Origin of the sequence: Acidicapsa acidisoli (assembly GCF_025685625.1) — a bacterium.
GTDB classification, from domain to species: domain Bacteria; phylum Acidobacteriota; class Terriglobia; order Terriglobales; family Acidobacteriaceae; genus Acidicapsa; species Acidicapsa acidisoli.
In genome coordinates, this window is sequence record NZ_JAGSYI010000003.1 from 575,086 (window position 1) to 632,756 (window position 57,671).

General features: G+C 55.9%; 38 protein-coding genes and 1 tRNA gene (2 of these 39 only partly in view). 13 read left to right on the plus strand and 26 right to left on the minus strand.

Going from position 1 to position 57,671, the window contains the following annotated elements:
* The 8 genes from OHL23_RS20230 to OHL23_RS20265 all read right to left on the minus strand — a co-directional run.
* A protein-coding gene (locus OHL23_RS20230) for a DUF899 domain-containing protein (protein WP_263353775.1) crosses the window boundary here: on the minus strand, positions 1-16 show its 5' end (the start). The gene continues 806 nt to the left of window position 1, outside the view; only the first 16 of its 822 coding nucleotides appear in the window; its start codon is at positions 14-16; the stop codon falls past the left edge of the window.
* Positions 9-164, minus strand: coding sequence for a hypothetical protein (locus OHL23_RS20235; protein ID WP_263353776.1), 156 nt, complete (start codon positions 162-164; stop codon positions 9-11). Before OHL23_RS20235 ends, OHL23_RS20230 begins: the two co-directional genes overlap by 8 nt.
* Positions 165-190: 26 nt before the next feature.
* Positions 191-724, minus strand: coding sequence for a DinB family protein (locus OHL23_RS20240; protein WP_263353777.1), 534 nt, complete (start codon positions 722-724; stop codon positions 191-193).
* A 55-nt stretch (positions 725-779) separates the two neighbouring features.
* Positions 780-1,232 (minus strand): SRPBCC family protein, encoded by a 453-nt coding sequence (locus OHL23_RS20245; protein ID WP_263353778.1) that lies wholly within the window; start codon positions 1,230-1,232, stop codon positions 780-782.
* Positions 1,229-1,606, minus strand: coding sequence for an ArsR/SmtB family transcription factor (locus OHL23_RS20250; protein ID WP_263353779.1), 378 nt, complete (start codon positions 1,604-1,606; stop codon positions 1,229-1,231). The genes OHL23_RS20245 and OHL23_RS20250 overlap by 4 nt, the downstream gene beginning before the upstream one ends.
* Before the next feature lie 93 nt (positions 1,607-1,699).
* On the minus strand, positions 1,700-4,135 hold the full coding sequence (locus tag OHL23_RS20255; protein ID WP_263353780.1) for a glycosyl hydrolase family 95 catalytic domain-containing protein: 2,436 nt from the start codon (positions 4,133-4,135) through the stop codon (positions 1,700-1,702).
* Positions 4,136-4,216: 81 nt separating this feature from the next.
* The gene (locus OHL23_RS20260; RefSeq protein WP_263353781.1) at positions 4,217-5,626 is read right to left on the minus strand and encodes a sensor histidine kinase; all 1,410 of its coding nucleotides are present in this window, start codon (positions 5,624-5,626) and stop codon (positions 4,217-4,219) included.
* Positions 5,626-6,303 carry a response regulator transcription factor gene (locus OHL23_RS20265; protein ID WP_263353782.1) on the minus strand — a complete coding sequence of 226 codons (678 nt, stop codon included), beginning with the start codon at positions 6,301-6,303 and terminating at the stop codon, positions 5,626-5,628. Before OHL23_RS20265 ends, OHL23_RS20260 begins: the two co-directional genes overlap by 1 nt.
* Before the next feature lie 283 nt (positions 6,304-6,586).
* Between OHL23_RS20265 and OHL23_RS20270 the strand changes: the two genes are divergently transcribed.
* From OHL23_RS20270 to OHL23_RS20285, 4 genes are all read left to right on the plus strand, one after another.
* Positions 6,587-9,805, plus strand: a complete 3,219-nt coding sequence (locus OHL23_RS20270) for an efflux RND transporter permease subunit (RefSeq protein WP_263353783.1) — start codon at positions 6,587-6,589, stop codon at positions 9,803-9,805.
* An 18-nt stretch (positions 9,806-9,823) separates the two neighbouring features.
* Complete coding sequence (locus tag OHL23_RS20275; protein ID WP_263353784.1) at positions 9,824-11,086, plus strand: efflux RND transporter periplasmic adaptor subunit; 1,263 nt, start codon at positions 9,824-9,826, stop codon at positions 11,084-11,086.
* Complete coding sequence (locus tag OHL23_RS20280; RefSeq protein ID WP_263353785.1) at positions 11,083-12,546, plus strand: efflux transporter outer membrane subunit; 1,464 nt, start codon at positions 11,083-11,085, stop codon at positions 12,544-12,546. Before OHL23_RS20275 ends, OHL23_RS20280 begins: the two co-directional genes overlap by 4 nt.
* 129 nt (positions 12,547-12,675) lie before the next feature.
* Positions 12,676-14,367 (plus strand): lipase maturation factor family protein, encoded by a 1,692-nt coding sequence (locus OHL23_RS20285; RefSeq protein ID WP_263353786.1) that lies wholly within the window; start codon positions 12,676-12,678, stop codon positions 14,365-14,367.
* A 165-nt stretch (positions 14,368-14,532) separates the two neighbouring features.
* Here the strand turns inward: OHL23_RS20285 and OHL23_RS20290 are convergent, their stop codons facing one another.
* Positions 14,533-15,492: a helix-turn-helix domain-containing protein gene (locus tag OHL23_RS20290; protein ID WP_263353787.1), complete on the minus strand. Its 960-nt coding sequence runs from the start codon at positions 15,490-15,492 to the stop codon at positions 14,533-14,535.
* Between the two features lie 533 nt (positions 15,493-16,025).
* On the opposite strand from OHL23_RS20290, the gene OHL23_RS20295 reads away from it, so the two are divergent.
* The 3 genes from OHL23_RS20295 to OHL23_RS20305 are packed head-to-tail and all read left to right on the plus strand — an operon-like array spanning position 16,026 to position 22,506.
* Positions 16,026-19,499, plus strand: a complete 3,474-nt coding sequence (locus OHL23_RS20295) for a DUF1553 domain-containing protein (protein ID WP_263353788.1) — start codon at positions 16,026-16,028, stop codon at positions 19,497-19,499.
* Between the two features lie 14 nt (positions 19,500-19,513).
* Positions 19,514-21,067: a DUF1501 domain-containing protein gene (locus tag OHL23_RS20300; RefSeq protein WP_263353789.1), complete on the plus strand. Its 1,554-nt coding sequence runs from the start codon at positions 19,514-19,516 to the stop codon at positions 21,065-21,067.
* Complete coding sequence (locus OHL23_RS20305) at positions 21,064-22,506, plus strand: c-type cytochrome domain-containing protein (protein ID WP_263353790.1); 1,443 nt, start codon at positions 21,064-21,066, stop codon at positions 22,504-22,506. The genes OHL23_RS20300 and OHL23_RS20305 overlap by 4 nt, the downstream gene beginning before the upstream one ends.
* Before the next feature lie 52 nt (positions 22,507-22,558).
* On the opposite strand, the gene OHL23_RS20310 is transcribed toward OHL23_RS20305, so the two are convergent.
* Positions 22,559-24,838 (minus strand): hypothetical protein, encoded by a 2,280-nt coding sequence (locus tag OHL23_RS20310; protein ID WP_263353791.1) that lies wholly within the window; start codon positions 24,836-24,838, stop codon positions 22,559-22,561.
* A gap of 540 nt (positions 24,839-25,378) precedes the next feature.
* Here OHL23_RS20310 and OHL23_RS20315 point away from each other — a divergent pair.
* Positions 25,379-27,193, plus strand: a complete 1,815-nt coding sequence (locus OHL23_RS20315) for a cytochrome c3 family protein (protein ID WP_263353792.1) — start codon at positions 25,379-25,381, stop codon at positions 27,191-27,193.
* 259 nt (positions 27,194-27,452) lie between these two features.
* Here OHL23_RS20315 and OHL23_RS20320 read toward each other — a convergent pair whose 3' ends face one another.
* Together OHL23_RS20320 and OHL23_RS20325 are read right to left on the minus strand one after the other, a co-directional pair.
* The gene (locus tag OHL23_RS20320; RefSeq protein WP_263353793.1) at positions 27,453-28,631 is read right to left on the minus strand and encodes a tetratricopeptide repeat protein; all 1,179 of its coding nucleotides are present in this window, start codon (positions 28,629-28,631) and stop codon (positions 27,453-27,455) included.
* Positions 28,632-28,715: 84 nt separating this feature from the next.
* Positions 28,716-32,195, minus strand: coding sequence for a TonB-dependent receptor (locus tag OHL23_RS20325; RefSeq protein ID WP_263353794.1), 3,480 nt, complete (start codon positions 32,193-32,195; stop codon positions 28,716-28,718).
* A 1,047-nt stretch (positions 32,196-33,242) separates the two neighbouring features.
* Between OHL23_RS20325 and OHL23_RS20330 the strand changes: the two genes are divergently transcribed.
* Both OHL23_RS20330 and OHL23_RS20335 read left to right on the plus strand, forming a co-directional pair.
* Entirely contained in the window at positions 33,243-34,880 is a 1,638-nt protein-coding gene (locus OHL23_RS20330; RefSeq protein WP_263353795.1) for a class I mannose-6-phosphate isomerase, read from the plus strand.
* 231 nt (positions 34,881-35,111) lie between these two features.
* On the plus strand, positions 35,112-36,827 hold the full coding sequence (locus OHL23_RS20335; protein WP_263354130.1) for a carboxylesterase/lipase family protein: 1,716 nt from the start codon (positions 35,112-35,114) through the stop codon (positions 36,825-36,827).
* Between the two features lie 14 nt (positions 36,828-36,841).
* Here OHL23_RS20335 and OHL23_RS20340 read toward each other — a convergent pair whose 3' ends face one another.
* Together OHL23_RS20340 and OHL23_RS20345 are read right to left on the minus strand one after the other, a co-directional pair.
* Positions 36,842-37,855: an L-rhamnose/proton symporter RhaT gene (locus OHL23_RS20340; RefSeq protein ID WP_263353796.1), complete on the minus strand. Its 1,014-nt coding sequence runs from the start codon at positions 37,853-37,855 to the stop codon at positions 36,842-36,844.
* Between the two features lie 255 nt (positions 37,856-38,110).
* The gene (locus tag OHL23_RS20345; protein WP_263353797.1) at positions 38,111-40,909 is read right to left on the minus strand and encodes a glycoside hydrolase family 38 N-terminal domain-containing protein; all 2,799 of its coding nucleotides are present in this window, start codon (positions 40,907-40,909) and stop codon (positions 38,111-38,113) included.
* A 575-nt stretch (positions 40,910-41,484) separates the two neighbouring features.
* Here OHL23_RS20345 and OHL23_RS20350 point away from each other — a divergent pair.
* Positions 41,485-42,681, plus strand: coding sequence for a PAS domain-containing sensor histidine kinase (locus tag OHL23_RS20350; protein ID WP_263354131.1), 1,197 nt, complete (start codon positions 41,485-41,487; stop codon positions 42,679-42,681).
* Between the two features lie 134 nt (positions 42,682-42,815).
* Here the strand turns inward: OHL23_RS20350 and OHL23_RS20355 are convergent, their stop codons facing one another.
* Positions 42,816-43,607, minus strand: a complete 792-nt coding sequence (locus OHL23_RS20355; protein WP_263353798.1) for a DeoR/GlpR family DNA-binding transcription regulator — start codon at positions 43,605-43,607, stop codon at positions 42,816-42,818.
* A 243-nt stretch (positions 43,608-43,850) separates the two neighbouring features.
* Between OHL23_RS20355 and OHL23_RS20360 the strand changes: the two genes are divergently transcribed.
* Positions 43,851-46,283, plus strand: a complete 2,433-nt coding sequence (locus OHL23_RS20360) for a GH92 family glycosyl hydrolase (RefSeq protein WP_263353799.1) — start codon at positions 43,851-43,853, stop codon at positions 46,281-46,283.
* Positions 46,284-46,355: 72 nt separating this feature from the next.
* On the opposite strand, the gene OHL23_RS28965 is transcribed toward OHL23_RS20360, so the two are convergent.
* The 7 genes from OHL23_RS28965 to OHL23_RS20390 form a co-directional block, all read right to left on the minus strand.
* The gene (locus OHL23_RS28965) at positions 46,356-46,574 is read right to left on the minus strand and encodes a chitobiase/beta-hexosaminidase C-terminal domain-containing protein (protein ID WP_396127401.1); all 219 of its coding nucleotides are present in this window, start codon (positions 46,572-46,574) and stop codon (positions 46,356-46,358) included.
* A gap of 406 nt (positions 46,575-46,980) precedes the next feature.
* The gene (locus OHL23_RS20365; RefSeq protein ID WP_263353800.1) at positions 46,981-47,850 is read right to left on the minus strand and encodes an NAD(P)-dependent oxidoreductase; all 870 of its coding nucleotides are present in this window, start codon (positions 47,848-47,850) and stop codon (positions 46,981-46,983) included.
* A gap of 26 nt (positions 47,851-47,876) precedes the next feature.
* Positions 47,877-48,914, minus strand: a complete 1,038-nt coding sequence (gene araD1 / locus OHL23_RS20370; protein ID WP_263353801.1) for an AraD1 family protein — start codon at positions 48,912-48,914, stop codon at positions 47,877-47,879.
* Between the two features lie 14 nt (positions 48,915-48,928).
* Complete coding sequence (locus tag OHL23_RS20375; protein WP_263353802.1) at positions 48,929-50,101, minus strand: L-rhamnonate dehydratase; 1,173 nt, start codon at positions 50,099-50,101, stop codon at positions 48,929-48,931.
* Positions 50,098-51,387, minus strand: coding sequence for an MFS transporter (locus OHL23_RS20380; protein ID WP_263353803.1), 1,290 nt, complete (start codon positions 51,385-51,387; stop codon positions 50,098-50,100). The genes OHL23_RS20375 and OHL23_RS20380 overlap by 4 nt, the downstream gene beginning before the upstream one ends.
* Positions 51,388-51,403: 16 nt before the next feature.
* Complete coding sequence (locus tag OHL23_RS20385; RefSeq protein ID WP_263353804.1) at positions 51,404-51,670, minus strand: GH39 family glycosyl hydrolase; 267 nt, start codon at positions 51,668-51,670, stop codon at positions 51,404-51,406.
* A 609-nt stretch (positions 51,671-52,279) separates the two neighbouring features.
* A tRNA-Ala gene (locus OHL23_RS20390) sits at positions 52,280-52,355 on the minus strand.
* A 142-nt stretch (positions 52,356-52,497) separates the two neighbouring features.
* Here OHL23_RS20390 and OHL23_RS20395 point away from each other — a divergent pair.
* The gene (locus tag OHL23_RS20395) at positions 52,498-53,064 is read left to right on the plus strand and encodes a pyridoxamine 5'-phosphate oxidase family protein (RefSeq protein ID WP_263353805.1); all 567 of its coding nucleotides are present in this window, start codon (positions 52,498-52,500) and stop codon (positions 53,062-53,064) included.
* Between the two features lie 97 nt (positions 53,065-53,161).
* Here the strand turns inward: OHL23_RS20395 and rho are convergent, their stop codons facing one another.
* The 4 genes from rho to OHL23_RS20415 form a co-directional block, all read right to left on the minus strand.
* Positions 53,162-54,412, minus strand: coding sequence for a transcription termination factor Rho (gene rho / locus OHL23_RS20400; protein WP_263353806.1), 1,251 nt, complete (start codon positions 54,410-54,412; stop codon positions 53,162-53,164).
* A 113-nt stretch (positions 54,413-54,525) separates the two neighbouring features.
* Positions 54,526-54,744 carry a DNA-directed RNA polymerase subunit omega gene (locus tag OHL23_RS20405; RefSeq protein ID WP_263353807.1) on the minus strand — a complete coding sequence of 73 codons (219 nt, stop codon included), beginning with the start codon at positions 54,742-54,744 and terminating at the stop codon, positions 54,526-54,528.
* Positions 54,745-55,793: 1,049 nt separating this feature from the next.
* On the minus strand, positions 55,794-56,009 hold the full coding sequence (locus OHL23_RS20410) for a hypothetical protein (protein ID WP_263353808.1): 216 nt from the start codon (positions 56,007-56,009) through the stop codon (positions 55,794-55,796).
* A 472-nt stretch (positions 56,010-56,481) separates the two neighbouring features.
* Positions 56,482-57,671, minus strand: the 3' portion of a protein-coding gene (locus OHL23_RS20415; protein WP_263353809.1) for a YifB family Mg chelatase-like AAA ATPase. The gene runs 370 nt beyond the window's last position; the window shows 1,190 of its 1,560 coding nt (coding positions 371-1,560); its start codon lies beyond the right edge, outside the window — the gene reads right to left on this strand; its stop codon occupies positions 56,482-56,484.

Sequence of the window (57,671 nt, forward strand, 5' to 3'; positions counted from 1 at the left end):
TCGTACTGTTAGCCATGATGACTCTCCTTGGATGAGGTTTGTGCCGGATTGCTGGTTTCGACGTTCCTGACGCTGAACTTGCGAATTGCGATTGCCGCGAGTCCTCCCGACGTGGTCAGGCTGGCGGCAATCAATGCTGCTGCGGAGATGCACACTGGACACATGGTTTCCTCCCGCAAGAATCTGCTGCCTAAGACTTTTGCATAAACGGCGGCGGCTCGTCGGCGCTTGGTCCCCAGCTTGCCGGGACAGGCACGTTGAGAAGGCGCAGATACACGCAGAACTGGCCGCGATGCTGATACCAGTGGCTAAACATGACGTCGCGAAGGAACTGGCTGCGCGCCTGAGCCAGGACTTCGCGGCCACCGGCTTCCATGCGCCAGGTTTCGGTCATAGCGTCGTCATCGAACTTTGGCAGCACTTCACGCACAGTTCTGATGCTTTCCTTCAGCGTATCCAAAATCTCCTGACGGCTCGCCGGTTGCGGGAAGTTGAATCCTGCCGGAGCCTGCGCCGGATTGTTTTCCGCGAAGCGAACGAGGCCGCCAGGAATGAACGCTAGGTGATACGCGAGCTGTCCGGCGGTCATGGACTTCTCGTGCGGCTTCCAGGTCAGTTTGTCTTCCGGGAGGCGCTCCAGAAACTTGCGCGTAATGGGTGCTTGAATCTCAAACTCGGCCAGCAATGACTCTGCGATGGATGTAGCGGATTGTGCTACGGGCATATCGATTCTCCTTCTGTTCGGAAATGAATATGAACGCGTGCAATAGCGGGGCCGATCAGCGCAATCCCTCGGCGCGCTTGCGGATGCACTCGTGTATGAAAGTCCAGCCCCTGTTCATCCCTGCTTTGTGATCGTCCGATATGAATCCGAGCGCGGTGTGGCGGAAGGCGATCAATGTTCCACCATTCACTTCGGTGAGCCGGTATTGCACGTTGGAGACGAACGGGGATGAGGTCATCAGTGGCCCCACAAACTCAAGAAGCGTGGGCCGTTTGATGGCCTGAACATTAGCCCAGAAATGGCCGTTGCCGTCGCCCAGGTCGCGGTACCATCGACCGCCGGGCCATGGCTCGATCTTCATGCTGAGCGACCTGCCGTCGGGTGTTTCGTTGTACGGTCCAAGCTGATCGAGCAGCGAAGCAAAGGTTATATCCAGAGGAGCCTGGACGTGGATCTCCTGCGTAATCGTCAGGGTCAGATTTTCGAGGGTCTGGTCTGTGGCAATCATAGTTTCTCCTTGAAATTGTTTTCCGGTGATTTCAGATCTGCTGAGATTTCCTGAGCCTTGGCTTCGGCCCGTTCCTTGACCCGAAGCAACTGATGCTTCCAGTAGCGCTCGAAGGTGCCGGCCCACTCATGCAGTGGGCGGATCGCCTCGGCGTTGGTCCTGTAGAGCTTTTGCCGGCCCTGGCAGCGCATGTGGACGAGGCCTACATTCCGCAAAACGCGCAGGTGTTTTGAGACCGAGGGCTGTTCCAGACGAAGGGCGGCCACTATGTCTCCGACAGGGCGCTCGGCCGTCGCCAGGTAGCTCAGGATCTCCCGCCGGCGTGGTTCAGCGACCGCGTTGAAGGCATCCGAGGTGGTGCTTGCTCTAGCCATGATGAAATATTGCATTCCCATATAGGAATATGTCAAGCGTTAACTTACTATTTCCGCAAAATCCGGATTTAGGCCATCTGCGGGTGGTTTAGATTAACGGCTGTCGGCGAAGATGCCGATTTGCACCGGGCCCAGCCGCCGAGGAGTTGCAGCCGGAGTTCCTGTAACAGGCGTATTCGGCGGCGAGATTTGTCCGACGGGCGCGAGTTGATAATGCAGCCCTGCCGTAGCCGCGAATTCCAGAATCGGGCCAGTGAGCTTTGTTGACGGATGCCCTCCAGCGATCACGTTCACCGCTGAGCCTCCCCAGGGATTACGGACCTTTAGCGGGCCCGTCGTTCCGGCCTCGATGATCACGCGCTGCGTGGCGCCCTCAGCTAGCTTGACGTCGACCTTTGTCTTGCCGCGAACAAAAACCTGGCCCTCCGCGTCCCACTCTTTCGGGAAGGCGGGATTGACGCGGATGATGCCGTCGTAATCCTGCACCAGCGCCTCCTGCAATGCAGCAGCTACAACCCCCTGCTGCTCGACGTAGAATTCGCCGGCCTTGCCTCCCCAGTTAGCAAAGCCGTTCACGAAGGTCTGATACTTCTCTGTCAGTTGAATGAGCGTCGAGCGCACCTCGTCTCCCATTCCCAGCCGCGCTGCCTGAATCGGATCAAAACTCCAGTCCTGATTTATGGGATATGAGCGATGGAGATAGGTTCTCTTTGCCAGGTCAAAGAGCGGCGAAGTATCTCCCATGAGGTCGTAGGGCCAGACTGGCTCGAGGCCGATATTTTCGACGTTATGCTGCTCTGCTGCAGGCGTGTAGGAATCGGCAATCACGTCTTCGGCCGCTGCGTCGGCGCTCGGCGGGAGCAGCGTCTTTGGCTTGTCTACCTCGGTTCGCGGAAGCGGCGGAATTCTGTCCAGCTCAGTTTGCAATTGCTTGGTCAGAGCGGGTTCGCTGCGAAGCGTCTGCGCTGCTTCGATGGTCGCCTTGTAGAGAGCCATCCTGGCGGCGAGATCGGTCGTCGGGTCCTGCATGTCCCACTGTGTTTCATGCGCATTAGACGGGCTTGTGTGCATCAGCCCATCTTTTCCTGGGGATTCATAGGCCAGCAGAAAGCGTGCCGACTCCGCCATCACTGGGAAGTTATGCGCGAGAAATGTTCGGTCGTTGGTTGCAAGATATTGTTGCCAGATCCACAGCGAAATCTCCGCTCCGGTGGAGATCGTTCGCGCATTGTAGTAGGGCTTGAACCCGGCATCACAGTTCAGGGCAACAATTGGAGCAGCAGGGTCCCAGGTCTCGTACTCGATGCCCTGACCGTTGAAGCGCATCGTTTCGGGCACGCAGATTCCGGGCAGTCCCTTCATATGCTTGCGCGTCCACTCCTGGATGTTGCCGAGGTTTTCGCGATAGAGATTGAAGTAGGGCGCGTTCAACTCCGGCACGCCCGCGGAGAGATTAGCCGCAACCTGCATGCGCAGATTCCAGTGCCAGAAAGCGCCTGGATCCCAGTTATGCGTGGGCACCGAGCTGAACATATCCGCGACGCCCGCCTGCGAACCAGGGTACTCGCTGCCACTTTGCGCCGCCGCCGAATACAGGTACAAGGCGCGCAGATTCTCCATGTACTCGCCCGCTCCGTCTGGCGAGGTGATCTTCATGTAACCGGCGCGCTGCCAGAAGTTATGCCACCAGTTGCGATGCTCTGCGCTTGTGGCCTTTTCGTCTCGCGGGATATTGCTCAAAGTCTGTTTGGTGACCGCTACCGCCGGACCGGCGTTGGCATCGAAGTGGGGCGCAGCGACAACGATTCGAAAATGGCCATCCGGATATGGCCGGAACGAAAGAGCGACCGCGTTTTTGTCCGTCCCCTGGGCGGAAACATCCCGGCCTTCCGCGGTTACGGCGGCCAGTGAGCCAAAGTTTCGCCCGGAGGCTCCGGGCTGCTTATCGTCGGTCCATGTCTCGCTCAAAATTGCGATGTTGTCTGCTGTCTCCGCTTGAGGAACACGGGATGGCGGAAGGCTGAGCTTTACCGTTTGTGTCTCGGAGGGATTCGCTCCCGTTACGTCGATCACCAGATTGTCGCTGGCCGCATCGACGAAGATCGTTGCGATGGTCCCTGCGCCGCGCTCATGAAACTCCGCGTTGTGCAGGTCAAGCCTGCCGGAGTAGTCTTTCGCCCCGGTGATCGAAACGAGACCCGGTACTTCGACGCACGCCACGGGGACGCGATCCGGCAGGGTATCCACGCGATTCAATTGCGCCGTCAGTCCGTTCGCGGACCACACTGCAACACCGAGCCGGCCGTTGCCCAGTGGCATGGCCTGGCTTGGCTCGGAGTTGGGCCGCTCCAGCACAATATCCGAACGGCCAATCACTCCTGCATAATCCACGCGGATGGTACTGGCAGACGCATTCGGTACTGGAGCCGCGTGCGGTTTTTCAGTTGACCCTGCTTGTCCGCTCAACGGAGGAATGCTTCCTGCCAACAACACACTCGCTGCGACCCACATCAACCACTTTCGCGACAAAATAATCCTCCGGATCAACTGGGTGCGACGACTCCCCACCCCCGGCAAGGATAACTCACGCATATACAGGAATGAACGGGCTCAAGCGTTGAGGGGAAGACGCACAAAGAAGCGACTTCCGCCAGCCTCACCTTGTCTCACACCAATCGAGCCGGAATGGACTTCGACGGCCCACTTGGCAATTGATAGGCCAAGCCCTGTGCCGCCCTGTCCGCGCGAACGCCCCTGGTCTGTGCGGTAGAAGCGGTCAAAGATTCGCTTCTGCTCGTCGAGCGGGACGCCTGGCCCATGATCGGCGATCGATACCTCGACAAGCGCCTCCGATATCTTCCGAACCTCGATTAGAATCTCGCTTTCCGCCGGCGAGTACTTGATTGCGTTATCGACAAGATTGAGAATCGCCTGCCGCAAAATGCCTCGGTCTGCGCGGACCGCTATCTCCGGGTCGCCGATCATGCGAATGATCTGATGCTTGTCTTCCGCAAGGATACCGACCACGCCAACCACTTCCTCGATGAGATCCATGCATGCGAAGGATGAGAGATGGAGCGTCAGCTGGCCGCTGTCTGCGCGCGAAATCACCAGCAGGCTATCGACCAGTTGAGTCAGCCGGCGCACCTCCTCGAGCATACTCGCGATCACATCCCGATAATCGTCGCTGGAGTGGCTCTTTTGCAGGCTAACCTCGCCGATACTGCGCAGAGAGGCGAGCGGCGTGCGCAGTTCATGCGAAGCGTCAGAGGTGAAACGCTTGAGTTGCAAGAAGGAGTCTTCAAGGCGCTCTAACAAGCCATTGAAGACTCGCGCCGCGTGCCCCAGATCGTCCGATGGATCATGCACCGGAAGCCGCTCGCTGAGCCGCTCCGCGGTGATCCGTTCCGCCCGACGCACCATGGTGCTGAGCGGCGAAAGCGCGGCGCTGGTGACGCGGTAGACAACCGCCACCGCAACCAGCACGGTGACGGGCGCAAGCAGTAGCAGCACGCTGAAAAACCGCATTACGGTTGCCCGCAACGGGGCTTCATCAAAGGCCAGGCGCATGATGATCGGACGGCCACTGAGCAGGTGGTAATGACTCACGACCAGCACCGTGCGCCCGTCGCTCAACCTGAGCATGCGTTCGTTATATGAGCTTATTCCTTCCCTGGGAATCGGCGGGCCGCCGAGCTCCGTCCCATGCAGCTTGTTGTTGCGATAGAGAACCGTTCCATCGGGAGACAGCACTTCGAGAAGGCGATCCAGCCGAAAACGGATCTCAGGATGGTTGAAGTAATCCTCGTTCAATGAGACGCGGCCGTCGGAAGTCTGGTAGAGGAGACCCTCGACCGTTTCTGACTCTTCGTTTGCCGCATGAAAGGCCTGAGCGATCAGTTGCCGGTAATGCACGTAAGTAGCGACGCCGATGTGTAAGAGCAGCAGAAGGGAAAATGCCATTCCGTACCACAAAGTCAGGCGCAAGCGAAGATTGCCGGAACGGAAGGAAAGCCGCATTACTCCTCCCGGAGTACAAAGCCTACTCCACGCACGGTGTGCAGTAACTTGATGTCGAAGGGATCGTCAATTTTGCGGCGCAGTCGCGCAACCTGCACATCGATCACGTTGTCCAGGGAAGTGTAGCGCATGGTTTCTTTCCAGACATCGCGCGTGAGCATCTCACGAGAGACGACGCGGCCACGATTCAGCATGAGATATTCGAGAAGATCGAATTCCCTGCTTGTCAGCTCCAGCGCGACACCATCGCGGTCAGCTGTTCGTCCAGCCAGATTCATGTGAAGGTCGGCGAGATCCAGAGTAGTCTGCGGCGTGGTCGTGGTCCTGCGCATGAGGGCTCGAACGCGTGCCAGCAGTTCCGGAAAGGCAAATGGTTTGACGAGGTAGTCGTCTGCGCCAGCATCCAGCCCGAGCACCCGGTCCTCGACCGAGTCCAGCGCAGTCAGCAAAAGCACCGGCGTCCGGAATCCGTCCCGGCGGAACTCCCGGAGCACGCTGAGTCCATTACGTTTGGAGAGCATCACATCCAACAGCACCAAGTCCGGCGTGCTGCGCTCAAGCCAACGCAAGGCCTCCTCGCCAGACAGAACGACTGTCGCGGAATAACCCTCCTCTTCCAGTCCCTGCTGGAGGGCGTAGGCCAGCTTGCTTTCGTCTTCGACAATTAATATCTGCATCTTCCGCCTCGCATTGCGGATACCCTGCTTCTCTATCCGACTTTACCGCAATCCCGGCGCTGCTAACCGTAATCCAATATCTTGTAACGAAAATGTCAGGCACCTGTCAGGCCGATTGATGATTTTCTAGGGATATTAAGAGGCTTGGGGTGCAAGGTTATGCAAAAGAAGACTCTCAGTACGCGAATCACAATCGCTGGCGTCTGCCCGATTGCGATGGATCATGCGCAGATAACTTCCGTATCGAATGGCACACTTACACTTTTGAGGGACTGATTCAGCAATGTGGATAGTCAAAATTGCGCTCGAACGGCCTTATACCTTCATCGTTCTGGCCCTGCTCATTCTGCTTCTGAGCCCAATTGTCATCATGCGTACTCCGGTGGATATGTTTCCCAGTATCAATATCCCCGTGGTTTCGCTGGCGTGGCAGTACACGGGACTTAATCCTGAAGAGCTTGAGGGCCGACTGACGACGCCCTTCGAGAAGGCTTTGCCAAACTTCGTCGACAACGTCGAGCACGTCGAGTCGACGACCTATGACGGAATCGTAGTTATCCGCGTCTTTCTGCAGCCGGACGCCAATCTGGCTGCCGCCAGCGCGCAGGTCTCGTCCGCTTCGGAGTTCATGCTTCGTCAGCTCCCGCCGGGAATCCTGCCGCCGCAGATTGTGAACTACAGCGCATCGAGCGTACCGATCCTGCAGTTGGGAATCTCCGGCGACGGCCTCAGTGAGCAGCAGCTCAACGATTACGCTACGAACACGATCCACTCCCAGCTCATCACGGTGCCGGGATCAGTCGTGCCGTCGCCCTATGGCGGCAAGCAGCGCCAGATCTCCGTGAACCTCGATCAGGCCGCAATGCAGTCGAGAGGCATTGCGCCCACTGACTTATTGACCGCGCTGGCTACCGAAAACGTCGTGACGCCTTCGGGCACGATCAAGATCGGTTCGAAGGAATACGACGTGCGCCCAAATGGCGCGCCCCGAACCGTGGAAGAGCTGAGCCGTCTTCCGGTCAAGCAGCAGAACGGCGTTACGACCTATCTGCGCGATGTCGCGAACGTGAGCGACGGCTTCCAGATACAGACCAACATCGTGCGACGTGACGGCCGGCGCGGCGTGCTGATGTCCGTCCTCAAGAACGGCAAGGCTTCGACAGTCAGCGTGGTGAATGGCGTGCGCGGTCTGCTGCCGCGCATCGCCACCCTGGTGCCGCCGAATCTCAAGATAACTCCGATTGGCGATCAATCTGTCTTTGTCAAAGGCGCGGTCAACGGCGTGGTCCGCGAGGCTGTGCTGGCCGCGGCGCTGACGGGCCTGATGATTCTGCTCTTCCTCGGAAGCTGGCGCAGCACGGTGATCATCGCTGTCTCGATTCCGCTCTCGATCCTCACTTCCGTCATCATCCTCAGCTTCCTCGGTGAGACGATCAACACCATGACGCTGGGCGGTCTGGCGCTGGCTGTCGGCATCCTGGTCGATGACGCCACGGTGACCATCGAGAATATCGAACGATTCCTCGAAGATGGTTTTCCGCTGCGCGAAGCGATTCTCGAAGGCGCGGCGCAGATTGCGGTGCCAGCGCTCGTTTCCACACTTTGTATCTGCATCGTGTTCCTGCCCATGTTCTTCCTCTCCGGCGTGGCGCGATACCTGTTTGTTCCGCTCGCGGAAGCGGTTATCTTCGCCATGCTTGCCTCGTATGTGCTATCGCGCACGCTGGTGCCCACGCTCGCGGTTTACCTGCTGCGCATGAAGGATCATGGCGCGCATCCACGCAATATCTTCGCGCGATTCCAGCAGGGGTTTGAGCGCGGCTTCAATGCTCTTCGTTCGTCCTACGAGGGAGTGCTGGCGATTCTCGTGGAATGGCGCAAGCTCTTTGTGCCCGCATTCGTCGCGCTTTGTTTATCTGCTTTCGTGTTGCTGCCGTGGCTGGGTCAGGACTTCTTTCCAGCGGTCGACAGCGGTCAGTTTACGTTGCACGTGCGCGCTCCTACCGGCACGCGCATTGAAGAAACGGCGCGGCTCTGCGATCAGGTTGAAGCCGCCATCCGTCAGACTGTTCCATCGGGTGAAATGGACGGAATTCTCGATGACATCGGTATGCCTTACAGCACCATGAACACGCAGTTCATGACCGATGGCACGGTGGGAGCAGCCGATGCGGACATTATGGTGAGCCTGAAGGAGAACCATCACCCGACGGCCGATTATGTGCGCGCCTTGCGGAATTCGCTGCCGCGCAACTTCCCGCAGGCTACTTTCTACTTCCTGCCAGCCGACATTACCGCCCAGATCCTCAACTTTGGCCTGCCAGCGCCTATCGATATTCGCTTTGAAGGCGATGACATCCAGGCCAGCCAGCAGCTTGCCACCAAGATGCTGCCACAACTGCGGAAGATCAGCGGCCTGACCGACATCCGCATTCAGCAGCTATTCGACTATCCAACGCTGGATGTTTCAGTGGAACGGACGAAGGCTTCGCAGGGCGGCTTCACTGAGAGCGATGTCTCCACGAGCGTGCTCAATTCGCTCAGCGGCAGCTTTCAGATTTCGCCTATGTTCTTCCTGAACTGGAAGAACCACAACATCTACAACATCGTTGTGCAGACCCCGCAGTACTCCCTGACTTCTCTCTCCGATCTTCAGAACACTCCGATCAACCGCGCTGCGAGCGGGCCACCGCCGAACGTCGACTACGGCAATCAGGGCAGCGAGGCGGCTCGTCCCTCGGAAACATTGGGTGACTTAGCCAATGTTCATCGCAACACGGAGATGGCGGTGGTTTCCCACTTCAATACGCGCCGCGTCGTGGACATCTACGCGTCGGTGCAGGATCGCGGCCTGGGCGCTACCGCCGCGGATGTACAACGCATCCTCGATGCAACGCGCAAGAATCTGCCGCGCGGAACCTTTCTTACCCTGCGCGGACAGGTCGAAACAATGCGCTCGTCGTACATCGCGCTGGTGGCCGGGCTGGGCTTCTCGATTGTGCTCATCTACATGCTCATCGTCGTGAACTTCCAGTCGTGGCTCGATCCGTTTGTCATCATCACCGCATTGCCGGCTGCGCTGGCGGGCATTGTCTTGTTCCTCTTTTTCACGCATACGCGGCTTAGCGTGCCGGCCATGATGGGCGCTATTCTGTGCATGGGCGTGGCTACGGCGAACAGCATCCTGGTGGTTTCCTTTGCCAAGACCGAACTGGCGAAGCATGGCAATGCCGTGCGGGCTGCGCTGGAGGCCGGCAGGACGCGCTTCCGTCCGGTCCTGATGACCGCGCTGGCCATGATCATCGGCATGGTGCCCATGTCGCTGGGCCTCGGCGACGGTGGCGAGCAGAATGCGCCATTGGGACGCGCCGTGATCGGCGGCCTGCTGTGCGCGACAATCGCTACGCTCGTATTCGTACCCTCGGTTTTTGCCCTTGTACATGGACGCAAGCAACAGCACGCATCCCAACTCAACGAAGAGCTGGATACTCAACTGGTTTGATAAGGAAGCTTGAGAATTATGGAGACTACTAAAGCACACGAAAGCGAGCACTTGCAGACGGCGAATCCGGCTCCAAATTCGGGGAACGGACCGGCTCATGGCGCCGCTCCGGCTGGCGCGTCCGCTCCAGCCGGCAAACCGAAGAGCAAGCTGGCGATCCTGGTCATCTGCGTCGTAGTGGCGCTGCTCGCAGTCGGAATTTACAGCGGGATTCACTCCCGCATGACCGCCGATGCCGTTCTCGCCGACGTCGCGACCCAGTCCTCCGTTCCGTCCGTCCGCGTCACGTTTCCGCAGGCGGGCGAGCAGATTCAGCAGGTCGATCTGCCGGGCAATGTCGAGGCCTTCATCGACACGCCGATTTACGCCCGCACCAACGGCTACCTGCGGCGCTGGTATGTCGATATCGGAGCGCATGTCCACCAGGGCGAGCTGATGGCGGAGATCGAAACACCCGAGCTCGACCAGCAACTGCAGCAGGCGCAAGCTGATGTAAAGACTGCGCAGGCCAACGTGGCAATCGCCGACATTACCAGCAAACGCTGGCAGAATCTGCTGGCGAAGGACGCCGTCTCCAAGCAGGAGACCGATCAGGCGATGAGCGATCTCGCGGCACGGCAATCGACGCTCTCCGCCGCCGAGGCCAATGTTCGCAGGCTGGAGCAGTTGCAGGGCTTCGAAAAGGTGATCGCGCCCTTTGACGGCGTCGTCACCGCGCGCAACATCGACATCGGCGCACTGGTCGAGGCTGGCGCCAACTCCGTACCCAAGGAACTCTTCCATGTCTCCGCCATCAACCGGCTGCGCGTGTATGTTGCGGTGCCCGAAGCATACGCCAATGCCGTCACCGACGGAGGCAAGGTGGACCTGACCGAAACCGATCGTCCGGATGAGACCTTTCAAGGCGTAATGGTGCGCAACAGCAACGCCATCGATCCGGAATCGCGCACGCTTAACCTCGAAGTCGATGTCGACAACTCCAAAGGTCATCTGCTGCCCGGTGCTTACGTCTTTGTGCATCTGCGGCTGCCCGGCAATCCGCATTCCGTCACGTTGCCGTCGAACGCGCTTCTCTTCCGCGCCGAGGGGCTTCGCGCTGCCGTTGTGCGGCAGAATCGCGTTGTTCTAGCTCCAATTTCCATCAGCCACGACTACGGCGACAAGGTGGAAGTCACCTCAGGCCTGACCACGCAGGACGCCGTTGTCCTCGACCCGCCCGACTCGCTCGCGGCCGGCGAGGAAGTCAAGGTTATCTCCACCGGAAAGCAGGGCCCGGCATGACGTTGAAGACCGCGGCACCGCTTCTGCTGATGGGCATTGGGATCGGGCTGGCCGGTTGCAAGGTAGGCCCGAACTACGTCAAGCCGCAGGCTTCCGCGCCGCCAGCGTATGAGGAATCTGCGCCCGATTCGACACAATCCGGCGACTGGAAGCCAGCGGCGCCATCGGACTCCGCTCTGGGAGGCTCATGGTGGCAGCTTTTTTCCGACCCGGAGCTGAACCAGCTTGAGCAGCAGGTCGCCACGGCCAACCAGAGCCTCAAGGCCTCCGAGGCTAACTTCCGGGCAGCACGTGGCTATGTGGCCATCAACCGATCCTATCTGGCTCCGACAATTGGTACGGCGCCTGCGATCGGCACGGTTCGCGACTCCCTCCATCAGCCGTATTTCAACACGAACTATCTCAATAACGGAGAAGGCAGCTTCTCCCTGCCCTTCGATATCAATTACGAGATCGATTTGTGGGGCCGCATTCGCCGTGGCGTCACCGCCTCGCGCGCGCAGGCCCAGGCCAGCGCCGCCGACCTGGCGACCGCGCTTCTCAGCCTCCAGGCCGAGCTGGCAATGGACTACTTTGACCTTCGCGCCACCGATACCCAGTTACAGCTTCTCAACGACACGGTAAAGGCCTACCAGGAAGCGCTCAAGCTCACGGAAGACCGCCATGACGGCGGCGCAGCGCCGCTTTCCGATGTAACTCAGGCGCGCACCCAGTTGCAAGCTGCACAGGTGATCCAAACCGATCTCAACAACGAACGCGCAGCCGACCAGCACGCCATCGCCATCCTGATCGGCTTGCCTCCGGCGGAGTTCCACCTCGACGCATTGCCGCGAGGGGCGGATCACTCCGTGCTGCCGAAGGTTCCTTTGTCGTTGCCCTCCCAGTTACTGGAGCGCCGTCCGGACATCGCCTCGATGGAGCGCCAGATGGCCGCCGCCAATGAACAGATCGGCATCGCCAAGGCTGCCTATTACCCAACCCTGAGCCTTTCCGGATCGGCCGGCTTCATGGGCACCTCGGCGCTGAACTGGCTGACGTGGCCAAGCCGCTTTTGGGCGGTCGGTCCTACCCTCAGTGAAACACTCTTTGACGCCGGACGCCGCAAGGCCGGTGTCGCAATCGCGCAGGCCAATTACGACGCGACCGTGGCTAATTACCGCCAGACTGTACTCACCAGCTTCGGACAGGTCGAGGACAACCTCGCTGCTCTGCGCATCCTCGAAACCGAAGCCGATCAGCAGCACGCAGCCACCCACTCGGCCGAGCAGACCCTCGATCTCTTTACAACCCGCTACCAAGGCGGTGTGGACACTTACCTCCAGGTCATTACTTCGCAGACCGCAGCCCTGATGAACGAGCGCAACGATATCGAGATACAGTTGCGCCGCCAGCAGGCCAGCGTATTGCTGATCAAAGCCCTCGGCGGCGGATGGACCACGCAACAGCTTCCCAAGGTGTAGCTCGAACCGGGCCGGCGCGGCGCTCATAACTCAAGAGCGCTGGGCTGGCCTCAGAGTCCCTTATAGTCTCAGTTGCGCTCTTCCGCCTGCGTCGTGAATGATGGACATGCCTTTGGAAGGTGCAACGGCATGGTTCGCACTCTGCGTAATTTCGCGCCATCCTTCCTGCCTGTTTCTATCGCAACAGGCCGCGTCGCATGGCTCTTTGACTCGCAAGCTGGTCTGGCGGATAAGTTTCTGCCTCGCTGGATTTTTCTGCGCGCTCTGGCCGCCATTTATTTCTCGGCATTCTTCTCACTGCTCTTTCAGATCGACGGCCTGATCGGACCGCAAGGCATTCTGCCTGCGCAACGCTACCTTGACGCCGTGCAGGGCGCAATGGGGCTGATGCGCTTCTGGTACGCGCCAACGCTCTTTTGGATATCCGCCGGATCTCACGCGATGATGGCCGTGACGTGGTTAGGCCTGATCGCGTCCGTCGCGGCCTTCTGCAATCTCTGGCCCCGCCTCAGCTTTTTCGTCTGCTTCCTGTGCTTTCTTGCGTTTGTCACCGCGGCGCAGGATTTCTCCGGTTATCAGTCCGACGGCATGTTGCTCGAAGCGGGATTCATCGCCTTGTTCTTCGCACCGCGCGGACTCCGGCCAGGTTTGGGAATTGCAAGCCCGCCCTCGCGAGCCAGCCTCTTTCTGTTGCAGTGGGAGTGGTTCCGCATCTACTTCGAGTCGGGAATGGTGAAGCTGCTGAGCGGCGACCAGCAATGGCGCAATTTCACCGCCATGGACGAGTACTACCAGAATGGCCCGCTGCCCACCTGGATCGGCTGGTATGTCGAGCACCTGCCGCACTGGTTTCACGCCGCCACTGTTGTGGGAACATTGGCCATGGAGTTGGCCGTGGTCTTGCTGCTCTTCTTGCCCGGACGCGCACGACTTATCTGCTTCTTCATCGTCACGCCGTGGGAGATCGGCGTCATACTCACGGCCAACTACACCTTCCTGAACTATCTCGTGCTATCGCTCGGCTTTCTGCTACTGGATGACAGCAGCATTCGATGGCTGCTGCCGCAGCGCTTCCGCAATACGCTGCCGGAACCGCAGCAGCAGGAATCTGCGCCAACCAGCGAGCCTCCGCTATCGATTCTGGAGAATTCCGACGAGCCTAAGGCCGAAATTCCGCCCGCGCCACGCAGATTCGTCAGAGTTCTCGCAACGGCTCGTCTTTTTGTCGCTACCATGCTACTCTCGTGGATCGGATACGCGACCACGGCCGAAATGGTCCGAATGCTATGGTCGGACCTGCCGCTGCCAACTGCTCCCATTGTTGCGCTGGAACCGTTTCGCATCGCCAATCAATACGGACTCTTCGCCGTGATGACGCGCGGGCGATACGAGATCGAGTTTCAGGGGTCGGTCGACGGCCAGAACTGGACGCCGTATCTCTTCCGCTACAAGCCACAGGCGCTCAACGAAGCGCCGGGCATCTACGCGCCGTACCAGCCGCGATTTGAATGGAACCTGTGGTTCGCTTCCCTAGGCGACTGGCAACAGAGCAATTTTGTCGCGCTCACCGAAGAGCGGCTTCTCGAGAACGATCCGTCTGTACTTGGATTGTTCAAAGCAAATCCCTTCCCGCAAGCGCCGCCCCGCTTCGTGAAAGCAGTCCTGTGGCGGTACTGGTTCACTTCCATGGCAGAAAAGCGGCACACAGGCAACTGGTGGAAGCGCAATCTACTGGGCCTCTACGCTCCAGTCGTCACACGCCAGCAAGATGGCAAGTTCAGCGCAGTGGAATGGCCTGAGCCTCTCGCGCCTCATGACTAAGGTTGTGGATCGAAGAAAAGATACGAGGGAAAATTGGCGAAGCTGCGATCCTGCTCAAAAGCGCCGTTGAGTCGCAACAATTCCGTTCTCGTCGTCGCTCCACGTCAAGATCGGCGATGCAAACTCGCGGAGTTTCTACAGGTTTGTCCTCAGAGAGGTGTTCGCTCATGGCATTTTGACAGCTTCTCGCGGGTTCCAGGGTGCCACACATTCCTCATACTCCATTGGATCGCCGAAACCCTCGGTTTGAACGCCGAGTTGGCGTAGAGCGTCCAAGGCCATCAACCTGCGGTGTGCATTGAACGTCATGATATGGGCGAAGACGCCGCCGTAGGTGAAGGTCTCCGCTGGTTCGCATAGAGCGTCGACAAAAGTATCATCCCAACTGGAGCGGTTTCGGATGTCACTGAGGATATGATGCAGTTCAGCATCCGTCTTTTCCAGCCTTTGCAGCATCGCTTGCGGGGAACGCTGCGATTTGGGAGGGCCGTTCATATCCATCTCCGCCCCGGACAGCGCGGCGGTCCAGACTTCTTTAGTGAAGATGATGTTTTCTAAAAGCTGCCTCAGAGTCTTGTTCGACTCTCGCCAGGGCAACAGCTCTACCACCGTGGGAAGCGGCCGATCTAATTGTTCCTCTGTCAAAGTACCCGCGTATTCCAGCAAACGCCGAGTGTGCCAGGAGTCGTTGCCTGCAAAACGATCAAACAAATCCATGTCTTTCTCTCCTTTTGTTGATGAAGAAGGTGCAAAAAAGTGAATTTTATTGGAAGCCGGTAAATGAAAGTGCGGATCACGGACGCGGCGGTAGATGCTGGGAGAAATCCGAAAAGCCCTTCGGAAAGCGCGAGTGAACGCCTCCAGCGAATTGTAGTTGGCGTCCAGAGCAATGTCCGTAACCGACGTTCCGGTATGCCCCAGTTGGTATGCTGCTCTTTCCAACAGTAGCCGCCGTCGCATGGCGGCCGGAGTTTCATCGACCACGGTTCGGAACAACCGGTGGAACTGCGTACGGCTTTGATACGCTCGGCGCGCCAGATCTTGCGTTTTCGCCGGAGTGTCCAGGGAATTCGCGACAATTGCAAGGAGGCGGTCTGCCGTATCATGATCTTCCGCTTTATTCATGCGTTCGGTTCCCCATCTTGAAATCTTGAACAGATCATAGACAAAAGATGACGCCTCCCGCCTGATAGTACGTACCGATCTTCTAGGTCGAAAGCCGGACCAAGACGAATTGACACATTGTGCTACGTTTGGTCACGGCGCTTCGGGAATAATTCTGTCGAATGGCACAGGGAAACGGCATGGTAGAGAACTTCAATGCCCTCACCGGAGAGGCGTTGCGAGATCCTGCATACACCTGGACTTCAAGCGTCTATCTTATTTTTGCGAACCAGCTTTATTCCGATTCTCAACGCATCAGTCCTGGTAAGTGACTTGTATTGCTAATTCCTACCGCGATTTGTCTTGGGCCCTCTGTGGGGTGACGAAATTGCGGCGTTGACATTGACCGAGTAGATCACGGCCAAGCCGGTCAGGAAGTACCAAGAGACGCCTTCGAGTGCAATCTGTCTGGAGAGTAGCCTATACTTTTGGGGAATAAAGTGCAGGGGTTTGTCCAGGTGGTTATGATGTTTTCGAATCTGGCGATTTCAAAGATGACCGCTCGATCCAAGCTGACTCCTGTCGCTTCCATGCCATGGTTCTGTCTTCTCGGAATATTGCTCGGGCCGACATTCGGATGCCATGGAAATCATGCTCACGTGAGCGCCGTTCGGACTACGCAGCAACTCGATTTCAACCAAGACGTGCAACCGATTCTGGCCAGCAATTGCTTTAGTTGCCACGGCCCTGACCCGGAGATGCGCAAAGGCGGTTTGCGCCTCGACTTAGAGGAATCGGCATTCCGGAAGAGGCCGGGACATCCCGACGCCATTGTTCCCGGTCATCCTGAACAGAGCGAACTCATCAAACGAATCGAATCCACCGACTCCCACCACCTGATGCCGCAGTCGCCGCAGGGCGAGGCGAAACCGATGAAGCCGGAGGACATTGCGGTTTTGAAGGAGTGGGTGAAGGAGGGCGCGGTATATCGGCCACATTGGGCCTTTGACAAGCCTATTCGGCCCGCACTTCCCGCGGCCACTCAGAAGGCCGCCTGGGCGAAGACGCCGATCGACACGTTTATCCTGGCGCGGCTCCAGAAGGAAGGTTTGCATCCGTCGCCCGAAGCGAGCAAGGAAATATTGATTCGGCGAGTGACGCTCGATCTGACGGGCTTGCTGCCTGCTCCTGCCGAGGTGCGCGCGTTCCAGAAAGATAACTCGCCCAGTGCCTATGAACATCTGGTGGATGGATTGCTGGCCAAACCCAGCTATGGCGAGGAGCGCGCGCGCCACTGGCTGGATTATGCACGATACGCCGACACCTATGGAATTCATTTGGACAACAGTCGCGATATCTGGCCATATCGCGATTACGTCATTCGGTCATTCAACAACAACAAACCATTCGATCAATTCGCAGTAGAGCAAATCGCCGGAGATCTTCTTCCCGCAAAGACCATCGATCCTCTGATCGCAAGCGGCTATGTTCGCCTGGGTGCAAGCAGCAACGAAGGCGGCGCAATTCCGGAAGAGCTGAGGGCGAACATCGCCCGGGAGCGGACTGAGGCGTACGGAGCTACATTTATGGGGCTGACCGTGGGTTGCGCGGTCTGCCACGATCACAAATACGATCCAACCTCGCAGAAGGATTTCTATGCGTTAACGGCGTTCTTCAACAACATTGACGAGAAGCCTTTCAATGGCGACCGGCCAGTCTGGACGCCGGTGGCGCGCATCCCCAAGCCTGTAAATCACGAAGCCTACAATCGAATTCTTGCAAATCGATCGGAGCTAGCCAGTCGACTCGCCTCTTTGCATTCGCAGGATCGCGTACTGATTCCGCGCTGGCTTGCATCGCGTCAACATCTGGCACAGCCTGTTTCCGCCGATAACCTTGTGCTTCGGCTTCGCCTGGATGAAGGCGGCGGCGACGTATTGAAAAACAGTGCTCCTCATGCGCAGCAGGCTAGTTTTCCCATTGGGAAATTCAAGCCGCAATGGGGAGAGACTACCTGGCTCTGGCCTGATTTTCGCATGGACGCGAGCACACATGTCGCGCTAGGGCAAACCGGCGACTACGAAGGGAACCAGGCATTCTCTTCGGGCGGATGGTTCATGGTGCGCTCGGCACCGAACTACTCCCTGGACAACGCTACCGGCGCGCTTCTCTCTAAGATGGATACGGGCCAGCACAACCGCGGCTGGGATCTTTCCATCGAGAAAGGAATCGTCAACGTTCAGCTTGTCAACGAAGCACCGAAGAACCTGACGATTCCCAAGAGCGTGACGGTCAGGAAGCCGGTCGTAAAGAAAGAAGCGTTTGAGTATCCAACGCCGGTAGATTTAACCCCCAAAGACCTGGCGCCGAATAAACCTGCGCCGAAAAAAGAAGCTTCCAAAAAGCCCGAAGACAAGAAGAAAACCGAAGAGCACAAGGACACAAAACCCAAGCCGGCGGAAGATGCTACGCCTTGGGTGGGGATCAAGGTTTCAGCGACTGAAGCTCTGCCCGTCGACGGCCACTGGAGACATATCTTCTTCACCTATGACGGATCGGGCAAGGCGTCTGGCGTCAAAATCTATGTGGATGGAGCGCCGGTCGCTACGACGGTCGCGATGGACAAGCTGACCCAGAAGTCCATTCGGACACAAGCTCCCATGCAACTTGGCTGGCGATATCCAGATACCGATCCAGCGCGCGAGACGCGCTATCAGGACATCCGCCTGTATGGGCGTGTGCTGACGCCGGAGGAAGCGAAGCAGTTGCCCTTCGAGGACTACGTTGCGGAAGTGACGAGCAAGCCTGCCGACAAGTGGAGCGAGGATGAGCGACATGCAGTCAGCGAGTTCTACTTCAACCATGTCGAGCCAAACTCAATCGCTCTGCAGGAACAGATCCGGCAGTTGAATGCGCAGCTCGACAAGCTGTCAGAGGGCGGCGATCTAACACTCGTTGCCTGGGAGAAGCCTTCCATTGCGTATGCCAATGTTTTGACGCGAGGCGTGTATTCGGCACGTGCCGATCGCGTGGAAGCGAATACACCTCACTTTCTTCCCGCATTGCCCGCGGGCGAGCCGCATAACCGGCTGGCATTGGCCAAGTGGACCGTAAGTCCGGATAATCCGCTAACTGCGCGAGTGACCGTGAACCGGATATGGAACGAAATCTTTGGGACCGGTCTCGTCGAAACAACCGAGGACTTTGGCATTATGGGACAGCGGCCATCGCATCCCGAGTTACTGGACTGGCTGGCTGTCGAGTTCCGCGAAAGCGGATGGGACGTCAAGCATATGTACAAGCTGATGGTCATGTCGGCGGCGTACCGGCAAAGTGCAAAATCGACGCCGGAGCAGCTGACCAAAGACCCCAAGAATCTCCTGCTTGCGCGTGGGCCGCGCTTCCGCATGGATGCCGAGACTTTGCGCGACATTGCGCTTGAGTCAAGCGGGCTGCTGGTGAATAAGATTGGTGGCCCGAGCGTAAAGCCCTACCAGCCAGCGAATATCTGGGAACAGGGCCACAATGCGAGCGACACGCTGCATTACACGCAGGACCATGGCGATGGCCTTTACCGGCGAAGCATGTACAGTTACTGGAAACGCATGGCCATGTTGCCCGACATGGATGCCTTCGACGCGACCATGCGCGATGTGGTTTGCACCCGCAGACAGAGGACGGATACACCTCTGCAGGCCCTTGTAACTATGAACGATGTGCAATGGGTCGAGGCGGCGCGTGGATTGGCTGAGCGGGTGATCAAAGAGGCAGGAACTAACTCACAACAGCGCATTCAGTTGATGGGCGAGCTTTTGCTTTCGCATGACCCGCCTGCGCCGATGGCCGCGGTGCTGGAGAACTCGCTGGAGCAGATGCAGAAGCACTATGCCGCCGATCCCAAAGCCGCGCAGGAACTCGTCGGCGTAGGCGAGAAGAAGAGGGATGGATCGATTCCCGCAGCCGAACTCGCGGCATGGACGATGGTGGCAAGCGAAATGTTGAACCTGGATGAGACGGTGACGAAGTAGCGGAGGGAAATCGAATGAAGCAGCATCCTCTTTGTACCGATACCGAACGCGAACCCGACGTGATGCGTTTTGCCGTCTCTGCAGAAGTGAAGCAGGAGTGGGCAGCGCTGCAGACGCGACGCCACTTTCTGGGACGCACGGGAAAGGTATTGGGATGGGCTGCCATGGCGAGCCTGCTAGGAGATCACGCTCTTCGCGGAGATGCTCCGCAGCAGAATGCAAAAGGCCGTTCGGATGCGCAGGCTGCAGAGCCGCTGAAACTACCGTATTTTGCTCCCAAAGCCAAGCGGGCCATCTATTTGTTCATGTCCGGCGGTCCACCGCAGATCGATCTGCTGGACTATAAGCCAAATCTCGCTGCGCTGTACGACAAGGACATTCCCGATTCCGTGCGCGGCGGGCAGCAATTGACAGGCATGACGGCCGGTCAGGCACGGTTTCCCATCGCTCCCTCGCACTGGGCGTTCAAACGATATGGCGAGACAGGCACCTGGGTCAGCGATCTGCTGCCGAATACGGCGAAGATCGTCGACGACCTGACCATCATCAAGTCCACGAATACGGAAGCCATCAATCACGAGCCGGCGATCATGCTCATGAATACAGGCAATATGAATCCCGGCAAGCCATGCCTGGGGGCGTGGCTTGCGTACGGACTGGGCAGCATGAACGATAATCTGCCCACCTTCATGGTGCTGCAGAGCAAGTTGAATATGAAAGAGGACAATCAGCCCGTCTCTTCGCGGCTGTGGAGCAGTGGCTTTCTTTCTTCCGAGTACGCCGGTGTGGGATTGCGTTCGCAGGGCGATCCAGTGCTTTACATCAGCGACCCAAACGGAGTAAGTCATGAGGTGCGCCGCAAGATGCTGGACGCGGTGAACGCGATCAACCAGCAGACATTCGAGGAGCTTGGCGATCCTGAGACCCATGCCCGCATTGCTCAGTACGAGATGGCCTATCGTATGCAAACCTCTGTGCCCGAGCTTGCCGATCTAAGCAAGGAGCCCAAGTCGACCTGGGACCTTTACGGCCCGGACGCAAAAGAGCCAGGAACCTTTGCCTATAACTGTCTGATGGCTCGCCGCATGGCTGAGCGCGGTGTGCGCTTTACGCAGGTCTACAAGCGCGGCTGGGATGTGCATGGCAACGTGACGGGGACACTGCCGATTCTTTGCCAGGAGACAGACCGAGCCTGCTATGCGCTGGTAACAGACCTCAAGCAGCGCGGCCTGCTGGACGACACGCTCGTCATCTGGGCGGGCGAGTTTGGCCGCACCGTTTATAGCCAGGGTGGACTCACGCCTGAGAATTACGGCCGGGATCACCATCCGCGTTGCTTCACCACATGGATGACGGGCGGAGGCGTGCGCACGGGCATCACCTTCGGCGAGACAGATGAGTACAGCTATAACGTCATCAAGGATCCGGTCACGGTGCGGGACTTCAATGCGACTATCCTGCACTGCCTGGGCATCGACCACAACAAGCTGACGTATAAGTTTCAGGGCCTCGATCAGAAACTGACCGGGCCAACACCGGCAAGTGTGGTGCAGGGTCTGCTTGCGTGACCAATCGTGGAGGGCTCGCCGAATTAGCTGATCGGGTTCGTCCGAAAAGCAAGTCGACACAATGGATATGGATAGCGGCGCTGACGCTGAGCGCTGCGCTTGTATTGCTGCCATGGGTCGTCAAGCTCGATGGCAAGCCTCACGCCGATTGGGAACAGTTCCTGGGCCGCTTTCATCCCCTCGCGGTGCATCTTCCTATCGGCTTACTGGTGCTGCTTCCGCTGCTTGAGATCGTCGGCAGATTCCGACCGGCGCTGCGCGAAGCGGCAAGCTTTGTGCTTGGTTTCTCGTTCGCCAGTTGCCTGTTCGCACTGGTGCTTGGAGTTCTCCTCGCTTTTGGCAGCGGCGACGCTGGCACAGGCGTGACACTGCATGAGAGTGGCGGAATCGTACTCACCATCGGCGTGCTTCTATGCCTGCTCGCGCGGCCATGGTGGTCGTCAGGCAATGTGCCGTATGTCTATCCCGCGTTGCTGACCTGCACATTGCTGGCGCTGGTATGGACGGCCCACCAGGGCGGCTCGCTTACCCATGGAAGCAATTACCTCACGCAATATATGCCCGCATCCCTGAAGCGCTGGACCACGTTTGGAACAACGCCGCCTGCAACCTCGTTCTACGCCAAGCGAATCAACCCTATTCTCGATGCAAACTGTGCTGGTTGTCATGGTACTGGAAAAGTGCAAGGCGGCCTACGCCTGGACTCCTACGAGTCGCTGATGAAGGGTGGCCAGGATGGTCCCGCGATTGTTGCAGGCAAGCCTGAGGAGAGTCTGCTGCTTGTGCGAGTCACGCTTCCGCCAAGTCACAAGCAGTTCATGCCGGCCGAAGGCAAGCCGCCGCTCAAAGCGGAGCAGATTGCCTGGATCAAAGCATGGATTGAGCAGGGCGCTTCGCCGACAGCAGTCTCTCTGGCTGGAATCTCGATCCATGAAGATCGGCCGGAACTGCCGCTGCAACCGGTGGGAGACTATAGCTCGTTAACGCCGGAGATCCGTCGAATGGCCCAGGGGCAGGGAGCGAAACTGATGCCAGTGTCGAAGAAGCCTGAGGATGGATTGATTTTGTATACGGTCGACGCCTCTGCCTCCTTCAACGACTCACAGCTTGCACAATTCCAAAAATTTGCGCCTTATATCGTGGAGGCGGAACTCGGACGTACGGCCGTGACCGACGCGAGCTTCGATACGTTGAAGCAGTTCACCCATCTGCGTGCTCTGCATCTGGAAGAAACGCAGGTGACCGGTGACGGGATTTCAAAACTGGCTCCTCTCTCGCAGTTGACTTATCTGAATCTGAGTGGCACAAAGGTTACGGCAGCAGCTGTTGTATCGTTGAGCTCGATGAAGAATCTGCGTCAGATTTACCTTTACAACACGCCCGCTCAGCCCGCTCCCGCCTCAGAACCGAGAAATCCCCTTGCGGCGAATGCACCATGAACGAGATCCGTCGCGTTAGAGTATCTTCCGTTTGGATGAGCGGGAATTTCGCTCAGGCTTCCCTGCGCAGATCGAGCCCGGCCTCTCCAGATCGAATGCGAAGCAACTCGCTCCCGTACCGCACATGATGCAGCTCTCCGCGGAATCCCCGCCGCACCGCGGCGTCCATCAACGCAGCTTTGCCTCCTGGCTTGGCGGCATAGCCAAAGAGCGTGCCGATAATGGTTTCCGCAAAAGCGCCGCCGCCGGAACACTCGCGCATACAGCCTTCCCTTTGAGCAATCCGTACCGGCGCATCATATTGGCTCCGTATCGGACCGTAAAATTCATGCGCCTGCGCGTAGACGCCTTCGTAGATCGCGGCCTGTGTTCGTCGCAGAAACGTAATCGCGTCCTCCCAGTAACCCAATGCGCACATCGCATCCACCGTTACCGCCGGCCATGCATCGTATGCACCCATCGATCCATGATCGGGACGGTCAGAACTAGCTGCGGCTACGTCGAGCATTGACTGCGCACGCATCCACTTCTCGGCCAATAGCTCCCGCTTCACGAAGCCAACCATCTCCCCTCGCACATTGACTGGAAGATCGCCGGCCATGAAGCGGCCCACCGTCGCAAAGTCATAGCAGTGGCGCATCTCTACTCGGCTTCCGTCCCGGTGAAGGCTCGCCCAAACACCCGTTCCAGGAACGTACAAACTCATCACCGCTTTTACCATTGCATCCGCTTCGGCGTGCATTTGGCGGGCCTCGTCGGAATTGCCAACCGCCTGCAGGATGCCGGCAAACTCGCGCATCATCCACACATCTGCGGCATTGAACGACGGCACCTTGTGAATATAGGTCGGCACGCACTCCAGCAGGTTAGGGGCCTCGCCGTAATCGGCCAGAGTGTCTGTGGGCGCGCGCAGCAGCTTCTTCCAGTTCGTCGCCAGCACGCGTAGCCGTTCGAGCACCGTCTGATCGGCGATCTTCTCCCGCAGGAAATCCATATCCTGCGTAACGCAGAGATAGGACCACGCCAGCCGGAAGATCGATAGATCATTTGCCGCGTATCCGCGCAGGTCCCACCCCGCCGGCACCCGCAGTTTCTCCGGCGAAGGGGGCCGCTGATCTGTGAAGATGATTACCGCATTCGCATGGGGATCCTGCTCCAGGAACAACTTGAGCTGCTCCTTCATCTGCTTCGGCTCCAGCATGGCAAAGAGCGTCGAGAACAGCGATGTATCCCAATAAAACACGGTGCCCTTGGCCCGCTCGCCGCTGGTGATAAAGGTGCGATTGCTCCAGAGATTGGTGCGCAACAACACAAGCAGCGTCAGCACGCTGCGATAGTAGATTTCGTGAATTGCGCCGTCGTCGGTCATCAAGACGGGTGCATTGCCGGAGAAGAACCCGTTGCCGGGCGTGAAGGCGGCGCTCCATCGCTCCTCCCAAACCCTCTTCGCGCGTTCCCACTGCGCCTCAAACCAGGCAACAGAGGTCGCTTGATCCGCTTCGGCGCTTTGCCTGCCGTTCACGTCGGCTGCACTCATCAAAAAGCGAATCTCACGGCTCTCTCCGGGCTGCAGGCGCATTGTCCATTGCGCCTCCGGCTCGACCGCTTTCGCCTCGGACCCATCCAGAAAACGGTAGATTGCGGTCATCTTCCGCTTCGCATTCCGCGCGCTGGCTGAGTCATGGCTTACAACGCGCAAACGAACACCTCCTCCTGCGAAATGATCGACGACCTCTTCCAACAGAGCCACCGCTTGTATCTCAAAGCCGGCAGCCGTATGGTGCAGCTCGCCGTTAGCGGCCACACCGATATGAAAGCTCTTCTCCGCCGATCCAGTATTGGTGAGCCTGAGTCGCCAAAGAACGATCGTGTCCTCCATCACCAGCCGGTTGGTAGAAAGTACCTCCAGATCGCCGGCTTTGACTCGCCGCTCCGCCTGATACGCACACCAGCGGCAGCTCGAACTTTCGTACTGCCTTCCGTCGATCAGCAGGCGGCAGAGCGGCAATGCGTTGTAGATGTACCAGCGCGGACCGGAGTCCTGATAGAGCTGGCCGCCAGGGAGAAAATTCACACCCACCAGGTCGGGTGCGCAGGCGGCCATCTCATGAAAATTATGCAGGGAGGGCATATGAGCCAACTGGCTGCAATCCAGCCACCCGGTCGCCAGTTCGTCGAGCGTGGGAACCCGACCGGCCTCCTGCTCGGCGCCAAGCTCAGCTCCACAGGCGAGTCCTCCTTTCGAGGCGATGCCGACCGAGAGCGCCGCGAGAGTTGAGCCCAAGAAGCTGCGCCGGCTGATGCTCCCCGGCGTAAATGGATCGTTCGTCATCTTTCCCCTCAGAGTAGCCTTTCATCGTTGGTTCAACTTGCTGTTACTGATAACCCGCGTTGGTATTTCGTTCAACTCCAAAATCCGCAGCTGTCGTAATGCCTGGGATAAGGAGAAAAGCTCCCTCTCCAAACAGCTCTACTTCGAGAGAGTTGAACCGTCCATTGCCAAGCGCTTGAAATAGAGATCTCTTTATCAAACAAGGCTCTCCCCATTTCCGCGTAATCCTAGCCGTACGCCTTGTGATATGTCAATCATAATATATGATCTATTAATCTAATAACGATCATGTATTATGATTTGTACCGCCTCGCAGCTTGAGCAGGACCTCGGCTACTAGAAGGTGAAGGGCCGACAAGATGTGAGTGCTAACGTTAGCTCCAAGAGGATCAGCTGATCGTTCTTGCGCGCTCAAGAACCGCGCATCCTCAGGAAATGTTGATTCGAGCTTGTGCATGCATTCCTTTTGCCGTATCGGGCGAGATGCTCGCCGCGCAGCGCGACCAGCGGGCAAGAACGTCAGCAGAATAGGACGGGACCTTGCGACAACACCGCTCTCAACAATACGAGTTGTCCGGTCATCGTCCCGCGCGCTGGGTTCTAACGCTCACAGTCCTTGCATTCACAGCATTTGGCCAGGCCGGGAGTGGGTTCCAGCTCGCAGCGTCGTCAACGACTGCGAGCGACACGGTTCGAACCACAACGGTGAACGATGGATATGTCGGATCGCAGGCCTGTGGTGACTGTCACGTTGCGATATACAGGGAGTTCACTCAAACAAGGATGGGCCGCTCCATATCTAGCGTCTCGCCTGCTCTCCTGCAAAAACTCCACCTGCCAGCCGTGTATTCCAATCAGCGACTTGACCGGCACTTCGACGTGACCGTCCGGGACGGGAAATTGTACGAAAGTGAATTTGCGCTGGATGGAAGCGGCACGGAGATCTTCCGCGAGGAGCATCAGCTCGAATGGATCGTCGGCTCTGGAGCAAATGGAATCGGCGCCATCGTCCGACGGGGCGATTATCTCTTTGAGGCGCCACTCACCTTATACACCAGTACCAAGAGGTGGGAGATGTCGCCAGGGTATGAATCGACGGATGTCGGATTTAGCCGGCCCATTCTTACAGCATGCCTCAACTGTCACAGTGGCCGCTCGAATCCGATCCCTAGTAGCGACGGGCGCTACGAAAACAACGTGTTCTCGGAGATGCCGATAGGTTGCGAAAATTGCCATGGTCCTGGAGCGGCCCACATAGATGCCGCGACGAGCGGCGCCATGGGCAAAGGGCGAAGCTTCGCGATTGTGAATCCTGCCCGCCTGACTCCAGACCTCGCGAACAATATCTGTATGAGATGCCACGAGATTGGGGATGAACGAATTCTCAAGCCCGGCAAAGAATACAAGGACATTCGGCCCGGAGAGCCTCTCGACAATACACTGTCGATTTTCATGACGCCTCCCACACGCAAGGCGCCGCCGGACAAGGATCATCTGCAGCATTACTATGCCATGACTTTGAGTAAGTGCTATCGCGCCAGCGGCGGCCGTCTGAGTTGCATAACCTGTCATGATCCTCACGTGGAACCTGCGAACGAAGAGGTGCCGATTTTTTTCAACAAGAGATGCATGAGCTGCCACACAGACCAAAACTGTAAGCTGCCAAGTGAGGCGCGCCGGCAAAGTAGTCCGCCCGATAATTGCATCGGCTGCCATATGCCGAAGCGCGAAATAGGCTTCATCGCACATGCCAGCCTTACAAATCACCGCATTACCGCCCAAGCCAATGAGCCCTTTCCGGACTCCGCGTTTTCACAGACCACGGCGGCCCTACCCGATCTTATCCATCTCAATCCTGCGCCGGGAAAGCAGGACGTCGCTCCTCCGCTCCTTACGCTACTGCAAGTCTATGGAGAACTCGCCGCACAAAAACCAGAGTATGTCCCGCCTTACTATAGGGTTCTCGATCAGCTTCAACAGAGGGAACCAAACAACGCCTTGGCGCAGGCGGCATTAGGGCGCCGATGCCTGCAAAGCGGAAACATGCAAGAAGCTATCGAGCACCTGAAGCAATCTTTGGCGATCGGAAAGCCTCAGTCAGCGGTCTACTCCGACCTCTCTGAGGCTCTGGATAAAACAGGTCAGCGAGAGCAAGGTCTCGCCATACTGCAGAAAGCGATTCAAGAGGACCCGTTCAATCCGCTGCTGCAAAGATCACTGGTCTTTCGCCTCATCGATCTCAAGCAATACACGAATGCACGAGCAGCTATGAGGCGTTACTCTGAAATCTTTCCACAAGACTTCTTTATGCGGCAGAAATTCGCCGTCGCCATGGAGGGCGCTCCTGAGCAATAATATGCCTGGTTGCGACCCATAAAGCGATTGGAGTAAGTCGTCCGAGTTCGGTCCAACTGAACACGCGCCCGCAGCGAGCCGTCCTCCAAAGGAAGCAGTGGCCCTCTATCGAGTCGCTTCAAGACAGTCTTCTACACCAGCACACTTGTAAACGGGGCCGGTGTAATTGCAGGCAGCGAAACATCTATGCCATCCCCGTTTTTCCTTAAGTGCGCATAGGCAGATGGAGATGGTTCTCCAGATCCAGCTGTGGCGGTCTTCATTCACTTGATTTGTTCAGTGCACGAATCGCTTCCAGGGCTTTCGCGGCGTCCCGATCTTCGGGGTTGAGTGCGAGCGCCCTGCGTAGCTCCTCGGCGCCCCGTTCAATCTGGCCGTCCCGGCAGAGAGTCAAACCTAGATCACGGTGGAGCGTGCTCTCGATCTCGCAATCTCCACAGGTTTCGAGCGCTTCACTGAAAAGGCGAACCGACTCGCGCCAGTCTTGCACCGTAAATGCGTGAAAAGCCTCATTAGCGCGCGCCTTGGCCTGATCGACGACAGAGTTCTGTGCCTTGAGCTGGTCGAACTGGGCGTGCAGCCTCTTTGATTCCTCGGGATCGGTGGTGTGAAGAGCGCGCGAGAGCTTATAGACGGCTTGCGCTGAATTGGGATCAACCGCCAGGGCCATGCGAAGCTCGGCTACAGCTTCGGCGGTCCGATTCTGATCGAGCAGATTATTTGCGAGCCTAATATGTGCGTTGACGTTGCCGGGTTCCAGCTTCACGACTTTCTGCAGCAACTCGGCTTCTTTGGCGAAATCTCCCCGCGCCCGCTCGGCAAACGACCAGTAAAAGTAACAATCCGGATTGCCCGGAGCGAGCCGAGCCGCTGAAACGAACTCGTCGCCAGCCTCCCGATCCTGCTTCATGTCACTAAGAATGCGCGCCCGATTCAAATGTGCGATCGCCAGACCGGGAGCAATAGAGATTGCGGTTGCCGTTTCCGCCAAGGCGCCGTCAAGGTCGCCAGAGTCAGCGAGAGCTATCGCAAGATCGACGTGCGCTTGGGCTGACTCCGGAGTTAGCCCAATCACGTGTTTGAGGAGGTCGACTGCGCCGGAGTACTCGCCCAGCCGGCCTTTGACCTTGGCATCCAGAGTCAGGATCACCGAATCAGACGGAGCTAGTTTCTCAGCGCGATCCAGGACTAATTCGGCTTCGGCAAGCTTTCCTGCCTTAAGTAGCTTTCTACCTTGTTCGAGGAGTTCCCTTGAAGTTGGACCTGTCCCTGCGGCAATTGCAAAGATCGAGCCGAAGTTAAGAACGAAGCATGCAACCATCACTGCAAAAGCGCGCGACCGATTGTTCTTGCCAGGCCGCCGCCTTGTTCGAGGAATGAAGGGTGCACCGTTGCCTTGCAACACGTTGTTACGGTTTTTTCGGCGCAAGAATAGCATTCGTCCTCCGTACGGCATTCGAAACGAAACGCTACCCTCCAGAGGCCCTTCACCCGCGTGATCTCAAACCAACAACGCAGTCATCTAAAAGATGAACTTCCCGGCTAGCTGGAGCTGTCGCGCTGTACTTGCGGTGCTGTTGATCGTACCAAAGGCTGATCCGCTATTGAGGTCGCTATTGGGCTGACCCAGGTCTACGTGGTTGAACAGATTGAATGCCTCGGCTCGAAACTCGAATCTTCGCCCTTCTCCCAATGGGAACTGGCGAAAGAGCGACATATCCAGATTCCAGAAGGCAGGGCCCGAGAGAGAATTGCGTCCCGCAGTGCCGAAGGTGTAAAGCGCCGGGGCGGCATAATTTGCGGTATTGAACCACTCCGCTGCGGACCTATGCGAAATGCCGGAGCTTTCCACCTTATTCAAATGTTCAGTAGTCAAAAACCCCTGTCCGATATTTGCGATATCGCTACTGATGGCGGGAGTAAAAGCAATGCCCGAATGTGTTTGGAACAGATCGTTAAGCTGCCAGTTCCCCAGGATGTAATCAAGCACGCCGTTCTTAGTGGAAAGCATTTTTCCCTTCCCAATAGGAACCTCGTAAAGCGTGTTCACAGTCAAAATGTGCCTTAAATCAAGTCCTGATACAGATCGATCATAAAGAGCCGGGTGATAGGGGTCCTGCGGAGCGCCGCCTTCAACACCGTAATATCCATCGCCTCCGACATCAATGGACTTTGACCAGGTGTAGGCCAATCCGTACGAGAAGCCGCTGGTGTACCTCCTCTCCAGCGAGACCTGTAGCCCGTTGTAATTGCCGCTGCCTACGCTGCGATCGTAGTACGTCGGGGCCATGTAGGGAAACAGAGCGCGTGACTGAGGGTCGCCAGGTCCTGGCGTAAGCGCAGTGTTATACATGCCGCCAACATCAAGCCGGTGCGACGACGAGCCAACATAATTCACTGTCAGTGTGGTCGAAGAGCTAAGAAGTTGCTGCACGCCAAAGTTCCATTGTTCCGAATAGGGATTCTTTAGATTCGGATCGTACATAAAGCCGACCTGAGCGAATGGAGTAGGCGCTGGAAAGAAGCTATTGCCTGCGCTTGCGAATGGATCCTGTGATGTAACTGTCGGTGTTGCAGAGCTTGTTTTCGGCACGTTCAAATTAACAGCTTGTTGCTGACCTGTGTCAGGCCAAAGTCCGGCGATATTCTGTGCATCTTGCAATACACCCGCCCAATTGTCATACACGATGCCGAAAGCTCCGCGAACGACTGTGCGATCCGTGAACTTGTAAGCAAAACCGAGGTGGGGGCCGACATTCGTGTCGGTGTTATGAAGTATTTTTTCGTTTGGAGACACGACGACGTTCGCAGGGAGCGTGCCATCTCCGGGAATGCACGGCGCAGCGCCGCGGACACTGCAGAGAGGAGGAAGCTTCTGAATGATATAGGTGCCGTTTTCGAGATCATCATCACCTGTCTCTGGCCCGCCGTTTTGACCGATTTGCTTGCTGGTCCCATAGGGTGGATTAAATGTGAGATCGTATCGAAGCCCCAGATTAACCGTCAATTTCGAGTTAACTCTCCAGCTGTCCTGCACAAATTCGCTCATAACACCGCCAGGACGCGTTTCCGAGTTCTCGTTGCGCCGCTGAGCTGAGTCTGGAGCGTTGATGAGAAAGGAGGCGACCGGATCGCCGGTATTGACGGTGTCAAGAGGATTTGTGTCGGCGGTTTCTTGCGCAGCGTATGTGAGGTTTGAAAGGGCGATCGGAGCCAAAAATTTATTGCTGATGAACCCTCCGCCTATGTGAAACTCGTGGTTTCTCCATATCTTCGTCAAAGCGCCACTGTATTGGTTGGAGTTCGGAACGTCCGGGTGGTTCGATATGTTCTCGGTTGCGCTGGAATATCCATTGATCGCAAGTTGTGGAAGAAGGCTTCTCGAATTTCCTATAGCGGTGTAACCGCCGGCGAACGCCTGCGCGAACCCAACCTGACTAATGATCCCCGCCGATCCTTTTGTGAAGAAAGCTGAGGCATTGGCTCCGGCAAGCGTTCGGCCGAATTCAGCCTGAAGAATGAGACTGGGATTGAAGACATGTACGTAGCTGCCGCCATAGTTCCTATTCGGATTGGTGTTAACGTTTGGTATTCCTGGGAGGCCACCGGAACTACTTTCTACACTGGTGTCATAACTATAGCGAAACCACGCCGAGTCATTCCCGCCAACTTTTTGGTCAATCCGGGCAGTCCATTGGTTGATGGTCTGGGTTTCGGGAGTTGTGTCAAGCACATTGTCTCCGTTTGCATCAAATGCTGGCCCGGCCGCCGGGAAAACGAAGTTCGCGTAAGCTTGCATGGCGGGGCTGATGTCACCTGGAGCATTACCTACAGGAATCTGGTTCCCCTGATATGGCTGACGGATGTACTCGCCGGGATTGGCTGGATCCGGGATGGTGGTATACGGGTTGTATATCTGTGTCGGCCAACTGCTCTCATCTCCAGCGAGTTGGGCGACGGTCGGAACTTTTCGAGGAGCATTACTGGTCTGCGAGAAGCGGAATCCCTGATATGCCCCAAAGAAGAAGGTCTTGTTCTTGCCGTTGTACAGTTTCGGGAGCCAAACCGGACCTCCTACGGCACCGCCGAATTCGTTCTCTTTATAAGGCGTCCTGGGCGTATCTGGCGGCAGGAAGTAGGCCTGAGCATCGAAGATATCATTGCGGTCATACTCCCACGCTGAACCGTGGAGACTGTTTGTGCCGGACTTAGTGACTACATTTATGACCCCGCCGGTTACCGACCCGTATTCCGCACTATCTGTGTGAGACACAACCTTGAATTCCTGAATTTCATCAATGATCGGCGGCACCGCATACACACTGTGGAAGGCGCCGAAGTTGCTCAGGCCATCTGTGAAAAAGTAATCAGATCGGTTGCCCTGCCCATTAACGGAGGGAATTGTGGATGCCTGATTAAGTGGCTCCGGTGTTGCATATTGGCCTCCGCCGGGACCGCCCTGCCCGTTGTTTACCGGAGATATACCCGGACTCAGGATCAGAAGCTGAGTAAAGTCACGCCCGTTAAGCGGAAGATCGTTTACCTGTTGAGTCCCAATGACGGTACCCAGATTCGCACTTGACGTCTCCAGTTGCGGAGTAGCGCCCTGAACCGTAACGACGGTACTTTGCGAACCAACGGTCAGAGCAAAGTCAATCGTCGCGGCCTGTCCGACGGTAAGTGTGAACTCGGGAACCCGCTGCTCCGCGAAGTTCGGAGCTGACGCCTGAACCGTATATCGCCCGGGAGTGATAGACAGGAAGAGATAGGCGCCCGCACCATTGGATGTGGTTGTGTTCTCGACGTCTGTGGCCACATTCCTTAGCACGATTTGAGCGCTCGGAACCACAGCGCCGCTGGGATCTCGGACAGCTCCGCTTAGCGAGGCCGTCGATAGCTGTGCCAACCCTGTGCCGGATAGCAGCAGGATGCCACTCAGTAAACACGCCTGCCACAGGGAAAATACTCTACAGGTCTTCCACCACTGAACTGAAAACTCCATCACATCCTCCTCAAATTGTCTTGCGGGCATACGAGATCGGTGTTTCCCAGTCGATGTACTTGTCGGGGTAGGCGTGATTGGTTGCCTCCAGCCATCTGGTTACGGCCTGATTGCGAGGTCATAGGAACACCGATTTCTTGTTGTCGGTCACAATAAGCGAGCGAAATCTGTGTTGTCAAGCACAAATATTGTCATTATATGCGTATTTCACTCACCATATGCGATTGTTGATCCATTACACGCCGTGAGTCTCCGGCCGGGAAACGAATGCCCTGAAGTTTTAACGTCGATAAAATCTAATGGTATATATCTGTATTTAATACACTTAAATAAACTCACGCGTTTGAGAATTCCAGGGCCCCTGGAGTCGGGAAAAAGCCTGATTGAGACATCGCTTCTCGCTCATGAACAGAGATTGAATGTCGGGAGTAACGAGGGAAGGTTTGAACCTTGCTTTCAAGGGTTGTAGATATAGAGCCGTGAAAAACCGAACACGGAATCGATTAAATCATATTTAATGCATTAAATGTCGATAATCGATCATTACATGCGATTGTTTTATTGACATTCGACCATTGTTTCCTTTAGCATTCTCACTCGACGCGCACTCCAGCCGAACCGACGACACGATAGGCAGATCTCGTTCCTCCGCATCAGGTTCGGAAGTCAAGTCCTGCACTTCAGTAGCAACTGTTTCTTACCGTAGCGTGAACAAACCGATTGCATGGCAGAGGGTTGCCCATTCGAAGGGCTGGTTGGCCATTTGTAGCAATACCGACACGATGCTGGGAATCAAATGATCTATCTCGGAGGCTTCAATAGGAATTGAAATGTCCAAGAGGGTGACAGCGTCATATGCGGTCTTTCGATCATCATGAGATCGCTTTGGCCGGTTTTGATTTCGGTGAAATACGCTAAATGGAGTTCTGTGAGCTGATGCGACGAGAGACGAATTACGATAGATTCCCCACATTTAGGGTAAGCGGGTGTGAATCGGAATGTTGGGAAGGTTGGCCCAGAATCCTGGAACGGCTGAAGACATTCGGAGTGTCAGAGAAGTGCACGATTTCCTTCGAATGTTATCCGGGCGTATATGAGAGAGCACTGATCAGCGCTCTGGTGGAAAGCCTGCGCCCCTCGGGCCTGATCGTCACGTCGGACCTGTTGAAGAGTCCGTCCGAAATCGAGCAGATGGTATCGGATGTGCTGGGCGACGATCCTGTGTTTGGTCAAATGAACCCTCTTGAAATTGCGGATTTTTTTGATAGTGCGAAGCTCGCAAACGGGCGCGAAATGGCCAAAAACTGGAAGCATGGGCTCTTGGTCATTGTCGGCACGGGGGCGTCTCTAGTATCCGGAGAACCGAATCTGCTCGTATATGCAGATATGGCTCGTTGGGAGATCCAGCAACGTCAACGACGGAATGAGGTCGGGAATCTGGGTACCGACAATCTCCAGGAAAGTCCGGGGCAGAAATACAAGCGGGCGTTTTTCGTCGATTGGCGCGCCGCCGACCATCTTAAGAAATCACTGTTGCAGAAGATCGATTTCTGGCTTGACACTAACGGAGATATTCCGAAACTCGTGACCGGCCGCGCTATGCGGGATGGACTACAACAGATTTCCCGTCGCCCTTTTCGGGTAGTTCCCTATTTCGATCCAGGGCCGTGGGGTGGCCATTGGATGGAGAGGGTTTGTGGCCTCCCCACGGGGATGCCGAATTATGCATGGTGTTTCGACGGCGTACCCGAGGAAAATAGTTTGCTGCTTTCTTTTGGAGGGACATGCGTCGAGATTCCAGCCATGAACCTCACCCTTCTTCATCCGCGCGAGTTACTGGGCGACGCGGTGTTATCCCGATTCGGAGCCGAGTTCCCGATTCGTTTCGATTTGCTCGACACGATGGGTGGTGGAAACCTTTCGCTACAGGTTCATCCAAGAACTCAATTCATCCGTGAGCACTTCGGCATGCAATACACGCAGGACGAGAGCTACTATTTGCTCGACGCCGGCGAGGATGGCGACGTATACCTCGGTCTTAGGAATCATATTGACCAAGAAGCCATGATTGGGGAGTTGAAAACGGCTCTAGGCGCCGATGTGTCGTTCAGGGCTGAGACGTACGTAAACCGCTTCCCTGCCAGGAAGCACGACCATTTCCTGATTCCGGCGGGCACCATCCATTGCTCGGGCAAAAACTGCATGGTCCTTGAGATAAGCGCAACTCCGTATATTTTCACATTCAAGTTGTGGGATTGGGACCGGCTCGGTCTGGACGGCTTGCCTAGACCGATTCATCTCGAGCACGGCTTGGCAAACATAGCTTGGAACCGCGACACGGATTGGGTTGAGAAAAACCTGATCAATCGGATTGATCCATTGGGCCAGGGCCACGGGTGGCGCGAGGAGCGCACAGGGCTCCACGAATTGGAGTTCATTGAAACGCGCAGGCATTGGTTTACGAGTTCGACGCCTCACGATACACTTCAGACGGTCAATGTTCTCAACCTCGTTGAAGGAGAGGAGGCTATCGTCGAAAGCCCGACGGAAGCCTTCGATCCGTTTGTCGTTCACTATGCTGAAACTTTCATTGTCCCGGCATCTGTGGGCCGATATTCAATCTCACCTGCAGGACGATCCTTGGGAAAGAGCTGTGGAACGATAAAGGCGTTTGTCCGTTCCTAGCGGCCATTCAGATGATGATCGGCAAGATCAAAGGAAGTGGGAATTGCGGAGTTAACGGACTAATCATCATAAGCGATATTGCATCGCCAACTTACTGGCCAACGAGGTTAATCTTGGTCAAGTCCGGACTCGGAGGGAACTGTGAGAGATCTCTTCAAAGATTCGCATGTAAATGGCTCGAATGAGCGGTCGGTGACATTTTCTAATGGAAGGCGCGTCCTTTTGGGGGGCATGGCGGCGTTAGGGGCCGGATTGGTTGGTTCAGCCAGCGTCCCCAGTGACCTGACGGCGCTACCGTCAGTGGGAACGCCGTCCAAGTCCCAAGCTGCTGCAGTTCCCTGTGCGCGAAACAAGGCCATTCGTTCCGACTCCACTACTGTGGTAGAGACAAGCGCGGGCAAGATCCGTGGATTTGAGCGAAACGGAGTCTACATTTTCAAAGGCATACCATACGGCGCTTCGACCTCCGGCCCGAGGCGCTTCATGCCAGCATCCAAACCTGAACCATGGACAGGGATTCGCAACGCGCTGGCATACGGTCGAGTCTGTCCACAGCAGGATTCCGCACACTTCAATATGGACGGAAAGAACCTCGCGAATTCCGACGAGGATGCCTTTCTGCTTCATCGGGGGTCCGCCACCACAGTGCCAGGCGAAGACTGCCTGCGAGTGAATCTTTGGACGCCGGAGATCAACGGTTCGCATAAACGCCCCGTCATGGTCTTCATGCATGGAGGTGGTTTCTCCGGAGGGTCCGGGCATGACCTTCTTTCCTATGATGGCGAAAGTCTCGCTCGTAATCACGATGTGGTTGTAGTGAATCACAATCATCGACTCAACGTTTTCGGCTATCTCAATCTGGAACCAATTGGTGGTGAAGAATTTGTAATGTCTGCCAATGTCGGAATGCTTGATATCGTCGCTGTTCTTGATTGGGTCCATACGCATATCGTGGCGTTCGGTGGCGATCCCGGGAACGTAACTATATTCGGTCAATCCGGAGGCGGAGGGAAGGTCGCCGCTTTGATGGCGATGCCGGCAGCTAAGGGGTTATTTCATCGCGCCATTATTCAAAGCGGCCCTTTTTTGAAAGCTCTCAATCCTGACTATTCTCTACGGATAACAGAACTGCTGATTGCTGAACTTGGATTGTCAAAATCTCAAGTCAAGGAGTTGCAGAAGATTCCGGTGGACCGACTTTTGGGTGCTGCTGCGGAAGCTATGAAGAACATGCCAAAGAGTCGACCGTTTCAGCGCGACGGATATGGTTGGGAGACCGCTGTCGGCTGGGGGCCCACCGTGGATGGGCACATCCTACCCAATCATCCATTCGACCCGGGCGCCCCCATGGTCTCGTCGGATGTGCCGCTGATCACAGGCACCAATCTCAACGAAAGTATCAATGGAGTCGACCGCCTCGACGCGGAATCCATGACCACTGATGAAATGATTCAATTGGTTCATGACACATTTGGCAGTGATGGCACTGCGATTATTGCTGCTTATCGGGAGGAATATCCCCGGGCAGATCCGTTCGACCTCTGGGCTGCCATTGCCGCATCTCAATGGCGGATCCCTGCGATCGCGCAGGCCACAAGGAAAGCCAACTTAGGAACGGCGCCCGCGTACTCCTACATTTATTCCTGGCGCACGCCAATGTTGAACAAGCGTCCAGGAACATTCCACGCATGCGAAATCTCATTCGCTTTTGACAACGCGGAAATCTGTGATCACTACAGCGCAGGCGATCCGGGTGCGTTCATCTTAAGTAAACAGTTGAGCAAGGCCTGGGTGAACTTCGCGCGAACAGGAAATCCCAATCACGATGGCCTGCCCAATTGGCCGACCTACACAGCCGAGTCCCGCGCAACCATGTTCTTCGATGCTCCGTGTGAAGTTCGTTACGATCCCGAAGGAAAGGGATTGAAAATCATCACACAATCTTAAGTCGAAGACTTGAGTTACTGTAAGTAACGGCTTGAGCCTGCAAGAATAAAAATCGCCAGCACGAGCACGGTCACGCCCGCCCACTGGACGCGAATGGGAAGTGGTCCGCAATCCTTCCATTCGCCGGTAAACATACCCAATATGGTCGCAGTAATCACGATCAACGACATGAACAACGGCCATCCAAGAATCGGACCCCAGGCACCCAGTTGGCCTGCTGCCAGTCCATAGAGCAGGGTACTTCCGAACCATAAGATGGCCATCATCGCCGCCAGAGCCCAGTATGATCGCCCCACCCTGTATTTTTGTCCGGAGCGGTTCCGTTTCATCAACCAAGCACAATACAGGACATTCGGAACCGCACCGGCAAGCAGCAGTGGAAGCCAAATCGCGTTAATCGCGTTGAGTCCGTTTGCGCCAAAAGAGCGAGCGACTTCGACCAACGGTGTTCCGAAAGCAACTCCGAAATTCATGAGGGATGCGGCGAGACCGCAGATAATCGCAAGCAGCAATCCCTGCGAGGTATTTTTGGGGGAGGCGATAGACAGTCTGATCGGTCTGTCTCGCAGCCTTCCGGCAGCGGCACAGAGCATCACGCCCAAGAGGACGAATGCGACTGCACCAATGACCGCATATCCAGCCGCGCTGTTGAGATGTTCTCGGTGCAGAGACACCATGGGAATCAAGCTGCCCACGGCCGCGGATGTTCCTAGAACGATAGAAAATGCGAGTGTAATCCCGATCATATCCACCGCAATGCCAAAAAACACCTGCGCTACTCCCCAGCCCGCCCCAAAGCTTGCGACTTCGAGAATTACGCCCAGAGGGGCTGAGCGGTAAACCATAGACAGATTCGGGATGGTCACCAAGGCGGCCACAAAAGGCAGAACAACGAGCGCGAATATCGTCCAGGCAAGCCAAGTGTTCTCCCATGCCCATTTTCGGGCATACTTCATGGGCATCGTGAAGCTGGCGTTCATTACGCCGGCGATGATGAGGGTTGCAATTCCGCTTGATGGGCTGGTCATTGTCGACTTCCTTCCGCTTTGCTTATGACGCTAACAGCTTGAAGCCGGTGCTGTCGGTTACGCCAGGTCAATGACTCGAGAGTCTCAAAATCTCATCTAAAAGGGCTTTTGCAGCAAACATCACCTGTGAGTATTCAAGATTGTCCGACCAAGAAGATCGACAATTCGATTACCAATTCTGGCGCGTCTCTTTCTGCCATCGCGCCCTTCAAAAACTTTCGGTTTTCAGTGTCACCCAGCCTGCGGTCGATTGAACTATGTGTTTAGTGCTTCGATGCGCAAGGTGACCAACTCCCAAGCGAGTACGTCCACATGCGTACCAAGCAGTTCAAGCGGTTGCTCGCCGAGGTTGCTACGCCAAACCTTGATTGGCCTACCATCTGTCCACGTTAAGTTGGCTCTACGGTTTTCTCCCGCGGCGCCGAACAGTCGTACAATCCACGCGGAGCCATCTCTACTTGGCTTGCACTCCTGCAGGAGTACATCTTCCTGATCTATCCGGAGCTTCAGGGACGTTCGAGATCGCTGCCCTTGGGCCGAAGCAATAAGGGGCTGTGACATGCTAATCGCAAATCGGCTGGCAGCTGCAGGCTCGTAACCGCTGTGCGGGCGAAGCGCATACCGAAACTCGATGAGTCCATCCTGATACGCGCGGTAATTCGTTCCCCAATGATTGTTCATGACCCAGGAATAGAACTTTGACGTGGGCTCAATATGCTTACGCCAGATCTCAGGATGGGTTTGCGAGCCTAGCATGGTGGCCGAAATATAGCCGATTTCAACCAGAGGCGCATCGAGTGTCGCACAGGTGACGCCGTACTCTGCATTTGCTACATCAATCCACCGGCCCACAAGTAACCAGTTCTTGCAAGATCCCGGAAGTTGATCAATCTCAGGCCGCATTACTGCAAGAGGAACATCGATGTGAATTTGACCGTTCTCAATAGCAAACGGAAAGGCAAATTGCATGCTTTCTTTGGACCCATGTTGAGCAAATTCTACGGCAGGTCCATCTTTGCCAGGGTGCGGATTCAGGGGTGCGCGTTTCTTATTTATGGTGTTGGATAGTTCAATCCAATCCATGTTAGCCTTCAATCGCACGCGGCGAACAAGGTCCAAACATCCCGGCGCGGAAGACTCGATACGGATCGTAGCAACAAGGGGGCCGGGGTCCTCGATTGCGATGCGCACAGGCCCGCTCGTGCTCACTCTTGAAACGTCACTACCTTCAAGGAACAGATACTTGTTTACCGCCTCGTTTGAACTGGTGTCCACGAGGTTGTGCGTGTTCCTGCTCGACGTCAGCTCGACGACGTTGCCGTTCTTGCTGTCGACTTTCGCGCGCACAACACCGTTATCCAAGACTCCATCCAGCACCGTAACGCGTATTGACGGAGCATGCGACGCTCCTGCTGAAAGATGAAAACTCGCACTCCCCAGCGCCGGAACATTCTCTGCGAGGAAAGCCAATTCTTCGGTTGAAAGACGCTGCGATGGAACAGATATGCCGTGTTCGTTCTTCACATGATCTTTGCCCCGAGACCCCTCTTTCGAGATCAGGACCACTTCTGTCCTGGGCCAGGAAGAGGTGTTATGTACATCTACGGTTGAGTTGTCGCTCCCGCTTGAGTATGCGTCGAGCACCCCGTCCAGGAGCCTCTTTGATTCATTCTCGGCGTCAACCGCGAATTGGCGTTTAACTTGCCATTGTTGTGCGACAAAGGGATTCTCTGAATCCGAAACACTATTCCACGCTCCCCAGGTGTGCTCCGAATACAACAAGACATTTCTCCAGGCTGCGTCAAAATCGGTGTTCTTATATGCCTGCGGCGCGAGCATCGTAGAGAGTGTTGCTGCCTGAACCAAGCGCTCGGCTGCTCCGCGGTTCATGCGTGTCTCCAAAGCCGATGATCCCGCTCCATCCTCCCAATAGGGAGTCAAGTCGCCCTTTAATTCCGGCAGTTGGTGCCCATGCTGTTTCTCGAATGCCGCGAACGCATCGCTTGTCGTCGAAATAGAGAAGCGCGGCCATTCGTATTCTTCATTCCATTGCTTCACGAACTCGCAAATGTCCGGATCAGGAGGCGCGTTGTCGCCTTGGCCCGACCACCGAATATAAGAGATCTGATAGGGGAAACCGATCTCATCCAGTCTCGCTTGATACTTGTTGACCCACTTTGGGTTTAGCTTCATGATGTGCGACATCGCATACCCGGTCCACGGAACCCAGAAAAGTACTCTTTCATTGCCTGAAGGAGAGACCCACCAGAATGGTTTATCCTGCCACTCAACCATAAAGCTCCCAATGCGGTCGAAGTAATTGGGAGCAGCCGAGAAGTAGCGTATACCTGCTTGGACCATCGCTGAGACCGTCCCCCAGGTATACCCTGGCACATCGCTAATCATGGCTGAGTCAACGCGGACTCCGCATTGATTGCCTAACTCAATTGAGTAACGAAGCAATTGTAGAAGCTCTTCAGGCCGGCAAAGGCCAGTAAGCTCGTTCGCATACATCCCGTTGATCGCAACCCAGCCCTTCTTCACCGCGCTGATGAACTCCTCGCGCTCTGGCGCGGCCTTAGTTCTTATGAACAGATCTGCTCCCCACAGAACTTCGAGGTTCCAAATGAACCGGGCTCCTGGCGGGTAGTCGGCCGTGTTTCGCGCTAGCTCGATTCCCTTGGAGATATTTGCCATTTGTTTTGCTTCAACATTCTTCTGAAGATCGGTGTATCCAAGGTCATGGTGAGAGTGAGGCAAGATGAAGATCTGGAGTTTGCGTACTGGTTCTATGCGAACTTGGGCCGAATCCGACTTGCCCGCGATCTCATAGTCGATAAGCAGTTGCCTGGCTGTTTCAACCGGATCAACAAAGACCGTAAACGTATGTGTCCCTGAAGTCAGAACGCGACGGTCGACTTCTTGGCGGTCGGCGCGTACGACCAATGTTGCGTCCGTTCCGGAGTGCGCAATCGTCAATTGGATCGGTTGGACTGGTCTTCCACCCTTATTCGCGATTCCGCGAATTGGCAGGGCGAAGCCCGGCTTTTCCATAAAGGTCTGATCTTGGCCAAGAGCCAAGCCCCGAGGTCGAGCACAAATGATCCCGGCTACACCCGCGATGCCTTTTATGACTTTACGTCTTTCCATATTTGGCGAGAAATTCCCTTTCTGGCCAGCGTGGACGGACCTGAATGAATGACACGCACGCCAGTGATACATCCGCTCAACATCTCGAATTAGATAGGAGCGGAACCGGAGGACCTCAAATTTCGTCGGTTCGGCTGAAATGCGGTGCCGCGTGAGAACACCAGTTGAGGTAGTGATCGAATGTCAGCAAAACACACCCATATGACGAGCAATGGTCGATTTCACCTGCATTAACACCAATCGATTCACGGATATGCGCTCAGCTTTGATCGCCGCCGAAGTGTAATTCCCCCTTCCTGAATTCCCAACAATTGTGACACATACTGAGATTAAAACATCATTTATCGCGATTTTATTTACTTGATACAATCATTTTTAATGGTTGACAAGCGCCATTTCGCTCGCCTACGATCGCCGGTAATCAAGAAAGCACAGTCTCGGCGACGGGGTATGGAGGCGTGTTGGGCGACGTGGTCAATGTGGTAAGTAAGTCAGGGACGAACACGGGGACGAATTCGTCGGCCGACTTTCCATTCCACGAGTCGGCCAAATCAGAGCGCCGGGCGCATGAACTCTTCCGGAAAATCGCCGACGGTGTTCCCATCTGCATCTGCATTATGGCTTCCGACGGAGGCATGGTTTACGCGAATAAAGTCGCGTCGACTGTTTTGGGAAAGCCGACCGAACAGATTCTTGGCAACCAGTGGATGCAGCACATTCATCCTGAACAATATGAAGAGGCGCACGAAAACTGGATGTGTTGTGTTGCAACCAGGACTCCCCTCGATACGAGATGGATGATGTTGCAATCTGATGGGCTATATCGCTGGCAGCATATTCTTGCAGTTCCATCATTCAACGAGGAGGGCCAGTTGGCGAACTGGTGCTTGGTGATTGTTGATATCGATGAGCAGGTACGCACCGAAGTTCATCTCCGAGAAATGCGCGCGAAACTTAACAATGCCTCACGAATCGCGACGGTTGTTGCGCTCTCTGCTTCTATTGCACACGAACTTAATCGACCATTGACGAATGTCGTCACGAGCGCTCAGGACGGAAAGCGATGGTTGGCTGCTGACCCGTCGAAGACTGGGGAAGCCGCCGCGTCACTTGAGGAAATGCTTCGCGACGGACGGGCCGTCAATGAAAATATGCAACATATATGTGCTTTGTTCAAACAGGAGACATTCGACAAGAAGGAAGCAAGCGTTTCTGAAATGATCAAGGAAGCCATACGAATGATCCAGCAAGTCCCACGTTGGCGAGATATTTCGATTGAGTACAGCTTCGAGAGAGATCTCGCGAAGATTTTTGTCGATCCGATCCAGATTCAGGAAGTGTTGATCAATCTCTTCTCGAATGCACTTGAAGCAATGGAGATTACCTCCGCCAGCCCGCGACTCCAAATCTGCGTTGCGATCGTTAGCGACAAAGAGGTGCTTGTACAGGTAATTGTCAACGGACCGGGCGTCGACGATCTCGAGAATATCTTCAAGACCCTTGTAACAACCGAGGAAAAGGGTATAGGCGTCGGTTTGGCTATCTCTCGCTCAATGGTCGAAACGCAGGAAGGACAACTTTGGGCGGAGAACAATCCCAAAGGCGGAACACGGTTCAATTTGCGGTTCCCTATATCCCGCATATCAACAGCCGCTCCATCATCTCGGTGGAGATAGGAGCCCCGAAGAGATCGTCTCCGGTTGGGATGAGTTACGACAACCTATTTCGGATCACGCCTTTAGTCCGGCGTTGAGTTCAACGACATTCTCCCCTAAGGCAGGTCCGTCTGAATCAAATCTGTGGATTGACTCTAGACCAGGGTGACATCTATACCGAGTTTTTTGAATGGCGCAATGGCTGAAGCGGATGCCCCCGTATCAGTAATTAACCTATCTATTTCCTTTGTTGGACAGAGGAGATACTTGCTGACAGAACCGAGTTTGCTGTGATCGGCCACAACGACCTTCACTTTGGCATTGTGCACCAGTTTGCGCAGGACTTCGGCTTCGGAAGGATTCGTGCAGGTCAAGCCCTTCTTCGCATCGATGCCGTCGACGCCGATGAACATGATATCGGAGAAGAGCATCTCAGCACCGGCGGTAGCGAGCGGACCCACGAGAGTAAACCAACTTCCGCGGAGGTGCCCTCCCGTCACAATCACCTCGATATCCTTCCTGCTACTCAATTCCATTGCCACATTTACGGTATTCGTAATGATCGAGATGCCGGTCAGCACTCTTAGGCATCGCACCACTTCGGTGGTCGTGGTACCTCCGCTCAACGCAACGGTTTGTCCCGTGCTGACGAGGCCAGATGCTGCCTGCGCAATCCGACGCTTTTCTTCGGCGAAGCTATTTATCTTGTCTTGAAAGGAATTGTCATGCCGAAACGGTTCGTAGAACAACGGCCCGATAGGTACCGCTCCGCCGCGTGTTCGCCTTAGAAGCGACCGGCTTTCAAGATCCTCGAGGTCGCGGCGGATCGTTGCTACCGATGCGCCAAGCGTGTTGCAAAGTTCGTCGACTTCGACTCCACCCGTCTCCTGCAGGCGGCGAAGAATGTATTCGTGACGTGCGACGAGATTATCAGTCTTGGGAGCCATATGGTTAAGCGTAACAAAGCCGACTCTTCGGCATCTTTTTCACTATATCTCATTTATGATCGAACAATCTTTATGTATGATCGAAACGCCACATAGTACTCACAAGAAGAAAGGCAATGCTGCGGCACAGCGCGAAATGTCGTGAATCTCTCTGGACTTGTGTTCTAGTAGCGGCAACCGCTGTGGATTGATCGAAAGCTGCCTAGACCGGCGCGCTTGTCGACTTTGGGAATCGAGGAACAGATGAAGGGGGCTGATATTCGGGTGGGTAAGGTTTCACGTAGGTCCTTCGCAACAGGTTCAGCACTGTCACTCGCATCGATGTGGCTTCAGCCCAAGATGATTGCGAGTGAGTTGCGGCAGGCGGATCACCAGCCATGGCGTTTCATCAATCCGTTGATTGGAGCGAGCACCAACATAAAACTTGGCGAAGGAAAAACGTTCCCCGGGCCAGCAACACCGTTCGGCATGGTACAGCCTGGACCGGACACGATCACTGGAGGAGACCAGGGGCCTGGCTACTCGTATGAACATACAACAATTGAGGGCTTCAGCTTCCTACGCATGAGCGGGGTTGGCTGGTATGGAGACTTCGGCAACTTGCTCGTGATGCCGACGACTGGCCAGATGAAGCTTGATAGCGGACGAGTGGACCATCCGGGCGAGGGATGGAGATCGGCCTTTAGCCACTCGCGCGAGGTAGCAGAGGCGAACTACTATGCAGTCACCCTAGATGACTATGGTATCCGCGCAGAGGTGACGGCTGCTCCGAGATCCGGAATGCTGCGGTTTACTTTTCCTCGCACCGAAACAGCACGCATACAATTAGACCTTGCGCGGCGCATTGGTGGCACCTCGACTCGCCAATATGTGAAGGTCGCAGGTGAACGGGCGATTGAAGGCTGGATGCGTTGTCCGGCGATCGGAGGCGGTTGGGGCAACGGTGAGGGGCAAGTTGGTTATACCGTACACTTCCATCTGGAATTCTCCGAGCCCCTCATCGAATATGGCGTCTGGAAGATCAATGTTCCCGATGGGACCTTTCCTGTAGCAAAAGGACTGGTCACCGATTACTTCACCAGCGAGCCATATCGAGAGTTGGTCAAACGTGCCGAAGTTCTCAATGGATGTAAGGAAATGGAAGCAAACCACATCGGATTCTTCGCGGAGTTTCCGCAGCACAATCCCGAAAAGCCCATCTTAGTAAAGGCAGGAATCAGCTTCGTCAGTGTGGAGGGAGCACGCCAGAACTTGGCCAGGGAGATTCGCGAATGGGATTTTGAGGAAGTACGCGATAGAGGGCGGGCCCTTTGGAACGATGCTCTGAATTCAATTCAGATTGAAGGCGCTTCTGACGTGGACCAGAGAATCTTTACGACTGCTCTTTACCATGTGATGATCGACCCGCGTGATATCTCTGATCTGAGTGGAGAGTATGTCGCTGCCGACAGTACAGTTCACAAGAGTGTCGGTTACACGCCAAGGACGATCTTTAGCGGTTGGGATGTCTTTCGAGGGGCATTTCCCCTTCTGACACTGACGAACGCGACCCTCATCAACGATGAGATTAATTCCCTCATTGCTTTGGCCGAAACGAGCGGCAAGGGCTATCTCGAACGATGGGAGATCATGAATGCATACAGTGGCTGTATGGACGGCGATCCCGCTACGTCCGTAATCCTCGATGCCTATACCAAAGGCATTCGTGGTTTTGATATCGAAAAAGCATATGCCTTTTGCCGACAAACCGCAGCCGGAGAAGATGGATCCACGAACCGCCTCCACAACAGCTTCTACATGAAGCACGGCTACGTTCCCGACCAAGTATCGTGGACTCTCGACAATTACTACTACGATTGGTGCGTCTCGAAGCTGGCAACGGCTCTCGGGAAAACAGAGGACGCCAAGGTGTTCGGTCAACGGTCAACACAGTTCAAATCCATCTATGATCCGCAGGTCGACAGTATGCGGGCGAAAGCTGCGAACGGTGACTGGATTCCATGGAAAGGAAAGACCGAATTCGGACAAGGGTGCACGGAGAGCAACCCTGGTCAGCAAACCTGGTTTGTTCCACACGATGTGCATGGGCTAATCGAACTCATGGGCGGCAAAGAAGTGTTCGCCAGGAAACTGGAAGACTTTTTTGAAAAGACGCCGGATTCCTTTGGGTGGAACTCCTATTACAACCATTCGAATGAACCGGTGCACCACGTACCCTACCTATTCGTATATGCCGGAAAACCATGGCTTACCCAGAAGTGGGTACGGCGAATTCTCGCAAACGCCTATCACGATGACGTCAATGGCATCTGCGGCAACGACGATGTGGGACAGATGTCGGCTTGGTACGTTCTGGGCGCACTCGGCTTTTACCCCGTATGCCCAGGCGATGGTATCTACGTCCTCAGTAGCCCACTCTTTCCAAAGGCTACCTTGAACCTTGACAAGCACTACTACAAAGGGGCGAAGTTTACGATCATAGCTCGTAACCATTCCTCCAAAAACAGTTATATCCAAAGTGCAAGATTGAATGGGAAGCCATTAAGCCGAGCGTGGATTCGCCATAGTGAAATTGCGGCTGGTGGGCAGCTTGAGTATGTGATGTCATCTGAGCCCAACCTGAGTTGGGGTACTTCAGACCAAGACTTGCCGCCTCCATCATCCCACTCCGCATGAACTCCTATAACGGCGCCATGTTGCGAGTTAAACTGACAGGTGATCGTACGCCTTACAATCAATTTCTCAATTTCACCCAGAGTCCCAGACTCGAAAGTCAGAGTTAGAGCGAAAACCCGGAGATAGAAGTCGGGATGTGATCTCCAGAGCAGAACAGTGGGCCGCAGCAGTCAGCGCCAGGATGCATCTTACTTTGTCGCTCCAGTCCTTTCGCCCAGCATTGGTTGGAGTTGTGCCGTTGGTAGTGTAGTAGATCGCCGCTCCGGAGGTTGCGCGGCAAGTTTCACGGATTGCGCGGCTGTGTAGGTGCTGCTACTGGCGATAAGGTGGTGTGGCTGCTGGATGCTGACACTCGTGCCTGGCTATGCCCTAAAGGAATTCTGGACGTCGTATCTGGATTGGTCGTGCTGACAATGATGCTGACCATGGCACGCGGTCGGTCGGCATAGCTCTAGCCGTTGGCTCGGTCCAGAGTTGCTTGCCGTTCTGAGGATCGGTGGGTAAGTCGCCGATTTGAAACTTACAGGGACCATCTGGCTCTGCGCATTCGTCCCGATGGCGAAGTCACACTCGCTAACTCCGGGCATCCCATCCCCCATCTCAACGGCGAACCCCTGGAAATGGAAGGCGCGTTGCCTCTGGGCATCGTCGAAGGCGCTGAGCCATCTCTGATGCACTTCCGTGTGAAGGACGGCGCTTATTTGGCGCGCAATGGTTCGATCACGGCTGCCATGTCCTCTTCGGCGAAACCCTTTTCGATAGCAGATTGAAAGAGACCTCTTGCGACCTCTGCCGTCTTCAAATCGACGTCACAGTTTGTTGCTTCGGCGTGGGCGTAAGCTAGGTCCTTCGTCATTAACCTGAGCAGAAAATTCACCGCATAATCGTGGTTGACCATTCGTTCTGAAATGGCGCTGAACAGAGGGCTTCCCGGTGCTCCTGATTTCAGCACGGAAAGTGCCTGCTCCCTGTTGAGCCCGCTGCGCTCAATCCAAGTCAGACCCTCTGCCAAAGACGCGACCTGGACGCCACACAGAAAGTTATTGATTAGCTTCATCTTGGCGCCACTCCCAACAGGACCGAGAAGAACGATCTGCTTGCTCATGGACTGCAGGACTGGTGTCGCGGCCTCAAGGGCTTTTTCACTGCCGCCCACCAGGAAAGTGAGTTGGCCAGCTTCGGCCTGCATGCGGCTACCCGTCACTGGGGCATCGAGCAATTCCGCTCCACGCTTCGCTGCAAGCCCAGCGAGTTCGGCTATCCATGCAGGACTCACGGTGCTCGACTCAATTAGAATCGCGCCGTGCGATGAGCCCTCGAGCGCTCCGTATTTGCCCGTCCATACTTCACGGGACGCGGCATCATCGGCCAACATTCCGATAACGATCGATGCCCCCTTCGCAGCTTCAGCAGGCGTCGAAGCCAATCGTGCTCCGGCACTCACGAGCGCGTGTGCCTTGGCCGCGGTGCGGTTATACACAGCTAACGAGAATCCACCTTTAAGCAGGTTCGAGGCCATACCTGCGCCCATCGTACCCAACCCGAGAATCGCTATATGATCTGCCACAGAATGCTCTCCCTTATGATTTCGAATCAGGCAAGTGAGCTTGCCTGCACAAGTCTGTAGGTGTCTTTTGACTCCGTCCGGAGCGGGTTGCGCAATGCCCTTCCGAAGCCGTCGAAGTGAATTTCCATCCAGTCGCCATCCCGCAGCGTAATGCCGTCGCCAAAGCTCAACGAGTGTGCTCCGAAGAAATGCACATGTACGTCGCCTGGCTGGCGATGTCCTTCGAACTTGAAGTGGTGATGTTCCAGATTCGCGAGACTATGGCACATATTTGCCTCGCCCGTTTCTATTTCCTTGGACCAGATAGTCTCTGCACCTCGCTTGATCTGCACTGAACCTTCAACTACTTCAAAATCTGCGCCAATCACGAGTTCCGGACCAATGCTGCAAATGCGGAGCTTGGAGCCGGCGAGGTTGAGATAATTGCGCTTTTCGAATTGATGGTCGGAGAATTCATTGCCAATGGTCATCCCGATCCGATAGGGCATTCCGTTTCCGCCGATGATGTAGATCCCTGCGATTTCTGCTTCTTCGCCGCCGTCCTCCGCATAAGCTGGGACTGTCAAGGGCTCGAATGGTCCGCGCAGCATCGCGCCGTTGCCCTTATAGAACCATTCTGGCGCAATCCCGATTTCTCCTGGCGCAGGGCGTCCGCGTTCGACACCCCACTGAAACATTCGCATGCTGTCTGTTACAGCAGCAGAAGGTTTTTCAGCAATTTCCGCGTCTCTTCCGGTGTTGGCAAGATGCATGGCTTGCCGATCTTTTGCACTTCCCAGATGGGTCAGACCAGTCCCGGCGATTGTGAGCCGCGAGGGCTGCTCTGGCACATCGATGGGAGCTAGCAGGCGCCACTCGGAAGTCCCCGTGTAGACTGCGTCGTAGTCCAACGTTTCTCCCTGCGCGAGCGCAAGCGCAAGGTCGCTGAGCCTCTCGCCACTTTGCAGGCAGCTTTGCGCTAGCTGGTAGATACTTCGCACGTCATTGAGGCAGCGGAGATAAGGCTCGTCAACCATAGCAACCCTGCGTGACAAGCCGTTGTCAATCTGAACCAGGTGAACCATGAAGTGGGTATCCTCTACTCGATGATTGTGAAGCGCTTCAGCGATTCTTCATTGACTGTCAGTCCGAGGCCTGGAGTATTTTCGTCGAGATCGATATAGCCATCGGTGGGAACCGGCTCGCCATCGAAAATGTACCAGAACAATTCATTGCCCACTTCGACATCAACCTTGGGAAAGAACTCTGCCATGGGCGAATTCAGGCTTGCCATAACGACATGGTAATTATGCATCTGGCCCGCATGGGGGATCACGGGGATCTGATACGCCTCTGCTAGCGCCGCAATCTTGCGTGCCTGACTGATGCCTCCTACTCGATTGGTGTCGAATTGAATATAGTCGAGTGCATTCGCTTCCAGCAGATCGCGAAATCCAAAGATCGTGAACTCATGCTCTCCCCCTGCGATGGGAACGCGCCGGTATGCCTTCAACTCCTTGTAGCCGCGTGTGTCATCTGGAATCACCGGCTCCTCGAGCCAGCGCAGATGGAACGGCTCAAGCAGTGGCAACATGCGTTTGGCATAGTCGAGCGTCCATCCCATGTAGGCGTCTGCCATTACATCGATGCCATCGCCCACCACTTCGCGGACGGTCTGCACCAGCGCCACGTTATGCTGCATGCCTTCCGCACCATCCACGGGCCCCCATCCAAAACGCAGCTTCATGGCCTTGTATCCCTGATCCTTATAGCGCTGCGCTTCCAGTCGCAATTCTTCAAGTGGCATGCTATAAAGACGGCTTGCATAGACCGGGATTCGCTTCTTCGTTCGTCCCCCGAGCAAGCGGTATACCGGCTGCTTCGCAGATTTACCCAGGAGATCCCACAGCGCGATGTCGACCGCACTGATCGCCGTCATGCCAACGCCTTTACGCCCGAAGGCCATTGTCCGCCGATACATCTGCTGCCACAAATATTCGATGTCCCACGGGTCCGCTCCCAGGAGCAGCGGCTTGAGATAGGTATCGATGCAGGTCTTGGTCACCAGTGGCGATAGAGCCGCATTGCCCAGGCCAACCAAGCCGGCATCCGTGAAGATTTCAACCAGTACCCACCCGTGAAATGCAAAGTTTCCCATAGACGCTTCGCGGAACATAATCAGGTCCATCGGATTGGTGCAGAAGTGAGGAGGCAGCGGTGTTGTCTCACCTTCCCACTGAACGACACGCGTGCGCACTTCGGTGATCTTCATATCGGGTTTACCTTTGTCAGGATGTCTGGGGTCTTAAGCGGTTGTATTCTGCCCCCCAGGAGCAGAATTGCCACGAAGCCGATAAGATGAAAGCTCCCTACGATGAGAAACAGCGTCTCATATCCAAATCCATGGCCGAGCAGAAATCCAGCGACTACGCCGAAGACAGCGCCCCCAATGGCTCCGCCAAATCCCACCAGCCCAGACACGGTTCCCACAGCAGAGAGAGGAAAGATATCGGCGGGTAGAGTCATGATGAGCCCTGACCACGACTGCTGGCAGAAGAATGCGATGCTGAACAACATCAGTGCCCACCCAACCTGCACACGCGGTACCAGCATCACTATGGGCATGAAAAGCGCGCTGAGACCGAGAACAAACTTCCTTGAGAAATCCAGTGACCGGCCACGACTCAGAATTGCGCTCGACAGCCATCCGCCGAGAAAGCTGCCGATGCCTGAGGCTGCATAAGGAATCCAAGCATAGTAGCTCACCTGCTTCACGTCGAAGCCACGAATATCGTAGAGATACTTGGGCAGCCAGAACAGATAGAAGTACCAAGCCGAGTCGCTCATGAACTTGGCGAAGACGAGCACCTGAACCCTGCGCATACCCGCAATTTCGAGGAATGACAACTCCCGCGCGACCATGCGCGCATCAAGAGTTGCGATCGAGACTTCGTTGTGCCCGCGGTAGCTGATGTACCACCACACCACCCACGTAAGCCCCACAGCACCAGCTGCAAAGAATACCGTCCTCCATCCACTCGTTAGAAGCACTATGCCTATCAACGGAGGCGCAAGTACGGACCCCACTGCCGTGCCGGCGTTGATGATTCCCATCGCTGTCGAACGCCGCTCCAGTGGAACCCACTCGGCTACTACCCTGGTCGCTGCAGGAAAGGCTCCGCCTTCGCCCATTCCAAGGAGGCAGCGCGCCACCAGCAGGAAGCCGAAGCTCGTCGCCAAGCCGTGGAGAGCACATGCGGCAGACCACCAAAGCATGATCAGCAGAAATCCACGCCGCGTACCTATCCCATCCAGCAAGCGACCGCCTGCCGCGTACAGCAGGGCGTAGGGGATCAGAAATGCGAACTGCAGCCATGAGAATTGCTGGTTGCTCAGCGGTATGGTTCGTTCGATTGCCGAGATGGCCACAGGCAGCGTCTGCCGGTCGAAGTAGCTGATGGCAATCGCCGCAGTCACCAACGCGACAAAATACCACTTCACTTCCATCGGTCTGGAAAGACCAGAGCCAAGCAATTTCGTTCGATACGATTCACTCAAGAGGGTCGCCACCAGGTCACCACGTCAACCGCATCAGAGATGTTGCCTGCCGTGGAAAGTTCGTGCCGATCGTTACTTTGCCTTCGTGTACTTCAAGCCATTCGGGCGAATTTAGCAGCTCCAGTTGCCCTGCCTCTTTTAGCCTTGCGTACTGCTCGGTATTCGGCGATTGCGGAGAGCCCATCGCCTTCCACACGCTATACGAATTGCTGTGTGTGTCATCAATCCTATAATGCTCAAGCAGAACCTTCTTGCCTTCGGCGGGAATGCCCGCGATTGTCACTTGTACCTCTGCGCCGGCCGCGGGAAGGTCGCCATGATGGTAACCAAAAGCAGGACCGCTGCCTGCTGCTCTGCCCTGGTTGCGATGGCGTCTATGTCTGGGGTCTGTTTCACGCCTGCGTTGAGTATGTTATCGAGTGACACCTACCCAGTGCTGCTTGTCGACACGTGGTTTCCAGACATGGGAACGCCAGAGGGCTACAGGCCAGGTCGACGCAGCCGGCCACTTAACCACCGAATGGAGCCGTATCGACGGAGCGGTTACCCCCGACGGCAATCACATTAACTGGGACAACCAAAGCTATTGGAGCCGTGCGAAGATCTACGAGTTCTCTAGAAACTAGACTCTCGCCAGCCGTCTCTCCTGCTGCATGATCACCAAGTTATCTACCTACAACACGATCTTTTCTGATATTTCGGCTTATCGTCAGTTGTGCCGAAAAAGCCCAAATGGCACTGCATTCAAGAGATGGGCTCCGGCGAACCGGATCTCAGAGATAGACAAAAGCGTAAGTTGTTGAATGCATTGCCGCACCGATAGGGCTCAAACGTATGAGCGGTTCGTGCCTTCTTCTTGGCCCAGATTTTCGAGCTATATGCTTGATTTATTTGGTGGAGCTGAGCGGGATCGAACCGCTGGCCTCCTCGTTGCGAACGAGGCGCTCTCCCAGCTGAGCTACAGCCCCACAAGAGAGGAACAACTCTCCGATTCTATCAAGAAGCTTCGGAAACGCAAAGCAGCCAGCCCAGTCATGCAGCTCGGCGATTTCCCTGTCACCTTTTCTGTTTCTTCTGCAGCGCCCACGGCATCGAATGCACGGAGCCAGCATGGGGCACAAATTCGCACAGACCATTTTTAGTTCCGCTGCCAAGGCACTCCAGAAGCGCTACGGCTCGCGCGCGGCTTACGAACGCATCGCGCAATCTGGCGTGAGCCACGACAGCCTTTCCGCCAATGAAATAGACTTCATCCGCGAGCGCGATTCCTTCTACATGGCCTCCGTTACGGCGGATGGATGGCCCTATATCCAGCATCGCGGCGGACCCGCAGGCTTTCTAAAAGTACTGGGCCCCAAGGCTCTGGCCTTTGCCGACTTTTCCGGCAATCGACAGTACATTTCCGCCGGCAATCTCACGGAGAATGACCGGGTCTCACTCTTCCTAATGGACTACCCGCACCGGACCCGGCTCAAGATCCTTGGCCACGCTCATCTGATTGAGCCAGGCTCCGAACCCGAGCTCGACCAGTTGGTCGCCGAGCCCGATTACGATGCAGAAGTCGAGCGGATTTTCCGCATCGAACTAATTGCCTACGACTGGAACTGCCCCCAGCACATAACGCCTAGATTCACCCTCGAAGAGATTGCCTTGGCCATGCCGAAATCTTCGCGCTGAACTCGTCCTTGCGCCGCACGGTCACGCCCCATCCGCAAACAAGAAGAGCCGGAGAAGCATCGCTCCTCCGGCTCCCCGGGTCTTTCTGGGCCTTGCCTTACAGATGATTCATGTTCTGCAGGAACTCTGCGTTGTTGCGCACCTTTTCCAGGCGGCTCACCAGCAGTTCCATCGCTTCCACCGGCGACAGCGGGTTCAGCACTTTGCGCAGCACCCAGATACGCTGCAGATCTTCCTTGGGAATAAGCAGCTCTTCTTTGCGGGTGCCGGAGCGCTGGATGTCGATTGCCGGGAAGACGCGCTTATCCACCAACTTGCGATCCAGAATCACTTCCATGTTGCCCGTGCCTTTGAATTCTTCAAAGATCACTTCGTCCATGCGCGATCCGGTATCGACGAGGGCCGTCGCAATGATGGTGAGCGAGCCGCCTTCTTCGATATTTCTCGCCGCGCCGAAGAAGCGCTTCGGCCGCTGCAACGCATTGGAATCGACGCCGCCCGAGAGCACTTTGCCCGACGGAGGAACGATGGTGTTGTAGGCGCGCGCCAGTCGTGTGATGGAGTCGAGCAGGATCACCACGTCGCGCTTGTGCTCGACCAGGCGCTTGGCCTTCTCGATCACCATTTCGGCGACCTGTACGTGGCGCGCCGCCGGCTCATCGAAGGTCGAGCTGATAACTTCGCCCTTCACCGAGCGCTGCATGTCCGTGACTTCTTCGGGACGCTCATCGATGAGCAGAACGATCAGCACAACTTCGGGATGGTTCGACGTCACCGAGTTGGCGATCGACTGCAGCAGCATCGTCTTGCCGGTTCTGGGCGGAGCGACGATCAGACCGCGCTGGCCTTTGCCCACTGGAGTCAGCAGATCCATGACGCGGCCGCTGGTTCCCTCGCGCACCGTCTCCATCTTGATCCGCTCTTGCGGATAAAGCGGCGTCAGGTTGTCAAAGAGGATCTTGTTCCGCGTCTCTTCCGGAGACTCGAAGTTGATGGCCTCGATTTTGACCAGCGCGAAGTATTTTTCGCCCTCGTGCGGAGGGCGTACGTTTCCGCTGATCGTATCGCCGGTCTTCAGATCGAACTTGCGAATCTGCGACGGGGATACATAGATGTCGTCCGGGCCGGGAAGGTAGTTATAGTCCGGCGAACGCAGGAAACCGTAACCGTCAGGCAGAATCTCCAGCACACCCTCGGCAAAGATGTGGCCTTCTTTTTCGCTCTGCGCCTGAAGGATCTTGAAGATCAAGTCTTGTTTGCGCAGACCGCTCGCGCCTTGAATGTCTAGAGTCCGCGCAATACGGCTCAGTTCGGTGATGTTCTTCTCTTTTAATTCTGCAATGGTCATGGATTCCTGCTAGGACACCTACGCATAGGCGGATCGAAGGGGGAGTTGGACTGGAGGGTGCTCCGGAGTAAAACCAGGCGGGTTTGGTGGTGCAGGTGGTGCAGGCCGCGCGCTTACGCTGCGCGGCGCTGCTCTACCGGCTGGACATCGGACTCTGCAACAGATGCCGTACCAGGATTGGCGGTGCGAAATCGATATAAGACTTCATTCGTCGTGTCCTGCAGGCGGCTGTTGGGCTTGTGCAGCTTACGGGTTGCCTTGCTCGCCAGTTGGCACAACTGGTAGCGGTTGGACACGTGAGTAAGTGCCCCAAAAATCAGTTCCGAGCGCATATGCATCGTTCTCCTTTGTGGTGATCACTGCCCGGTTCTCCCGGTGCAGAGGAAGGCCGTTAAGCGGCGCTATCCTAATTTTGTTACTGCCGACTATTAGACGCAGAAAGCAGGGGTTAAGTTCTAAAATCTTCCCTGGGCTTGCGGCCAGGTTTTCGAGGCTGTAAAAAACGTCATTCCTCGCGATTCTCTTCAAAGCTAAGGCCAAACTCTGGGGCGAAACTGCACAATCCAGAACACATCAAACACAAACACCACACACACTTCCAGTGCACCAATTACCTCTGGTGAACCGCACAACAGAATGACGCGGAAGTCAAGGCGAAACAGAGCGTAGCCGAAATGTATACGCGAGATCAGCCTTGTTGGGTAGCAATAATGAATTTATACCCAAGGTGAGTTCTGGTCAACCCTTATTTATAGCACGTTTTGCGGCGTTTCCAAAACGGTAATGGCGAAATCAATAATTCCTGGCCAATTTCCGTTTCGGAACACAGTCGATTCCCAAGGGGACTGCTCGGATCTGCCAGCGCGCACAAACTCAGCTCCTGTTATGCATGTCGCCATATTTTTGCGGGAGATGCGCTTGATTCGGATCTAGTCCAAATTGGCGCGGTGCTCGCGGCGCGCGATTCTGTAGACCGTCGGACCTGGATCCATGCAAATGGGAACTCCGTTCTCGTCCCAGCTCGAAAGCCGCCGACCTGCTTCCCGCACTTTCGGAGTCCTGCACCACAATTCGTCCAATCGAAAGAGAATGGCAATTAAGGCCACCACCATTGGGATGGCTACCAGGAATGCATCTGCATTGGATTCAAGTGCTAACACGAAGCGGTCCATCCCTCTGAGCATGGATGCACTATGGTTCCGTGCTCAGAAACGCTCATCGGACAGATCTTTTAGAAACTCTAAGTTACTGGAGTAATTTGAGACGACTTAGACGGCTATCGGCGTCGGGATTTCGATATAACTCAAATGTGAATAACTCCCTGATCACTTTCCTGATCAATGGAGCGCCAGGGCCTCGGGGTGGCCTATGTCCTTTTCGGCTATCCGTCTTTTCGCTGAATCTCGGGATTCTTGCCGTCCGGATCGGTGCAGATGGGGCGTCCGTTCTTGTCCCAGCCGGACATCTGACGGCGGTTCTCCACCGGCTTTTTCGGTTTTCCGAAGATCTCGTCGAGCCGGAAAAACCCTGCGAATAGAATCCCAACCATGGGAATTGCGACCAACAAGGCATCGGTATTTGACTGCAGAATGGGCATACGGATTTCGTCCTTCCCGGCGTACGAATCGCTTTGCAAAATCCAAAGCCTGATTACTTTCAGGGAGCTTATGAACGGAATCCTGCATCGCGGAACTTACCAGGCGCTTCCGTCCTACCCTCTGACCCACATAATTCGCTTTTCATGAAGCCTTTTCCATACAACGCCGAAGTGATTACCGCTAACACCTAGGTAACCATATTTTCTGGCTTTCTGTCGGAGAAATACCAGCAAAGTCCCGCCATAATTTTCAGCTATCTCTGCATAAACCTATTGAAATCAAAGAGCCAAAGAATTAGCTGAATCATTATCCGGCGTTGTACGCAGTTGTAGGCATCTGTCAGGGTGGCATCGAATCAACCACTTTCCCTGCGATTGAGAGACAGCGGAGTCCCATTTCGGGCCGCGCCGGAGAGTCGCGCTGAAGATTCGAGAGACGATAGGCGGGCCCGCTGCCTCGGCCGCAGTCTGGCTATGCCCAGTAACTCCGATCCAGCGTCCGATATTGGATAGCCTCCGCCAGGTGCCGCACGGTCAGACCTTCTGTACCTTCGAGGTCGGCAATGGTGCGCGCCACCTTCAGAATTCGATCGTGCGCCCGCGCGCTCAGGCCCTGCTGCTGCATCGCCCGTTCGAGCAATCGCTCCGCATCGGCGGGTAGGTCACAGAAAGCCCGAATCTGCCGAGTCCCCATCTGCGCATTGGCAAAGATCCGCTCTCCCGCCTTTTCAAAGCGATTCCGTTGCCTCTCCCGGGCCTGCATGACCCGATCGCGAATCTGCGTCGAACCCTCCGCCGCCGCGCCACCTCGAAGCTCCTTGTACTGCACCGCCGGCACTTCGATATGGATATCGATTCGATCGAGCAACGGACCGGAGACCTTGGCAACGTAGCGCTGGATCATCGGCGGCGTGCAGTGACACTCGCGCGATTTGTCGTTAAAGTAACCGCACGGGCAGGGATTCATCGCAGCAGCCAGCATGAAACGCGCCGGAAACGTCAGGGACATAGCTGCCCGCGCTATCGTAACCGTGTGATCTTCCAGCGGCTGCCGCATCACTTCCAGCACATTGCGCGGAAATTCAGGCAGCTCGTCCAGGAAGAGCAACCCATTGTGCGCCAACGAAACCTCGCCCGGCCGTGGAATCACTCCTCCGCCAATCAGTCCGGCATCGGAAATTGTATGATGCGGCGCGCGAAATGGCCTTTGCGCCACCAACCCCTGCGCGGCGTCGAGCACGCCAGCCACGGAGTGGATCTTGGTCGTCTCCAGCGCTTCGTCAAAGGTCAGCGGAGCCAGAATCGACGGCAGCCGTTTGGCCAGCATCGTCTTGCCCGACCCCGGCGGCCCGATCATCAGAATGTTATGGCCACCCGCCGCTGCAACTTCCAACGCGCGCTTGGCCGTCTGCTGGCCGCGCACATCCGAAAAGTCTGCCGCGTAGTGATGTAACTCACCCAGAAGTTGCTCTGTCGCCACACGGAACGGTGCGCGCTGCACTTCGCCCAGCAGCGTCGTGTTCAGAAGCTCTATCACGTCGCCCAGCGAAGCCACGGGAAAGACATTCACACCCTCGACCACGGCCGCTTCCGGCGCATTTACTGCGGGCAGTATGAGGTTGGCAATCCCCCGCGCTCGCGCCAGCACTGCAATCGAAAGAA

Excerpts from the sequence above, each read along its gene's own strand:
- OHL23_RS20235 (WP_263353776.1), bottom strand. The coding sequence starts at position 164 with ATGTGTCCAGTGTGCATCTCCGCAGCAGCATTGATTGCCGCCAGCCTG.
- OHL23_RS20240 (WP_263353777.1), bottom strand. The coding sequence starts at position 724 with ATGCCCGTAGCACAATCCGCTACATCCATCGCAGAGTCATTGCTGGCC.
- OHL23_RS20245 (WP_263353778.1), bottom strand. The coding sequence starts at position 1,232 with ATGATTGCCACAGACCAGACCCTCGAAAATCTGACCCTGACGATTACG.
- OHL23_RS20250 (WP_263353779.1), bottom strand. The coding sequence starts at position 1,606 with ATGGCTAGAGCAAGCACCACCTCGGATGCCTTCAACGCGGTCGCTGAA.
- OHL23_RS20260 (WP_263353781.1), bottom strand. The coding sequence starts at position 5,626 with ATGCGGCTTTCCTTCCGTTCCGGCAATCTTCGCTTGCGCCTGACTTTG.
- OHL23_RS20265 (WP_263353782.1), bottom strand. The coding sequence starts at position 6,303 with ATGCAGATATTAATTGTCGAAGACGAAAGCAAGCTGGCCTACGCCCTC.
- OHL23_RS20270 (WP_263353783.1), top strand. The coding sequence starts at position 6,587 with ATGTGGATAGTCAAAATTGCGCTCGAACGGCCTTATACCTTCATCGTT.
- OHL23_RS20275 (WP_263353784.1), top strand. The coding sequence starts at position 9,824 with ATGGAGACTACTAAAGCACACGAAAGCGAGCACTTGCAGACGGCGAAT.
- OHL23_RS20280 (WP_263353785.1), top strand. The coding sequence starts at position 11,083 with ATGACGTTGAAGACCGCGGCACCGCTTCTGCTGATGGGCATTGGGATC.
- OHL23_RS20285 (WP_263353786.1), top strand. The coding sequence starts at position 12,676 with ATGGTTCGCACTCTGCGTAATTTCGCGCCATCCTTCCTGCCTGTTTCT.
- OHL23_RS20290 (WP_263353787.1), bottom strand. The coding sequence starts at position 15,492 with ATGAATAAAGCGGAAGATCATGATACGGCAGACCGCCTCCTTGCAATT.
- OHL23_RS20295 (WP_263353788.1), top strand. The coding sequence starts at position 16,026 with ATGACCGCTCGATCCAAGCTGACTCCTGTCGCTTCCATGCCATGGTTC.
- OHL23_RS20300 (WP_263353789.1), top strand. The coding sequence starts at position 19,514 with ATGAAGCAGCATCCTCTTTGTACCGATACCGAACGCGAACCCGACGTG.
- OHL23_RS20310 (WP_263353791.1), bottom strand. The coding sequence starts at position 24,838 with ATGACGAACGATCCATTTACGCCGGGGAGCATCAGCCGGCGCAGCTTC.
- OHL23_RS20320 (WP_263353793.1), bottom strand. The coding sequence starts at position 28,631 with ATGCTATTCTTGCGCCGAAAAAACCGTAACAACGTGTTGCAAGGCAAC.
- OHL23_RS20325 (WP_263353794.1), bottom strand. The coding sequence starts at position 32,195 with ATGGAGTTTTCAGTTCAGTGGTGGAAGACCTGTAGAGTATTTTCCCTG.
- OHL23_RS20335 (WP_263354130.1), top strand. The coding sequence starts at position 35,112 with ATGGCGGCGTTAGGGGCCGGATTGGTTGGTTCAGCCAGCGTCCCCAGT.
- OHL23_RS20340 (WP_263353796.1), bottom strand. The coding sequence starts at position 37,855 with ATGACCAGCCCATCAAGCGGAATTGCAACCCTCATCATCGCCGGCGTA.
- OHL23_RS20345 (WP_263353797.1), bottom strand. The coding sequence starts at position 40,909 with ATGGAAAAGCCGGGCTTCGCCCTGCCAATTCGCGGAATCGCGAATAAG.
- OHL23_RS20355 (WP_263353798.1), bottom strand. The coding sequence starts at position 43,607 with ATGGCTCCCAAGACTGATAATCTCGTCGCACGTCACGAATACATTCTT.
- OHL23_RS20360 (WP_263353799.1), top strand. The coding sequence starts at position 43,851 with ATGAAGGGGGCTGATATTCGGGTGGGTAAGGTTTCACGTAGGTCCTTC.
- araD1 (WP_263353801.1), bottom strand. The coding sequence starts at position 48,914 with ATGGTTCACCTGGTTCAGATTGACAACGGCTTGTCACGCAGGGTTGCT.
- OHL23_RS20375 (WP_263353802.1), bottom strand. The coding sequence starts at position 50,101 with ATGAAGATCACCGAAGTGCGCACGCGTGTCGTTCAGTGGGAAGGTGAG.
- OHL23_RS20395 (WP_263353805.1), top strand. The coding sequence starts at position 52,498 with ATGGGGCACAAATTCGCACAGACCATTTTTAGTTCCGCTGCCAAGGCA.
- rho (WP_263353806.1), bottom strand. The coding sequence starts at position 54,412 with ATGACCATTGCAGAATTAAAAGAGAAGAACATCACCGAACTGAGCCGT.
- OHL23_RS20405 (WP_263353807.1), bottom strand. The coding sequence starts at position 54,744 with ATGCGCTCGGAACTGATTTTTGGGGCACTTACTCACGTGTCCAACCGC.
- OHL23_RS20410 (WP_263353808.1), bottom strand. The coding sequence starts at position 56,009 with ATGCCCATTCTGCAGTCAAATACCGATGCCTTGTTGGTCGCAATTCCC.